This window comes from Flavonifractor sp. An82 (assembly GCF_002159265.1).
Taxonomy (GTDB): Bacteria; Bacillota; Clostridia; order Oscillospirales; family Oscillospiraceae; genus Flavonifractor.
In genome coordinates, this window is record NZ_NFHG01000008.1 from 1 (window position 1) to 57,671 (window position 57,671).

A 57,671-nucleotide genomic window follows, 5' to 3' on the forward strand; every position below is an offset into this window, starting at 1 on the left:
CACCGTGATGCTGGCCTTTCCACCCACGGGGTCGGCAGGCTCCTCCCCCGTCAGAGAGGAGAACAGGAACCAGCCCGAAACACCGATGGCTGCAATACAGAGCGCCAGGACGATGTAGAATCCCTTTCCTTCGATAAAGTCACTGAAGCGGTGGTAGAATGATTTTTTCATGGTATTCAGCACCTCCGAGCCTTATTTTGGACAGGCTGGATGGGCCTTATACACGGATCAGGAACTTTTTGCTGTCCCAGGCAAAAAACAGCCCCGGCGGGCATCTTTGCCCGCCGGGGCTGTTTGGGTACAAAGGCCTTACCGGGCCACGATGACCCGGATGCGCCCGCCGGCGCTCTCGCTCTTGTCGTACCAGCCGGTGAGGGAGTAGTTCCCCTCAGCGATCTTGCTCAGGCTGGACAGGAGGTACTCCCCGTCCTGGTAGACGTACACGGTCACCTGGTCGGCCAGAGCATACTCCCGACGATTGTTGCCCACGGCCACGTTATCGGAGATGCTGATGCTCTCCAGCCGCTGCTCGGTCAGGTTGTACAGTCGCTCCACACTGGAATCCGACTCTCTGCGCACCTGACAGCCGCCCACGTGGAGGTTGTAGATCGTGCTGTCCGAGCTGAACACCTGGGGCTGCCCCCCGATGTCATAGGTATAGGTGGAGGAAACCATCAGGCCCACGTTGATCTCCACCACGTCGGTGATGACGCCGTATTCATGGATATCTCCGGTAGCGTCATCCAGGATGAGATGGGTGATCTCGCCGTCGGAGTTGAGCACATAGTAGCGCACCATGTCCTCGGTGATCTCCATTCCGGCCAGCCGGTCAGGATAGATCCGGATGGGGGTGCATTCCTTGTAGGTGTCGATGATCTGGATATCGCCGGCCAGGGTATAGTCTCCCAGCTTGGTGGCAGCTCCATTCACCTTGCCGCTGAGGTGGGCCTCGGTGAGCCGCTTGACCTCCAGCTTATCCTCCCCGGCCACCACCCGGACCAGGTCGCCCTCCTCCAGGCTCTTGATATCACACTGATACTGGTAGGCGTTGCCGTCGGTGGCCACCACTGTGATGGTGCGGGCCGCATAGCTTCCATCGTCCCCGTCGTCATAGGTCAGGTTCTCCACCTTGGTGATGACGCCGTAGATCAGGTTGCTGTCGGTCTGAGCCTGGCCCAGGGCGGCTACGCCGCCATTGCGGCCCAGCAGCAGGGTCACCCGGTCGCCCACAGAGTAGCTGCCCAGATCGGACAGCTCATAGGCGGCGGAGGTGGTTTCGATCTCATAGGTCTTGCCGGCCACCTTCACCGAGGTGGGGGCGGACGCCGAGGGGCTGACCGCCTCCAGCGTACCGGTCACCTTGTCAGAGTAAGCCCAGATGGTACGCATGGACTCCGACCAATAGACCACATCCTGGTCCTGAATGCTGCCCAGGGTGGAGGAACTGCCGTTGCGGTAGACCTGGGCGGAGGCGGCGGAGAAGGGCAGCTGGCTCTGCCAGTTGCGGGAGGCCACCACAGGGCCCTCCATGGCGGAGTTGATGAGGGCCACCCGGTCCAGCTGACCGGAGGCATTCACCAGGTTCAGGGTGGGCTCCAGAGTATTCAGATAGTAGGAGCCGTTTTTATCTTTAGTGATCATCAGATTGTAGAACAGGTACAGGGCGTCCCGCCGGGTCATAAAGTCATTCTGGCCGCAGCTGACCCCCTCATCCAGGTCCAGGGCCCGGTACTGGGCCATCTGGCCGGCGGGCCACATGCCGGTGAAGTCGCTGTCGGTATAGCCCAGCAGCCGCAGCAGGATGGTCACACCCTCCGCCAGAGTGATCTTCTGGTCGGGATTGAAGTTGCCGTACAGGTCCCCCTGGACCAGATTCAGGTCCACGGCAGCTTTGATGTAGGGGGCGGCCCAGTGGTTCTGAGGCACGTCGGGGTAGGGCTTTACAGCCACCGCGTCCCCCACCGTGTCCCGGCTGGTGGAGGCGGCCACCGTCATCTTGGTGAATTCCGCCCGGGTAATGGTGCGCTCCAGGGCCAGGTCCCCGTTCTCGTCGCCCACCATAATATCCAGGGCGGCCAAGACCTGGGCGGCCTCAGCCTCCGCCGGAGGGGCGGCCAGGGCCCCGGGGGCCAACCCCAGCACCAGTACCACGGCCAGCAGTCCGGATAACAGTCGATGTTTCATCTTTTTTCTCCTTCCCGCGGAAATTGACACTTCTTATGGTTTAGTATATACCCCCCGAAAGCGCGAGGCAAGAGGGAGGTCTTCTTCCCATCAATCGTAGCGCAGGGCGTCGATGGGGTTGAGCTTGGCCGCCTTGTTGGCGGGCAGGTAGCCGAAGAGGATACCGATGCCCACCGACACGCCGAAGGACACCAGAATGCCCCCCGGAGTGGGGATGGCCGCAAAGCCCTCCGCCTCGCTCATAACCACGCCCACCACCGCCGTGAAGACGTTGGCCAGCAGGATACCCAACAAAATGCCGATGACTCCGCCGATGGCGGAGGTGGTGCCCGCCTCGATGATGAACTGGCTGCGGATATCCCGGCCCTTGGCCCCCAGGGACTTGCGGATGCCGATCTCCCGGGTGCGCTCGGTCACCGATACCAGCATGATGTTCATGATGCCGATGCCACCCACCACCAGGGAGATGGCGGCAATGACCACCAGGATGGTCATGAGCACGTTGAGCATGGAGTCCATCATCTCCATCATCTCGGCGGAGGTCATGACCATGTAGGCGCTGCTGTCCTCATAGATGCGAAACAGCATACTTTCAATGACCCCCTTGGCGGCGGAGGAGGTGTCCTTGCTGGTGCTGCCCACCAGGTAGGAATTGCTGCTCATCCCCATCATGCTGCTGGAGGCATTGATCTGCTCCACCAGGCCGTAGGGCATGTAGATCAGGTCGTCCCCGCTGCCCTCGGTGGAGTCCGCCTTTTCCGCCAGCACCCCGATGACGGTATAGGGCACGCCGCCCACCGTCAGGGTGCTGCCCAATCCCTGACCGCCGAACATGGCCTCGTCCAGATAGCTGCCAATGACGCACACCCTCTGGTTGCGCTCCACATCCACATAGCTGAGAAAGCGCCCCTCCATCAGCTTCTCGCCGGTGACGGTCTGCCCCTTCTCACGGTTATAGATGGTCTCGCTGACGCCGTACACCTTGGTGTGCTCATACTCGTCGGCGCCCTGGCGCACGGTGGCGGCGGCGCTGAGATAGGGGCTTACCGAGTCGATGTACTGGGGGTATTTTTCCGCCAGCTCATAGAAGTCCTCCGGGGTGACCTCCCGGTTGCCGCCGTAGGAGTAGATGCCCACCTGGATCATATTGACGCCGATCTGCTCGAACTGGCCGTTCATGTACTGCTGCATACCGCTGCCCAGGGAGACGATGACGATGACCGCCGCCACACCGATGATGATGCCCAGCATAGTAAGCAGGGCCCGGGCCTTGCTGGTCATCAAACTTTTGATGGCCATGCGGAAGGACTGACCCATCTTCATACGTTGAGCACCTCCCTGGTCCCCTCGTCCTGGTCCAGCTCGGGCTGGACCACCGCCCTGGGATCACGGGCGTCGCCGTCATAGATGATCTTCCCGTCCTGGAGACGGATGATGCGTTTGGCTTTGATGGCGATGGAGTTATCGTGGGTGATGAGCACCACCGTGTCTCCCTCGGCGTTGAGCTTCTGGAGAAAGGCAAGCACATCCCGGCCTGTGCGAGAGTCCAGGGCACCGGTTGGCTCGTCGGCCAGGATCACCGACGGCTTGCCCGCCAGGGCCCGGGCGATGGACACCCGCTGCTGCTGGCCGCCGGAGAGCTGGCTGGGCAGGTTTCTGCACTTGTCCGCCAGTCCCACCCGCTCCAGCGCCTGGAGGGCCCGCTCCCGCCGCTCGCCGCCGGACACGCCGGCATAGAGCAGGGGCAGCTCCACGTTTTCCAGTACGTTGAGCTTGGGGATAAGGTTATACTGCTGGAAGATAAAGCCCAGCATCTTGTTGCGGATCTCGGCCTGCTGGTCGTCGTCCATAGTGGACACATCCACCCCGCCCAGATGGTAGGTGCCGGAGGTGGGCACATCCAGGCAGCCGATGATGTTCATGGCGGTGGACTTGCCGGAGCCCGACTGGCCCACAATGGCCACGAACTCCCCCCGATCCACCGTCATGGAGATGCCGTCCAGGGCGTGGACAGTCTCCTCCCCCATCTGGTAGATCTTATAGATATCCTTGAGTTCAATGAGATGTCCCATGGCTTAGCCCATCCCCGCCGCAAAGGCTTCCATCATACTGGAGCCCTGGGGGCTGGGGGCGAGCACCACGTCCCCCTCCTCCAGGCCGTCCACGATCTCAATGTAGTTGTCGTCGTTGCGGCCCAGGGTGACCTCCCGCTTCTCGGCGGCAGTGATGTCCACCACATTGCCCTTCTCATCCAGGCAGTCCTCGGTGGCCACCAGCACGGTGTTCCCCCGCTCCACGGCCTCCACCGGCAGAGTAAGTACGCTGCCCGCCTCCTCTATGATGATTTTGGCGGATACGTTCATGCCGGGGTAGAGCTCCTCCGGGGAGCCGTCCACCAGGACGGTCACCGGGTAGCTGGTGTGGCCGTTGGCGGTGGTGCCGTTGATGTTGATCTTATCCACCACGCCGGTGAAGCTCTGGCCGTCCAGGGCGTCAGCGGTGATCTCCACCTTCTGTCCCACCTGGATCTGGCTGATGTCCTGCTCGTCGATGTCCATCTCAAAGGTGAGCTGGGAGCGGTCATAGATCACCGCGGGGTAGGTGACGGTGGCGCCCGAGCTGGACATGCCGTTGATGTTGTCTCCCACGTCCAGATTCTTCTCAATGACCTCGCCGTCGATGGTAGAGGTAATGGTATAGTCCTCCAGCTTCTCCTGGGCGCTCTTCAGGGAGAGCTGGGCATTTTCCAGGGAGATGCGGGCGTTCTCGATCTGAGTCTCCAGATCCTGCTCGGAAATCATGCCGATGACCTGGCCCTTGCTCACCCGATCCCCCTCCTTCACAGAGAGGGTGTCTATATCGCCGGAGGCCTTGGCGGTGATCTGAGAGGAGGTGGCATATGTAAAGGCCACTCCGGAGGCGCAGGCCGCGCCGCCGATGGAGGCGGTGCCCTGGCTGCTGTCGGTGAGGACGCCGGGGTTGTTCACCAGGATGGTCACCTGCCGCACCAGAGTGCCGCCGGGCCCCACCTCATCAGTGGCGGCGATCTCGCTCACCGTTCCGTTGAGGGTGGAGGTGGTACCGCTCACCGCCACAGTGGCCGTCTGGCCCACATAAAATCCCGCCGCGTCGGAGGCGTGGAAGGGGACCTTCAGCTTCATGTGGTCCCGGTCCAGCACATCGGCAATGACGGTGCCCACGGTCACGCTGTCCCCCTGCTCCACATGGAGTTCGGTGATCACACCGGCATCCTTGGCCGTGATGGACCGGTCCTTCTGGTTGTCGCTCTGGTTCTTAAGCAGATCGTCCAGAGCCAGCTGGGCCGACTGGACGTTGAGCTCCAGCTGGGCAATGTTGTTTTCCACATCCCGGGCGTCAATGCGGAAGAGCACGTCGCCCTTATGGACGGTCTGGCCCTCCTCGAAGGGGGCCTCCAGGATCTCTCCGCTGACCAGGGTGGTCACCTTATAGGACTGAATGGGCTCGATGGTACCGGTGCCCGACACCGACACCGTCATATCCCGCATAGAGGCGGTATAGGGCAGGTAGGCGCTGCTCAGCAGCTGCTGGCCCGCTCCCATGCAGCGGCTCAGCAGAACGGCCAGGAAGGCCACCACCACTGCCAGGATGATCACCCGCTTAATCCATTTGCGTTTCTTTTTGGGGGCCTTGAAGGCGGGCGCCCCCTTCTCCTGCTCCTCCGCTGGAGCCGTTGTGGTTTCCGGTTTGAGCTCAGTTGCTTCCATGGTGGTTTCTCCTTTTCTTTGCTATCCCTGACAAACTGCATGGTCTTTGGCCGCCGCCCCCCGCTGGAGCAGCTCCAGCATGCGCACCAGCCGGGCCCTGGCCTGCTCCGGGCCGCCCTCTTTTCCCACGGCCACGATACTGCCTGCTGCGGCGGCTATCATCAGGTGGAAAAGATCAGGCAGATCGCTCTCCGTCCGCAGATCCAGCCGGGATTGGTCGATCCTGTCCCGCAGCTGGTCCAGCATGGCGCAGGGTCCCTGCCGGTTAAGCACCAGTCCGGGCTGAAGCTGCCGGTTGCGGCGGAGGATGGCCGCCATCTCCCGGAACTCCCCCTGACGCCAGTTGGCCTGCATATGGTCAAACAGGTCCAGGGCGGCGGCAAACAGATCGCCGTCATTCCAGTCAAGCCGCTCCCCCATCCGCTGGATAAGCAATTCTCCGTAGGACTCCATCAGATAGCGGAACAGATCCTCCTTGTCGGTAAAGTACATGTAAAAGCTGCCTCTGGGGATGCCTGCCTCCCGGATGATCCGGTTGATGGAGGCGTCCTCATAGGGGACCCGGACAAATTCCGCCCGGGCCGCCTCCATCAGCCGCTCCCGCTTCTCCTCTGGCAGGTGAAAAAAGGTAGTGCTGGGCATACGCTCTCCCTCCTGACCTGACAAGCTGTCACAATCTTAATCCGACAGCCTGTCAGGTGTCAATGGCAGGGAGACACAATTCACAATTTGTTCCCAAGTTGCCTGGATAACAGCATAGCAGAACCTCACTGAATTTTCCATAAAAAAGGGACGCTGCAATGCAGCGTCCCTTTTTTATGGCGTTATTTTGCTTACTTGCCCACGATCTCGGCGGTATCCATGGCGATCATGAGCTCCTCGTCGGTGGGGATGAGCAGCACCTTCACCTTGGAGTCAGCGGCAGAGATGACGGTCTCCTTGCCGCGGACGTTGTTGGCCTCGGCGTCCATCTTCACGCCCATGAACTCCAGACCGGAAGCGGCGGCCATACGGGTGGCAGCGTCGTTCTCGCCCACGCCGGCGGTGAACACGATGGCGTCCACACCGCCCATAGCGGCGGCGTAAGCGCCGATGAGCTTCTTCACGCTGTACTGGAAGGCCTCCAGAGCCAGAGCAGCCTGCTGGTTGCCCTCCTTGGCGGCGTTCTCAATGTCGCGGAAGTCGGAGGACACGCCGGAGATACCCAGCACGCCGGACTTCTTGTTGAGGATGGTCATCATTTCCTTCATGTCGTAGCCGTGCTTGTTCATCAGGTACTCCAGGATGCCGGCGTCCAGATCGCCGGAACGGGTGCCCATGGGCACGCCGGCCAGGGGGGTGAAGCCCATGGAGGTGTCCACGCTCTTGCCGCCGTCCACAGCGGCCACGGAGGAACCGTTGCCCAGGTGGCAGGTGATGATCTTCAGCTCCTCAATGGGCTTGCCCAGCATAGCGGCGGCGCGCTGGGACACATAGCGGTGAGAGGTGCCGTGGAAGCCGTAGCGGCGGACCTTGTCCTGCTCATAGTACTCGTAGGGCAGAGCATAGATGTAGCTCTTGGCGGGCATGGTCTGATGGAAGGCGGTGTCGAACACGCCCACCATGGGCACGCCGGGCATGACCTTCTGGCAGGCCTGGATGCCGGTGATGTTGGCGGGGTTGTGGAGAGGGGCCAGGGGGATGCACTCCTCCAGAGCGGCCATGACCTCGTCGGTGATGAGCACGGAGCCGGCAAACTTCTCGCCGCCGTGCACCACGCGGTGACCCACAGCGTCGATCTCAGCGGCGCTCTTGATCACGCCGTGCTCGCTGGAGAGCAGGGCGTCCAGCACAGCCTGGATGGCCTCGGCATGGGTGGGCATGGGGATCTCGAACTCATACTTGGCGTCCTTGGAAGGCACCTTGTGGGTCAGGCGGCCGTCGATGCCGATGCGCTCACACAGGCCCTTGGCCAGCACCTCGCGGGTGGCAGGGTCCATGAGCTGATACTTGAGGGAAGAGCTGCCAGCGTTGATGACCAGAACTTTCATCGTTCTATCTCTCCTTACTTTTCCTGATAAACTGTGGCTTGAGAGCCAGGCGTTCCCGTAGTACAATATTGTCTCAGGGGCATATATCGCCTTTATTTTATCCCTTTTTTTCTCAAAGAACAACCCACATTTTAGCCGAAAGGGAGAAAAATTTTACTCTGCTTCTGGAGGAAAATCCATGAATGCCGTTGGGATCGTTGCGGAATACAACCCATTTCATCTGGGACACGCCTGGCACATGGCCCAGACCCGCTCTCTGCTGGGAGATCACCGGCCGGTGGTGTGCGTCATGAGCGGTCACTGGGTCCAGGGGGCCGACTGCGCCATTGCCGACAAGTGGACCCGGGCAGGGCTGGCTCTGGAGGGCGGCGCCGACCTGGTGCTGGAGCTGCCCACCCCCTGGGCCATGTCCTCGGCGGAGTCCTTCGCCCGGGGTGCGGTATCCATTCTGGCTGCCACAGGAGTGGTGGACACCCTCTCCTTCGGCAGCGAGCGGGGCAGCACTGAGGCGCTGATGGAGGCCGCCAGGGCCCTGGACGCCCCCGAATACCCCGCCAGGCTGCGGGCGGCGCTGGACAGAGGGCTCTCCTTCCCCGCCGCCCGGCAGGAGGCGGCGGGCCACCCCTGTCTGTCCACCCCCAACAACAACCTGGGTGTGGAGTACCTCCGGGCCCTGAGCCACCTGCATGCCTCTATGGATGTGATAACGGTGCCTCGCCGGGGGGCGGAGCACAACAGTACCCAGGCGGTAGAAGGCTTTGCCTCCGCCACCCAGGTACGGCGGCTGCTGCGCTCCGGTCACCGTGAGAAGGCCGCCATGCTGGTACGGCCCGGCGCGCTGGACAAAATAGAAGAGGTGTCCTCCCTGGCCTATGTGGAGCGGGCCATCCTGGCCCGGCTGCGCACCATGGATGCCTCAGCCTGGGCCGCCCTGCCCGACAGCGGCGCGGCAGAGGGCCTGCCGGAACGGCTGGTCCGCGCCGCCCGACAGGCCCTCTCCCTGGATGAATTCTATACCCTTGCCAAAACCAAGCGGTACACCCACGCCCGGCTGCGGCGGCTGGCCCTCTCCGCCTTCCTGGGGATGGAGGCGGACCGCCCCGCCCTGCCCCCCTATGTGCGGGTGTTGGGGCTCAACCGCCGAGGCCAGGCATTGTTGAAACGGATGAAGGATACCTGCACCCTCCCCATCCTCACCAAGCCCGCCCAGGCCAGAACCCTTACCGGTCTCGCCCGGCAGGTCTTTGAGGGGGAGGCCCGGTGCACCGACCTGTACGGCCTGTGCTTCCCCACCCCAAGGCCCTGCGGTCTGGAGTGGACCTCCAGCCCAGTGGTGGATCTCACGCCACAGGAATGACCCAGTTCAGGTCCTGATAGGTGACCGGCGCTTCCTCCCGCTGCACTCCGTTGTCCAGATACACCCTGTCCAGGCGCAGGGAGCCGATCTCCACCGCCGTGATAGTCTCCTCTTCCGGAGCGTTGCATGCCCAGGCTCCCGTACCGTCAGACAGCATCTGTGCCGGGTAGCGCTCTCCCGATGCTCCTATGAATACCACATCGGTGGCATAGACAAAGGCCAGGGCACTGTCATCCTCCACCGCTCTGTCCGGGTACAGGTCCAGCAGCCGCCCGTCCCGGCTGGACAGAGCTATGACCGTCCCTTCCGCAAAGGTCCTGCTGGTCTCGGTCATATCCAGCGCCTGGACGGTGGCCAGCCTGACCGGCTTCTCCCACAGCAGTGTGCTGCCGTCGTAGGTGTAGATGCGCAGGGTATAGCCCCCCTCCGGCTGCTCCACCGCCCGGAAGCTGGTACCGACGATCCCCCGGGTCAAAAATCCCCGCTCCAGTTCATCACCGGTCAGATAGCTGGTGTAGCATCCTCTTGTGCTCAGACCGTCAACCGTCTCCCAGCCCTCCAGAACAGAGTCCAGGCCGGCCTCCAGCTCCTGCTCCCCGGCAAAGAGCTTCATCTGATAGCCGTAGTCGGTCTCCTCATCGTCCCGTCCCGGCAGTGCTTCGGCGGAATACTGCTCCAGGTGGACCCGGATCACATCCCCCTGCCGTTCTGCCTCCAGGCGGTAGGTCCACTCATCCTGGGTCCACTCCACAGGCTTCTCCAGGAGCCACACCGCCGTCCCGCTCTTCACAGCGCCCACGCCGGGGAACCAGCGGGCGGTCAGCTCCACCGCCGCCGCCGTGAGACAGAGCCCCGCCGCCAGGCAGGCCGCCAGCCACAATGCCCGGCGCAGGGGCCTTTTTTGTTGCCTTGTCTGGACCGGCAGCCGGTCCAGTTCCTTCTGAATCCGGGTCTCAAAACCCTGGGGCAGCGGGCAGTCCTCCCGCCTGGCCCGTAGCTTCAGTTGTTCATCCCATCCGTTCATGGATCTTCCTCCTCCCGCAGCATCTGTTTTAAACGGGCTCTGGCCCGGCCCAGCCGGGATTTCACCGTGCCCTGGGCCACGCCCAGGATACGGGCGATCTCCTTCACCGGCAGGTCCTCGTAGTAGTAGAGGGTCACCACTGCCCGCTGGTCGCCGGGCAGACGGAGCACCGCCTCCCACAAATGGGACACCGGCCGGTCCTCCGCATCCCCGGCTATCCCCTCCACCTGATCGGTATAGAGGAGCCGGGCAGCCCTGCGCCGCTGCTCATAGGCGCAGTTCACTGTGATCTTCAGCAGCCAGGCCCGGCCCGCCGCCGGGTCCCGCAGCTGCTCCCGCTTCCGCCAGGCCCGGAGGATGGCCTCGCCCACCGCGTCCTCGGCATCGGCGTCGCAGTCCAGCAGGGCACGGGCCGCACGGAACATACTCCGGCTGTGTTCGGTCACCAGGGCCCCGAACTCCTCCCGGAGACTGTCCCCGCCTGCCAGTTCCATGGATGCCATATCCTCACCTCGCTTTTCCTTGTCCGGACGCCCTATAGATGCACCGGAAGGTCCATTGGTTCCCTGAACAGTAAAAAAGATGCCCGGCACATGCCGGGCATCTTTTTGCTTTAATTTTCGGTAAGCACACCGGACAGGTCCACGGGGGTGGCGTCGCTCCAGAGGCGCTCCAGATCGTAGAACTCTCTGGCCTCCTCGTTGAAGATGTGGACCACCACAGAGGAGAAGTCCAGCAGGATCCAGATGCCGCCCCGGTGGCCCTCCACATGGTGGGGGGGCTCGCCGGCATCCTTCAGTTCCTTCTCACAGACGTCGGCCAGGGCCTTGATCTGGGTGGTGGAGGTGGCGGAGCACAGCACGAAATAGTCGGCCAGAGTGGTCAGATGGCCGGTCTCCAGCACCTTGATATCCAGGCCCTTCTTGCTGTCCAGGGACTTGGCGGCCAGCAGGGCGATCTCTTTGGGTGTCAACATACAATCTCTCCTTTACTCCACAGGCTCCATCCCGGGGCCCACCTCGGGCACAGTGGGATCAGTCTGGGGCGTAGATACCGGCGTAGGCGCCGGGGTGGGGGTAGCCTCCGGAGTTGGCGTGGCTTCCGGAGTGGGGGTAGCGGCCGGGGTGGCAGAGGGCACAGGCGTGGCCGAGGGAGTGGCACTGGCTACCGGCGTACTGCTGGGCTTGGGGGTGGAGGTGCTGGTGGTACCCGAGCCGCCGGAACTGCTGGAAGAGCCGCTGCCGGAAGAAGAACTGCTGGAGCCGCCCTGAGGCTTGGCGGCGTAGGTGTCCTCCACATGGCCGCTGGTAGAGGACAGGGAACCGTCCTCATTGACCATCATGATATCCAGCTCATTGAGCTTGATATCCTCCAGATAGGGATTGAAGTAGGTATTCACCATCTCCAGCGTCTGGTCGGGAATGGGAGTCACATAGGACTGCTTATTGCCCACGGTGCGGCTGTACACCCACGCACCCTCACAGGGCAGGGTCATAAAGTTCACGTTGTCCATGCTCAGCCCGCCCAGAATAGCCTCCTGGGCAAACCAGGCGATGTTGTTCACCGTCAGAGTATCCCGGGTGTCCACATTGTTGAAGAAAACCTGAGCCAGAGCGGGGATTTTGTCCACAGTCAGGTTGTTCAGGCAGGTCTCGATGACTGCCTTCAGGAAGTCCTGCTGGGTCTGGATGCGGCCCAGATCACCGCTGGGATAGCCGCCGTAGACGATGAGCTTACCGTTTTCGATCTTATTGTTCTTGCGCCAGCGCAGCAGCTGCATGGCCTCGTCGCCGTCGATCTCCTGGTAGCCGGCCTCCAGATGGATGTAGAGGTCCTGGGTGCCGTCGTCGTAGTTCATGTCGTAGGGCACGTCAAACCACACCGGCCCGATGGCATCCACCAGCTCACCTACGGCCTCCCACTCCACCACCACGGTGAAGTCGGGCTGGAAACCGATCAGATAGGAGATCTCCTCCTTCAGATAGTCAATACCATCCCGATCGTACCGGGAGGCCCAGTTGTAGATGGAATTGACCTTCTTCACATCCCAGGGCACGTTGACCATAGTATCCCGGGGGATATTCAGCACGTTGAGCTTCTGATTGGGAATGTCGTAGGACATGACCATGATGGTGTCGGTATTGCCGCCGCCGCCGGTGTCCCGGCCCACCACCAGGAAGGTGTAAAACTCCTCCTTGCGGTCGCCGGACAGCTTGGGTCCTGTCATCTCCATGCCGGGGGAGGCCTCGGTATCCGGAGGCGTCACGTTGGGGATCTCCGGCTTGACCACCAGCAGCTTATAAGCTACAAACAAAATCACAATGAGGGCAGCGATCACCGTCAGCACGATGAACGCAATCCGCAGCGCCTTCTCCTTGGGCGTGCGGTTGGGCTTGGGCTTCTTCTGCTTGGGCGGCTTTTGCTGTTTTACCAGTCGGGCGCCGCCCTGGCTGTTCTTTTTCTCTTCCGGGTTCATCTTATGATTCCTTTCTGCTGGATTTGCTCCTCAGCCAATCCCTGGCCTGCAGCGTGTTGCTGTGGACCGGCAGGCCCCGGTCCGCCATCTCCTGGATACTCATTTCGCACCCCGCCAGCACCGCCTGGTCCAGATCCTCGTAGGCCAGTTTCCGCAGCCTTTCCACCCCGGGAAAATCCCGGTTGGGCTCCATGTAGTCGGCGATATAGAGGATCTTTTCCAGCAGGGTCATGTCCGCCTTGCCGGTGGTGTGCCAGAAAATGGCGCTATAGATATCATCGCTCACTCCATACACATCCCGGGCCACACACGCCCCGGTCTTGGAATGGAGCAGTTTGACTGCACGCTGTTCCAAATCATCCAGTACGATACCATATTTGCGGCATAATTGCAACTGCTCGTCCATCTCCAGGTACTTGGTGATGTCGTGAAGGATGCCTGCCCGGCGGGCCTTCTCCTCGTCGGCCCCCCAGCGGCGGGCCAGGCGCACCGCCTCCTCCTCGGTACCCCGAATGTGGGCGATCCGTTTGGCCCGGATCATGGAGCAGGCGCAGGCACGCAGCTCCCGGTCGGGCAGCTGCTTGAGATCATAGCGGACGCCGTACAGGCCGTGGCGGATGATGTAACCGTACACAGCCGGCGGCAGGTACTCCTGCCCCTCTCCCCGCGCCAGCAGCTCCCGCAGCTGGGTGGAGGACACGTCCACGATCTCGGGCAGCCGGAGCACACGGGTCCTGGCCCCAAAGGTCTCCCGCAGGTATTCCGCCTGACGGTCCAGGGCCTCCAGGCTGTCGCTCTGGGTGCGGGCAAAGGTGCACACCCCTGCCAGCCGGGTGATCCGCTCCGGGTCCCACCAGTTGTGCAGGGTGAGGAACATATCCGTGCCCATCATCAGCCACAGCTCCGCCTCGGGATATTTTTCGTGGATCTGCTCCAGGGTGTCGGCAGTATAGCTCTTGCCCGGCCGGGACAATTCCAGATCGTTGACCCCGATCCGGTCCGGCAGCAGCAGGCTGTCGGCGGCCAGTTCCACCATTTCCAGCCGTTCCTCCGGGCCGGGACTGCCGGCAGGCAGGGTTTTATGGGGCGGCAGCGCCGCCGGGACAAACTGCAAGTGGTCCAGTTCCAGAACGTCCATCGCCGCCCTGGCCGAGGTCAGGTGCCCCAGATGGGGCGGATTGAAGGTCCCGCCATAGATGCCCAGCTTCATGACCATGCCCCCTCTTTTTTGTTACAGTTTGCGCTTCTTGTCCGCCACCAGAACGATCTTGTCCTTCTTATCCTTCTTGTGGGTTGGACGATACAGGACGAATTTTGTTCCGATCACCTGCACCACGTCGCTGCGGGTCTTCTGGGCCAGCTCCTCCGCCGCCTCCCGGCTGGTGAGCATGCAGTTCTCCAGAACCTTGCCCTTGATAAGCTCCCGGGCCTCCAGGGCATCGTCGGCCTGCTTCACCAAGTTGTCGCCGATGCCGTCCTTGCCCACGTGGAGGATGGTGTCGATGCTGTTGGCCAGGCCCCGCAGCTGGGCCCGCTGTTTACTGGTCAGTTCCATTCAGATAGTTCTCCAATTCTGTTTTAAATTTGTTCAGCGCATTTCCCCGGTGGGAAATGGCATTCTTCTCTTCCGCGGTAAGCTCCGCAAAGGTCTTTTTCAGCCCGGGGATAAAGAACACCGGGTCATAGCCAAAGCCGCCCTCTCCCTTGGGGGCGTAAGCGATGGTGCCGGGGCACTCCCCCCGGGCCTCCACCTTGTCCCCGTTGGGGAAGCAGCAGCAGATGCAGGAAACAAACTTGCCCCGCCGGTCCAGCTGGCCCCGCAGGTTCTCCAGCAGCAGCCTGTACCGGCCCACGTCGTCCAGCTCAGGGCCGCCGTAGCGGGCGGAGTACACCCCGGGGGCGCCGTTGAGGGCGTCCACGCACAGGCCGGAGTCGTCGGCAATGGCGGGCAGGCCGGAGGCCTCACACACCGCGTGAGCTTTCAGATAGGCGTTCTCCTCAAAGGTTGTGCCCGTCTCCTCCACGTCCACATCCACGCCCACCTCGGACTCCAGCACCACATCCACACCCAGCTGGGAGAGAATGTCCTTCATCTCCACCAGCTTGTGGGCATTCTTGCTGGCCAATACCATTTTCATAGCTTTAACCTCCCAGAACGGCCTTCTGGATGGCCTGCACTTCCCGGATGCCCTTGGCGCACAGCTCCACCAGGGCCTGCTGCTCGGCGATGGTGAAGGTCCGGCCCTCGCCGGTGCCCTGGATCTCCACCAGTTCCCCCTCCCCGGTCATGACGCAGTTCAGGTCCACCTGGGCGGAGGAGTCCTCCTCATAGCACAGGTCCAGCAAAAGCTGGTCGTCCACAATACCGGCGGAAATGGCGGCCACACAGGTCTTGAGGGGCATGCTCTCCAGCACGCCCTCCTCCACCAGCTTGTGGAGGGCCAGGCTCAGGGCCACAAAGCCGCCGGTGACACTGGCGGTACGGGTGCCGCCGTCCCCCTGGAGCACGTCGCAGTCCACGGTGATGGTGCGCTCACCCAACTTTTTCATGTCCACACAGGCCCGGAGGGACCGGCCCACCAGCCGCTGGATCTCCGCGGAGCGGGGAGACAGCTTCAGCTTGGCGATATCCCGCTTGGACCGCTCCCGGTTGGCCCGGGGCAGCATGGAGTACTCGGCGGTGACCCAGCCCTCTCCCTCGGGGACGTGGGGCGGGGTGCGGTCCTCCACACTGGCGCAGCACAGCACCTGGGTGTTGCCGCAGCGGATCAGGCAGGAGCCCTCGGCAAATTTGTTAAAGTTGGGAATGATCTCGATGGGCCGAAGCTGGTCGTTGGCCCGTCCGTCGATTCTGGCCATTGTCATAACCTCCAAACGCGGGCCGATGTGGGCATCGGCCCCTACAAAATCAAATCAGCGCTTCCACAAAGGCTTCCGCCTCAAAGGGCATCAGATCGTCGATGCCCTCGCCCACGCCGATATACTTCACCGGCACCTGGAGCTCCTGGGCAATGGCAATAACGATGCCGCCCTTGGCGGAGCCATCCAGCTTGGTGAGGACGATACCGGTGATGCCGGCGGCCTCCTTGAACTGCTTGGCCTGGATCAGGCCGTTCTGGCCGGTGGTGGCGTCCAGCACCAGCAGGGTCTCCCGGTCACAACCGGGCAGCTCCCGGTCCACCACGCGGGAGATCTTGTTCAGCTCGTTCATCAGGTTCTGCTTGTTGTGCAGCCGCCCGGCGGTGTCGATGAGGATCACGTCGGTGCCTCTGGCCTTGGCGGCAGTAAGGGCGTCAAACACCACGGCTGCGGGGTCGGCCCCCTCGTGCTGGCGGACGATCTCCACCCCGGAGCGCTGGCTCCAGATCTCCAGCTGGTCGGCGGCGGCGGCACGGAAGGTGTCGGCGGCAGCCATGAGCACCTTGCTGCCCTCCCCCTTCATCTTGGCAGCCAGCTTGCCGATGGTGGTGGTCTTGCCCACGCCGTTCACGCCGATAAACAGGGCCACCGAAGGCGTGGTGGTAAGATGAAGCCCCGGCTCGCCCACCTGGAGCATCTCGGTGAGCACCTGCCGCAGGCAGGCGCGAGCAGAATCCATGTCCTTGATCTTCTCTTCCTTTACCCGGCGGCGCAGCTCCTCCACCGCCTTCAGGGTGGTGTCCACCCCCATGTCGCCCAGGATGAGGGTCTCCTCCAGCTCGTCGTAGAAGTCGTCGTTGAGCTCACCGGCAAACAACTGGTCGATGGAGTGGCCGATGTTCTCCTTGGTGCGGGTCAGACCCGCCTTGATCTTCGCAAAAAAGCCCATGTTGATTTTGGTTCCTTTCGGTGATTGTTAAAACTGCTCTCTCACTTGATGTGCAGCTCTTTTTCCACATCATTCAGGTTGATGGTGAGCATCCGGCTGATGCCCTGCTCCTGCATGGTGACGCCGTACAGCACGTCAGCTTCCTCCATGGTGCCGCGGCGGTGGGTAATTACAATGAACTGGGTCTTATCCGCCATCTGGCGCATATAGTGGGCAAAGCGTACCACATTGGCGTCGTCCAAGGCGGCCTCGATCTCGTCCATGACTACGAAGGGGGTGGGCCGCACCTTCAGGATGGCAAAGTAGAGGGCGATGGCCACAAAGGCCTTCTCACCGCCGGACAGCAGGGAGAGCACCTTCAGCGCCTTGCCCGGGGGCTGTACCTTGATCTCAATGCCGCAGTTGAGGATATCCTCCGGGTCCTCCAGCTCCAGTGTGGCCTTGCCTCCCCGGAAGAGCTCCACAAAGGTCTGCTGAAAAGCCTCGTTGAGCACGGCAAACTGCTTGGCAAAGATGGAGCGCATCTCCTCGGTGATGTCGGCGATGATGCCCTCCAGTTCCTTTTTGGACTTGAGCACGTCGTCCCGCTGGTCGGTGAGGTAGGTATAGCGCTCGTTGATGCGCTGGAACTCGTCGATGGCGTCCAGGTTGATATTGCCCAGAGCGGAGATGGACTTTTTCAGCTCTCCCACCCGGCGCTGGGCCTTGGGGACGCTCTCCAGCTCCACCCGCTGAGCCATGGCCGCCTGGTGGGACAGCTCGTAGGTCTCCCACAGCTTGTCCAGCAGGTTCTTCTCCTCCATGGCGGCGGCGGCCTTCTTCTGCTCCAGCACGGACACCTCCCGCTCCAGATTGAGCAGGGTGCTGTTCTTATCCCGGGCGTCCTTGTCCGCCTGGTTGCGCTGGGCTTCCAGGGCCAATTTTTCCTCGTTGATGCGGCTGATGGAGGCCTGCCGCTCCTCATTCTCCCGGCGGATGGTCTGGAGCTGCCGCTCCTTCTCCGCGATCTCCCGCTCCAGATCGGCGTTCTTCTCCTGGAACTGGGAGAGCATCTTCTCCCGCTCGGCCCTGTCGCCGGTCAGATCCCGGCGCAGCTCCTCCAGCTCGGTCATGGACTTGCGGGCGGCCTGGGCCTCCGCCTCCAGGGCGGCCAGGCGCATATTCAGCTCGGCAATGGCCTCTCCCAGGGCGGCGGCCCGCTCCTGGGCATCGCTCTGGCCCTTGGCCTTGCCCTCAGCCTCGGCACGCAGGGCGGCGGCAGCACCCTCCAGAGATTCTACCCGGGCCCGGGCGGCCCGGGTGTCCGCCTCGATCTGGGCGGAACGGGCCTGGAGCTGTTCCAGCTCCTCCTTCTGGTCGGCCCGCTGCTTGTTCAAATCGGCCAGCTGGGTATCCAGATGGCCCAGGCGCTCCTCCAGCTTGAGGATATCGTCCTCGTGGCGGCGCTGCTGGGCCTGGGCGGTCTCCATCTCGTAGGAGGCGGCGGTGGCCTCCCGGCGGGCCTCCTCCATGGCGTGGGCGGCGTCAGCCAGCTGCCGGGCCACACCGGAGCGTTGCTGCTCCAGCCGTTCCAGCTCGTTGGCCCGGCTCAGAATACCCGCGCTGCGGGAGGCCGAGCCGCCGGTCATGGAGCCGCCGGGGTTGAGGAGCTGACCGTCCAGGGTAACAATCTTGAAGCGATAGCTGTATTTCCGGGCCATGGCAATGGCCTTGTCCATATCCTCGGCCACCACAGTGCGGCCCAGCAGGCTGGAGAAGATCTTCTCATACCGGGGATCGAACTGGATGAGCTCGTTGCCCAGGCCCACAAAGCCGGGCTCCTTGCGCACGCCCTGATCCCGGAAGTCGGAGGGTCGGATGGAGCTCAAAGGCAGGAAGGTGCTCCGGCCGCCGTCCCGGCGCTTCAGGTACTGGATGGCAGCCTTGCCGTCCTCCTCCCGCTCCACCACGATATGCTGCATGGCGCCCCCCAGGGCGATCTCGATGGCCACGGTGCAGGCGTCGGGCACGTGGATCAGTCCGGCCACCGGGCCGTGGACTCCCCGGAGCTGGCCCTTCTTGGCCTCCCCCATCACCAGCTTCACCGCTCTGGAGTAGCCCTCATACATCTTTTCCATCTCGGAGAGCATATGGATGCGGGAATTGAGGGCATTGTCCTCCATCTGGAGCTTGACGTGGCGCTCCTCGGCCTCCTTGGCCTTCCGCTGCCGGGTCTCCAGCCGCAGGGCGTAGCCGCTGATAATGTTCTGTAAGCTGTCCCTATCCTCCTTGGCCTGCTCCAGCTCCTGGGCGGCCTGGCGGCGGGTCTCCTCCGCCTCATGGAGCCGCTCCTCGCCTGCGGCCAGCTCCTGACGCATGGCCTCGTCCCGGTCCAGCACCTCCTGGGCGGCGGCGGCCAGGGCGGAGATAAGGGCCTTGGCATCGGCGGCGGAGGCGTTCTCCACCGCCTCCTTCCGGCGCAGGTCCTCCAGCTCCTGGGCGATGACGCCTGCAGAGCGGCTGGCCGAGGCGGCCTCCGTCTGGCGGTCCGCCAGCTGCTGGCGCAGGTGGGCGGCCTGGCCCTCCAGCTCCTCCAGACGGGTCTTGCGTTCCCCGATCTGGGCGGCGATGGAGTCGGCCCGGCCCTCCTGCTGCTCCAGCTCCCGCTGGATGCGGTCCCGGTTCTCCAGGTTGTTCTGAATGTTGGTTTTGAGAACGGCGATGGCGTTGTCCAGGCCGTTGGCGTCGGCCTCCCGCTGCATCATCTGGAAGCGGACACCCTCGGTCTCCACATCCTTGTCCCGCATCTGGGCGGAAAAGGACTCAGCGGCGGCATACAGGTCCTCCACCTGCTGCTGGACCTCGCCCTTCTCCCGGACGGCATTTTCATAGTCGGACAGGGTCTTGAGGGACCCGGCCCGGATCTTCTCCAGCTGGTCCAGCCACAGGGAAATCTCCAGCCCACGCAGCTCGTCCCGCAGGATAAGGAATTTTTTCGCCTTTTCGCTCTGCTGGCGCAGAGGCTCCACCTGGAGCTCCAGCTCGTCGATCTTGTCAGTAATGCGCACCAGGTTCTCCTGGGTACGCTCCAGCTTGCGCTCGGCCTCCTCCTTCCGGTGGCGGAAGCGGGAGATGCCTGCGGCCTCCTCAAAGATCTCCCGGCGGTCGCCGCTCTTGACCGACAGGATCTCGTCGATCCGGCCCTGGCCGATGATGGAGTAGCCCTCCCGGCCCAGACCGGTGTCCATGAACAGCTCGTTCACGTCCTTGAGACGGACGGAGCGGCGGTTGATGTAGTACTCACTCTCGCCGGACCGGTAGTACCGGCGGGTGACCATGACCTCGCTCTCCTCCAGTGGGAAGATGTGGTCGGTATTGTCCAGCACCAGGGACACCTCGGCAAAGCCCTGCTGCTTGCGCAGGGCGGTACCGCCGAAGATCACATCCTCCATCTTACCGCCCCGGAGGGCCTTGGTGGACTGCTCCCCCATGACCCAGCGGATGGCGTCGGAGATATTCGATTTTCCGCTGCCGTTGGGCCCAACGATGGCGGTGATGTCCTCCCCGAAGGAGAGGACCGTTTTATCCGGGAATGATTTGAATCCCTGGATCTCCAGCGCTTTTAAATACAAGGCGGCACCTCGCAACACACGTACTCTTGAATTAAAATATTATATCAAGAATGCATCTGCATTGTAAACCCTTTTACGCCGCTTTTGAGGCCGCCGGACAGAGAAAGCCCTCCGTCCGGCTTCCCGTCTCTTGTGCGGAAAGTCCAACGGAGGGCTGCTGTTTGGAAAGCGCCGGGTTCTCACTGGGGGTTGTATCCCAGCTCCCGGGAGATGGCTTCCGCCATCTGGATGGTCAGTTTTTTGGCCCGTTCAAAGTGCTCTGAACCGATGCGGTGGAACATGCTTACCACCGCCACAGAATAACATACCGTTCCGGAGGCATTACGAATCGGGGCCGCTACTGAGCACAGCCCCGTATGGAATTCGCTGTTTTCCACCGCGAAACCCTGCTTCCGGATGGCGTCCAGCTCAGGGGCCAGCTTCTCATAGGTATCAATGGTATTGGGGGTATACACCTTCATCCCCCGCTCCCGCAGGATCCGCCGTACTTCCGCCCCCGAAAGATGGGCCAGCATCACCTTGCCCTGAACGGTGCAGTGTACCGGCAGAGAGGCCCCTGCGCGGGTAACCACATGGAAGGCGCTGGCAGACTCCAGGAATTCCAAAATCAGCGCCTCCCCCTGGTTGAGGAGGGCCAGGCAAACCGACTCTCCCGTCTCCGACCCCAGTTTCTGCAGATAGGGTCTGGCCAGATCGGTCACGCCCAGGCCTTGCCTGACGCTGCATCCCAGTTCGAACAGGTGCAGTCCCAACCAGTAGGTCCCGTCCATGGGCTGCTGCTCCACCAGGTTTTCAGCTCGCAGGGTGGCCAGTATGCGGTGAGTGGTGCTCTTGGGCAGGCCCACCTCGCTGGCGGTCTCCCGCAGAGTGACTGCCCCTCCCCGCTCTGCCATATACTCCAAAATCTGGATTGCCCTGTGGAGGGATTGTATCTCGTTGTCAGACATGCTCTTCCTTTTTCTCCTTCAGAAGTACATTCAGCAACAGATTCAGTACGATACCGCAGACCACCGCGATAAACACGTTGGAGGTGACCAGCAGGTTGAGGAACTTGGGCAGGGAGGCCGCCCACTCCGCGCCGGTGGTGCTGCAGAACAGGGGCAGCATCACCGACATGCCGATGGTGGTGCCCGCAACCAGTGTGTTGCGCTGGTTATGTTCAGAGGACTGGATCACTTCGATGCCCGAAAACATGATCATGGCCGCAGAGACTAGGAACACGCCGCCTACGATGGGCCGCGGGATGGCCGCCAGCAGTGCGGCCAGTTTGGGGCTGAGGCCATACAGGAGAAACAGAACCGCCGCCACCTGGGTCACCCGACGGGAGGCCACGCCGGTGGCCGCCACAATGCCGATGTTCTGGGTATAGCTGGTGGTAGGCAGGGAGCCGAAAAGGGCGCAGATGGCGCAGCCAAACCCTTCGGCCATGATTCCCTTATCAATATGCTTTACCCGATAGGTTTCCCCGCAGGTGGCACACAGGGCGGCATAGTCGCCCACTGACTCAAACATAGAGCCGATGTAGCCGGTAAAGCCGCCCAGGACCGCTGCGCCCACCACCGCCACCGCGGTGCCGTTACCCACGCCCACCAGCAGGACCGTGATGAGGATAAAGCCCTGGCTGAGCAGGCCCTTTCCCTTGAATTTGAAAATCAGGCATAGCACAAAGGAGCCCAGGGCCATACCCAGCAGCAGCGGATCACTGCTGGAGAAGGCCCAGCTCACCGCCAGTTTAGCGGCCACAAAGCCGATGGCTGCCACCACGGAGCCCACTACCACCGGCGGAATGAGTTTACGGATCTTGCTCATCAGGCGGGCGGCGCCCACCACGCCTTCGATGAGGCCGCCTATGATCACCGCCCCCCACATGGCGGGCATGCCGTAGGCGGCAGTGACGCTGCCCATGGAGGACACCAGGGCGGACGAAGGTCCCTGGACCAGAGGCAGGCGGTTGCCGATGGTAGTTTGCAGCAGGGTACAGATACCCATACAGAAGAAGCAGGAGGCGATCATAACCGGCAGTACCGCCTCCGGCAGGCCGGCCAGCGCCACGAAAGAGCCGGCCCAGATAAAAGGCCACCAGAGTAATCTGGAATGCAAAATACAGTGTCTGTGCCCAATTCTTTGGGACCTCTTCCACGCCGATGGAAACAGTTACGGTGCTCTCAGGCTGGGTATCAAAAATGGGTTGTTCCGGTTGATACATCGAGGCACTCCTTTCTCACACCGCGGGAGGAAAGGTCTGACCCGGAGAAGCCGCGGGCCCTCTCCGGGTCCGGCTCGTTGGGTTGCTTCGTTGTCTCAGCTGTCTCAGAGAATCTCGCCGCCCCGCATAAAGCGGGCGATCACGGTTCCATGGCGAATTACGTACGGACGGGAAGCCCGGGTACGCAGGGCCTCCTGCACATTGTCTGCGTCAATCAGATTCAGGTCCGCATCATTGCCCACGGCAATGCCGTAGCTTCCTTCCGGATCAAAGATGCGGTAGCTGTTGGTGGTCAGCATGTCAAACATGAGCCGGGCGGTGGCCGGCGTGTTGTACTGGGCCGTGTAGGCACCCACCAGGCCGTAGTCCAGCGGGTCACCTGTACCGTAGAGGTGGAATCCGTCGCAGATGGTGTCCTGGGCAGTCGCCACGTTGATCCCCATGTCCACCATCTCCCGGATCCGGGTCACGCCCCGGGTACGGGGTTCGGCGTCGATCCCCATGATGGCCAGCACCTGGGTGTTGGTACACACGTTGACGCCCGCCTGGGCCAGCAGCTTCATCACCTTGATGGCGTGGGACTGGTTTTGGTAGGCGATGGAGGTACAATGGCCGCCGGTCACCCGGCCAGCCCACCCCTTCTGCAATGTCTTCCACGCAGTATATTCCAGCGTGCGGTCAAACATGTCCTTGGACTGGTCAATGTGCATGTCGATCATGCAGCCGTACTTCTCTGCGATTTCAAAGACCAGGTCCACATGGCGGTCCTTCAGCTCATCCAGCCACTCGGCGGCAGGCATTCCGCCCGCTACATCGGCCCCCATTTCCATGGCCTGCCACATCAGCTTCTCTGTGCCCTCGTTGCAATAGATTCCCTCCTGGGGAAAGGCCACGATCTGGAGATCGCAGATGTCCTTGGTCTCTTCCCGGGCCGCCAGGACCCCTTCCAGGCCTATCAGACCGCACATATTGTCGATATCCACGTTGGTCCGCAGCTTGGTGGTGCCGTACATGACACACTCCCGGATGGCCCGCACCGCCCGAGCCTTGACATCCTCCACCGTGTAGTGGCGCTTGATGTCGTGCATAATGTGGATGGAGTCCTCCAGGGTCTCCACACTGCTCTCCCGCCCCTGCAAAGCGGTGTAGGCCTTGTCAAAGTGCATGTGAGTATTGACAAAGGTCGGGCAGGCCAGCATACCGGCCGCGTCGATGATTTCCACCCCGTCCGCGCCGGCCACATCAATTCCCGGCGCAATCTCAAGATACTTTCCTTCACGGCTGATCAGAATGTCGGTCAGCTCAGCCTGATCCAAAAGTTTGGCGTTCCTGATGAGCAGCATGGTCTCCCTTCCTTTCTTCATGTATGAAATGGTGATTGGTCTCTGCGCAGGGAATTCCCCACAGTTCTAATATTATACCTCGTTCCATTTTTTCACATGAGTCCTCATTCCTTGTGACGGGAGTTTTGTTCCGCAATGCGGAATTTAAAAAGCCGAAGCCTCCTGCGGAGGCTTCGGCTTTTTAAATTCTGCGGCAATTACTCAGCCTTTCAGCTTCTCAATAGCGGCCTTGGCGGCGTTCTGCTCCGCTCCCCAAACCGCGCGGCGGTTTGGGAACCCATTCCTTTCATCTGCTCGGGCGAAGTCAATTCGCCCGACATCAAGGTTTTGCCTCCGGCAAAACGCTTGGCGCCGCAGCGCGGCGGCTCGCTTGCACTCACAAAAGAGGCGGAGCACCTGGCAATGTTTCAGCCTTTCAGCTTCTCAATGGCGGCCTTGGCGGCGTTCTGCTCCGCCTCTTTTTTGCTGCGGCCCTTACCCTGGCCGATGGGGGTGCCGTTCAGGTCCACCTCTACCGAGAAGATCTTGGCGTGATCGGGGCCCTCGGCACCGATGAGCTGATAGCCCAGCACCTGGCCGCTCTCCCGCTGGACCAGCTCCTGCAGGGCGGTCTTGTAATCCCGGCTGGCGCTCTTCTCCTCTTCCCGGTCCAGAATGAATTTCTGGATGATCTTGCGGGCGGAGCCGATGCCCCCGTCCAGGTAGACGGCGGCGATCACCGCCTCCACCGCGTCGGCCACAATGGAGGGGCGCTCCCGGCCGCCGCCGGCGTCCTCACCCTTGCCCAGCTTCAGGTAGGCGCCTAGATCCAGCTGCTGAGCCACCTCCACCAGGCTGCCCTCGCACACCAGGGCCGCCCGGGTACGGGTCAGATCCCCCTCGGGCAGGTCGGGGTGGGTACGGAACAGATAGTCGGCAGTCACCATGCCCAGCACGGAGTCTCCCAGAAACTCCAGCCGCTCATTGCTCTGGCAGCCTCTGGCCTTGTTCTCGTTGGCATAGGAGCTGTGGGTCAGTGCATTTTCCAACAGGGCCCGCTGGTTGAAGCGGTAGCCCAGCTTTTCTTCCAAGGCTTCCATGGCCGTCTCTTCCTTTCATGACAGGAGCCCCGCCGTCGGCGGGGCTCCCAGTCGGATTCGGTGTCAGTCTTCCAGCTTGGACTTCAGATAGCGGACCAGGTCGGCCACAGTGGCAACCCCGGACAGGTCGTCCTCGTCCATATTCTCCAGGCCGAATTCCTCTTCCACCGCCATGGTCAGTTCCACGATGTCCAGCGAGTCGGCACCCAGGTCCTCGAAGGAGGTGTCCATGGTGATGCTGTCAGCTTCCACACCAAACTGCTCGGACAGCAGACCGGCGATCTTCTCAAAAATCATGTTCATCTACTCCTGTCGCATCCGTCGTCCGACGGCTTCATTGCTCTTGCACTATGATAATAGGCAAGTTTCCATCGCCTGTCAATAGGAAACTCAAATTTTTTCCTCTCCGCCGGTGGGCAGACGCATATACTCGATGTTCTCCACCAGGTCGTCGATCATGCCGGAGGAGGCAAAATCCCGGGCCTGCCGGATGGCGTTTTTGATGGCGTAGTCGTTGGACGAGCCGTGGGCCTTGATGACCGGCTTGGAGATGCCGATGAGGGCGGTGCCGCCCACCTCGCTGGAATCCATCTTCTTTTTGAACTGCTTCAGGCCGCCGGATACCAGCACCGCTGCCAGCTTGGTCAGGAAGCTTTTCTTGAACATGGCCTTCAGCTCCTTGGCCATATACCCGGCGGTGCCCTCCATGGTCTTGAGGAAGATGTTGCCCGAGTAGCCGTCGGACACGATGACGTCTACCTGGCCGAACACCGCCTCACGGGCCTCCACGTTGCCCACGAAGCGGATGCGGCCCGCCTTGTCGGCAGCGGTAAGCAGGGCATGGGCCTCCCGCTGCAGGTCGGTACCCTTGGAGGGCTCGGCGCCGATATTCAGCAGGCCCACCTTGGGCTCAGGGCGCTTGAGCACCCGCTCGGCGTAGTAGGAGCCCATGAAGGCGAACTGGAGCAGGTACTCCGGGGTGCCCTCGGCGGTGGCGCCGCAGTCGATGAGCACCGCCCCGCCGGCGCCGGTAGGCACCACGGGGGCCAGGGCGGCCCGGCGGATGCCCCGCACCCGCTTGATCATCAGGGTGGCGGCGGAGAGCAGGGCGCCGGTGCTGCCGGCAGACACAAAGGCGTCTCCCGCGCCGCTCTTGAGCAGGTTCAGGCCCACGGTGAGGGAGGAGTCCTTCTTCTCCCGGAAGGCGGTGGCGGGATTGTCGCACATCTCCACCACCTGGCTGGCGTGGGCGATCTCCAGGCCGGGAGGCAGCTCGTCGATGCCGTCATCCTTCAGGACCTTGAGGATATCCTCCCCCCGGCCCACCAGAATGACCTCCACTCCCAGCTCACGGACCGCGGCCAGTGCGCCCCGTACGTTGGAAACCGGGGCGTTGTCGCCCCCCATGGCGTCTACGATGATCTTCATATGGTTCTCCTCTTCTTTCTCTGTTCATTCCTGGTCAGTGGCGGCAGCGGGCAGATGACCCTATTCCACATTCAGCCCCGCCAAAATGTCCAAGGCCCGTTTACTCAGCTCGGCATTCTTGTTCCGCTTACCCTTCACCTTGTAGCCCAGTGGCGGAATGATACCGAAATTCACGTTCATAGGCTGGAAGTCGGTGACGCTCTCGTTGCTCACATAGAGGGCCAGAGCACCGGTGGCAGTCTCCTGAGGGAAATCCACCGGCGGCTTGCCGGTGAGCCGCCGGGCCAGCTCCACCGCCGCCAGGAAGCCGGAGGCGGTGGACTCCACATAGCCCTCCACCCCGGTGATCTGCCCGGCAAAGCACACCCGGGGGTCCTTCTTCACCCGGTAGTACCGGTCCAGCAGCCGGGGGGAATCCAGGTAGGTGTTGCGGTGCATGACGCCGTAGCGGACAAACTCCGCGTTTTTCAGGGCGGGGATCATGGAGAATACCCGCTTCTGCTCCGGCCATTTCAGATGGGTCTGGAAGCCCACCAGATTGTAGATGGTGCCGTCGGCATTGTCCCGCCGCAGCTGCACCACCGCAAAGGGCTCCTTGCCGGTCTTGGGGTCCCGCAGGCCACGGGGCTTCAGGGGCCCGTAGCACAGGGTCTGCTTGCCCCGGCGGGCCATGACCTCCACCGGCATGCAGCCCTCAAATACGTTCTTGTCCTCAAAACCGTGGACCTCCGCCTCCTGGGCGGCACACAGCTCGGTCCAGAAAGCGTCGTACTCCTCCTCGGTCATGGGGCAGTTGATGTAGTCCGGGGTGCCCTTGTCGTAGCGGGAGGCAAAGAAGGCGCTGTCCATGTCCACGCTCTCAAAGGTGACCAGAGGGGCAGCAGCGTCAAAGAAGTTGAGGTAATGGCTCTCCGGGAAGAACTCTTTTATGGCGTCCGCCAGCACGTCGGAGGTCAGGGGCCCGGAGGCCACGATCACGCTGCCTTCTTCGGGAATCTTGGTGACCTCCTCCTCCACCACGGTGATGAGGGGGTGATTGCGGATCTTCTCGGTAATGGCCTGGGCAAAGCCGTGGCGGTCCACCGCCAGGGCGCCGCCGGCCTCCACCCGGTGCTCGTCGGCGCAGGACAGGATGAGGGAGCCCATCCGCCGCAGTTCCTCCTTCAGCAGGCCCACCGCGTTCTCCAGCTGGTCAGAGCGCAGGGAGTTGGAGCACACCAGCTCGCCGAACCACTGGGTGTGGTGGGCGGGGGTCATTTTGTGGGGCTTCATTTCCTTCAGGATCACGGGGATGCCCCGCCGGGCCAGCTGCCAGGCAGCCTCACACCCGGCCAGACCCGCGCCGATCACGATGACTGGTTCCATGGGTTCCTCCTTATATGGGGCTCAGCGGATAAAATGGGTGCGCTGGGGCACCTCCCGCTCCGGCAGGCCGTACTGGGCCTTGCCCAGGGCGATGCTCTTGACCAGGAAGGCCATGTTCCGGGCCAGGGTGCGCATGGTTTGCAGACCCTCGGCGTCCTGGGCGGCCTCGCCGGGGGTCCTGCCGTGGATGCTGTTCCAGTACTGGCTGGAGGCCACCGGCATGCCGCTGATGGTAAAGAATTTGTTCAGCTCGTCAAAGGTGGACGACAGCCCGCCCCGGCGGGCAGCCACCACGCTGGCCCCCACCTTCATGGTCTTGTCAAAGGGGGTGGAGTAGAACAGCCGGGTCAGGAAGGCCACCAGGGTGGCGTTGGCCGAGGCGTAGTACACCGGGCTGCCCACCACCAGGCCGTCGCAGGCCTCAAACTTGGGGGCGATCTCGTTCACCAGGTCGTCAAACACGCACCGGCCCAGCTCGCCGCACCGACCGCAGGCCACGCAGCCCCGGATATCCCGGTTGCCGATGTGGATCAGCTCGGTCTCAATACCCTGCTGTGCAAACACAGTTTCCATCTCCCCCAAGGCCAGGGCGGTGTTTCCGTTGGCCTTGGGACTTCCGTTCAGCATCAGGATCTTCATGGCCTCTCCTTCCCGTCTGCCCCTCAGGCCTCCTCCGTGCTCTCGGCGGCGGCTTTTTTCGCGGCAGTCTTTTTGGTGGCAGTCTTCTTGGCGGCGGTGGTTTTCTTGGTAGTGGCCGCCTTCTTGGTGGTGGTCTTTTTGGCCGCCGTCTTCTTGGCGGGCTTCTTCTCCTCCTCGGGAGGAGCGCCCTCCGCCGGAGTTTCCGTGGCGGCGGTGGTCTTTTTCTTATAGCCCCGCTGGTCCTCGGGCAGGAAGTTGGGGCACTCGGGGTTGATGCAGAAGGGCTTCTTGAAGCCGCGGCCCGACTTCTTAAACAGAGTGTGGCCGCACTGGGGGCAGTTGTCCTTCACCGGCACGTCCCAGGTCATGAAGTCGCAGCGGCGGGCCTCGTCCTTGTTGGAGTTGTTCTCACAGCCGTAGTAGGCGTACCCCCGCTTGGAGGTCTTTTTCAGGATCTTGCCGCCGCACTTGGGGCACTTGCCCGGCATCTCGATGACGATGGGCTGGGTGTGGTCGCACTCCGGCCAGCCGGGGCAGGCCAGGAACCGGCCGAAGCGGCCGGACTTATACACCAGGTTGCGGCCGCACTTGGGACAGATCACGTCGGATACCTCGTCAGGCACCTTGATGCGCTCCCCGTCCAGGTCGGTCTCGGCCTGCTGGAGCTCCTTTTCAAAGCCGCCGTAGAACTGGCTCAGCAGGCTCTTCCAGTCCACCTTGCCGGTCTCCACCTCGTCCAGCTGCTCCTCCATGTTGGCGGTAAAGGCGGTGTCCACGATGTCGGTGAATTTGTCCTTCATCAGACCGGTGACCACCTCGCCCAGGGGGGTGGGCCGCAGGTTCTTGCCCTCCTTCACCACATACTCCCGGTCCAGAATGGTGGAGATGGTGGGGGCGTAGGTGGAGGGGCGGCCGATGCCCTTCTCCTCCAGAGCCTTGATGAGGGTGGCCTCGGTGTAGCGGCTGGGGGGCTGGGTAAAGTGCTGGTCGGGGGTCAGTCCCTTCAGCTCCAGGGGCTCCCCCTCCTTCAGATCGGGCAGGGGGGACTGGAAGGTCTCGTCGTCCTCGTCCTTGCCCTCCACATACACGGCGGTGTAGCCGGAGAACTTCAGGGAGGAGTGGGTGGCCCGGAAGGTGTATCCGGCAGACTCCACCTCGATGGACACGCTGTCGTAGACGGCGGAGGCCATCTGGCAGGCCAAAAAGCGGCTCCAGATCAGCTTGTAAAGCTTATACTGCTCGGCGGTGAGGGACTTCTTGATGTCCTCAGGAGTCAGATTCACATTGGAGGGCCGGATGGCCTCGTGGGCGTCCTGGGCCCCCGACTTGGTCTTGTACACCCGGGGCTTGCCGGGGTAGTACTGCTCGCCGTAGCGGGAGAGAATAAAGTCCCGGGCGGCGGCGGTGGCCTCGTCGGACAGTCGGAGGGAGTCGGTACGCATATAGGTGATGAGGCCCACGGTGCCCTCGCCCTCAATGTCCACGCCCTCATAGAGCTGCTGGGCGATGGACATGGTGCGCCGGGGGGTCATATTCAGCTTGCGGCTGGCCTCCTGCTGGAGGGTGGAGGTGATGAAGGGGGGCGCCGGGTTGCGCTGCTTGTCCTGGCGCTTGACGCTCTTCACAGCGAAGGGCTCTGCCTGGACAGCCTGAGCCACCGCCTGGACCTCCTCCTCGCTGTTGAGGTCCATCTTCTTCTCCTTGCCGTAGAAGCTGGCCTTGAACTGTCCCAGATTGGGGGCGATGCGGGCCAGATCGGCCTCCAGAGACCAGTACTCCTGGGGCACGAAGGCTTTGATGTCGGCCTCCCGCTCGCACACCAGCCGGGTAGCCACCGACTGCACCCGTCCGGCGGACAGGCCCCGGCGGATCTTCTTCCACAGCAGGGGGGAGATCTGATAGCCCACAATACGGTCCAGTACCCGGCGGGCCTGCTGGGCGTTGACCAGGTCCATGTCAATGGCCCGGGGGTGGGCAATGGAGTCGTTGACCACCTTCTTGGTGATCTCGTTGAAGGTCACCCGGTAGGTCTTATCGTCAGGAATACCCAGCATCTCCTTCAGATGCCAGGAGATGGCCTCGCCTTCCCGGTCAGGGTCGGTGGCCAGAAATACTTTATCGCTCTTCTTGGCGGCTTTTTTCAGGTCGTCGATAACCTCTTCCTTGCCCTTGATGGTCTGATAATCCACCGTGAAGTCGTTGTCCACGTCCACGCCCAGCTTGCTCTTGGGCAGGTCCCGGACATGGCCCATGGAGGCCTTTACCTGATAGCCGGGCCCCAGATACTTGCCGATGGTCTTGGCCTTCGCCGGGGACTCGACGATCACCAGATTCGATTTCGCCACTGTACGATACTCCTTTATCCTTGTTCCTCAAAACGGACGGCGGCGGCAAACCGCCGGCCCGGTAATTCCTTCAGATAGCCCCCGGCCTGCAATAAGGTCAGGGCGGTATTCACCCGCCGGGCGGGTATTTCGGTCCGACCCACGATATCGTCGGCGGACAGAGGCTTTTCACTGAGCAGGAAGAAGATCTCCCGCTGCTCCTCCCCCATCTGCTCCAGTCCACTGCGAGGCACAAGGGGCAGGGCCTCCTCCTCGGCGGGTTTTTCCGGCTTGGGTTCCGGCTCCGGCGGCGGGGTGGGCACCACCTCCAGCCGCCCGTCCGCCTCCTCTGCGCTCATGGCACCGGGCCGGCACAGCTTATGGGCATATCGCCCCTCATATTCCCACAGGATGTCCCCGGCGGTACGCACCAGCTTGGCTTCTCCCTGAGAGATCAGCCCGTTGGTACCGGCACTCATGGGGCCGTCCGCCGGTCCGGGGACAGCAAACACATCACGGCCCTGGTCCAGCGCATCATGGGCGGTGATCAGGGCGCCGCTGCGCTCCCCCGCTTCCACCACCACAGTGCCCAGAGACAGGCCGCTGAGGATGCGGTTGCGCTGGGGGAAACGCCAGCCGTCCGGCCGGGTGCCCGGTGGATTTTCCGACAGGATGGCGCCCCGGGCGGCCACATCCTCGTAGAGCCAGCTGTTGCAGGCGGGGTAGACCACGTCCACACCGCCGGCCAGCACCGACACCACCGGACCGCCGCCCTGCAAAGCCCCCTTCAGGGAGGCTGCGTCGATGCCCTGGGCCAGGCCGGAGATCACCAGAGCCCCGGCACGGGCCAGGCCCATGCCGATGCGCCCTGCCATCCGTACGCCGTAGGGGGAGCACTCCCGGGAGCCCACCATGGCGATGGCAACCTCCTCGTCAAAACGAAAGAGCCTGCCCTTGCCGTAGAGCACCAGGGGATAGTCGCTGAGCTGGAGCAGCCGCTCCGGGTAGGCCCCGTCCTGACAGCTGAGCAGAAACAGGCCCAGCCGGTCGCAGTTTTCCAGGATGCGCTGGGGCCGGTCCATGGATTTGTCACACAGGGACCCCTTGCTCTCCTCTGTCAGGCCCAGAGGCTCATATTCCTCCCGGCCAGCCAGATAGGCCCGCTCGGCGCCGCCGAAGTAGTCCAGCAGCTCCACCTGATGCCGGTGGGACAGCCCACGGCGGGTGGACAGCCAGAGCAGATATTGAATACCCGCCACGGCGGCGCCTCCTCTCTTCTTGTTCAGCGGTCCCGCCAGCCCTCCCACAGCACCACGGACGCGGCCACGGCGGCGTTGAGGGACTCACAGCGGTCCCGCATGGGGATCTTCAGGGTGAGGGCACAGGCGTCCAGCACAGGCTGGGACACTCCTCTTCCCTCGCTTCCAATGACCACAGCGGCCCGGCTCAGATTTGCCGAGCGCAGATCTGCGGTATCCTCCCGCAGGGCGGTGGCATACAGGGGCAGACCCGCCTCGCCCAGAAGGACGGTGAGCTCCTCCAGAGCCGTCTCCCACACCGGCAGGCGGAAACAGGCCCCCATGGTGGCCCGCACCGTCTTGGGGGAGAAGGGCTCGGCACAGCCGGGCAGCAGGATGAGCCCGTCCGCCCCAAAGGCGTCGGCGGTCCGCCACACGGTACCTACGTTACCTGGGTCCTGCACCCCATCCAGCACAAGATAGCGGCCGGGAGTCAGCTGCTCCGGCGGGGTCAGCTGGGGGGTGCTGCACACCGCCAGCATCCCCTGGGGGGTGTCCACCGTAGACATGGATTTGAGCACGTCGGCGGGCACCTCCACCAGGCGGACCGTTTCCGGCAGCCCCCCGGGGGGCTCCACGCCCTCGGCCACCACCAGGGTCTCCACCCCGGCGTTCCAGCGGATGGCCTCCTCCACCAGCTTATGCCCCTCGCAGAGGAAGGCCCCCTCCTGCCGGCGGGCTTTTTTATCATTTCCCAGCTTCCGCAGCCGGGCCACCAGTGGGTTCTGGCGGCTGGTGATTCGTTCCATCCTCATATCACAGATCCTGCAGACGGTTGACGTCCTCGGTGCGGCCCAGGGCCACCACCGTATCCCCCGTCTCCATGATGGTGCTGGGGCCGGGGGTCACGTTGAAGGCCTCCTCCCCCTTTTTGCGCACGGCGATGATGTTGACCTTGTACCGGGCACGGACATTCAGTTCCATCAGGTTCTTGCCCAGCCATTCCCGGGGCACAGCGGTCTCCACGATGCCGAAATCGTCGCTGAGCTCAATGAAGTTGAGCACGTTGGAGCTGGACAGGCCCTGGGCCAGTTTGACGCCCATCTCGTGCTCAGGGAATACCACTCGGTCGGCGCCGATCTTCTCCAGCACCTTCCGGTGGACATGGCTCTGGGCCTTGCAGATCACCTTGCGCACACCCAACTCCTTCAGGTTCAGGGTGATGAGGGCGGAGGTGCCCACATCCACGCCCACAGCCACTACAGCGCAGTCGTAGTTACGCACGCCCAGGGCACGGAGCACCGCCGGGTCCCGGGCGTCGCCGGTGACGGCATGGGTGACCTTGTCAGCTACCTTCTGTACATTCTCCTCTGAATCGTCCAGAGCCAGCACCTCATGCCCCAGAGAGCTGAGCTCGGTGGCCACAGCGCTGCCAAACCGGCCCAGGCCGATCACAACAAAGGTTTTCATTTCAGATACACGTCCTTCCAGAGCGGATATTTATCCGATCATCACATTCATCTCGGGATATTTGATCTTGGCCGGCCGCCGGCCGCGGGTGATAAAGGCGATGGAGACCGAGAGCACACCCACCCGACCCATATACATCAGCAGAATAAGAAGGCTCTGGGAAAAACCGGACAGCGTGGGCGTAATGCCGGTGGTCAGACCTACGGTGCCCATGGCAGAGGCCACCTCAAAGGCGCAGTCCAGATAGGGCAGATCCTCCGCCGTGGAGATAACCATGGAGCCCAACAGGAACAGAAAGAGCATCACCAGGGCCAGGGTCATGGCGTTGAGCACCCGGCCATAGGGGATGGCCCGTCCCCGGAAGGTGACCTGCTCCCGGCCGGTGAGGCCGGAGCGCAGGGCCAGCAGCAGCACCGCCACGGTGGCAGTCTTCAAACCGCCGGCGGTGGAGCCGGAGGAGCCGCCGATCAGCATGAGAATACAGGAGAAGGCCTTGCTGGTGTCGCTGATCCCACCCTGTCCGATGGCGTCAAAACCGGCGGTGCGCAGGGTGATGGACTGGAACACGGAGTTCATGATCTTCTGCCACAGGGGCATGTCCCCCAGGGTGGCCGGGTTGGAGAACTCCTCCAGCAGGAAAAAGAGGGCGCCGCCCACAATGAGGGTGCCTGTGATGATAAGCACCATCTTGCTGTAGACCGCCAGTTTCTTCCAACTCCGCTTGTCCAGGATATCCTCCCATACAAAGAAGCCCAGGCCGCCCACCACAATGAGGGCCCCGATGGTACCCAGCACCAGCGGGTTGTCCTGAAGTCCGGCCAGGCTGCTGAAGGCGCCGAACTTTCCGCCCAGCAAATCAAAACCGGCATTACAGAAGGCGGAGACGGCGTGGAAAATGCCCCGCCAGACGCCGCCCAGCAGGCCAAAGTGAGGGATCATGGCGATGCTCAGCAGTACCGCCCCCGCTCCCTCTATCAGGAAGGTTCCCATCAGGGCGTGACGCACCATACGCACCACGCCGTCCAGGTCGTTGAGGTTGAGGGTGGATACCATGATGAGCCGCTCAGACAGACCGATACGGCGGCGCAGGGCGAAGGATACCAGGGTGATCACCGTCATAAAGCCCAGGCCGCCCAGTTGGATCATCAGCAGAATCACCAGCTGTCCGAAAAAGGACCACTGGATCCAGGTATCCACCAGAATCAGGCCGGTGACACAGGTGGAGGAGGTGGCGGTAAAGAGGGCGGTGAAAAAACCGGCACTCTGCCCGTCCCGGGACGCGATGGGCAGGGTGAGCAGCAGAGCGCCCACCAAAATGATGACGGCAAAGGATACCGCCACAATGCGGGTGGCATTGAGGCTCCGGTTCCGGATAAAAATATCCCGGATCCAAAGGGCAAATCTTCTAATCACAGCGGCCCCTCCCAAATACTGCATATTCCCCGGGGACACACTGTTTTACGCAGAAAAGCATACCGAAGGAAGAAATTTCCTCCGGTATACCCGTCTCATTTCCCTGTGGAATCAGGCTCCATAAGCCATTCTCATACGCGGCTGCGTCCGGCTCCAGACCGCCCTGCGCCGCGGTAAAACACACCTTATTCAACACATGAGGGTACATACCAGTTCCTCTTCTTTCGGTGTTCTCAAAGGGGTGCACTATCCCCGTAGAATCGTACAAAGGTAACTATAGCATACCCTCCAAAGATATTCAAGTCAACGATTTTTATACGTCCCACCCCAATTTCCTACCTTATATATAAAAAGCAAATGAGACCTCCCCAGCTCTCTCCTGCAACTTTAACAGATTTCGCCAGTTGTTCCCAACATACGTTTTCTCTTGACAAAAGAGGTTTATTGCGATAAACTCCAATTAGGTTTATTGCGATAAATCTTTCATTGGAAAGGAGGTTCCCATGGAAAAGCTATTCGACAGCGAATACCGGCTCATGCAGGTACTGTGGGACAGCGGTCCCGTCAATTCCACCCATCTTGTGGCCCTGTGCCAGCAGCAGCTGGGCTGGAACAAGTCCACCACCTACACGGTGCTGCGCAAGCTGAAGAGCAAGGGGGCGGTACTCCACCAAAACGCTGTGGTCACCCCCGTCCTGACTCGGGCCCAGGCGGTACGGATGGAAGGAGAGGAACTGGAAAAACTGGCCGGCGGCCTCTCCCCCTTTCTCACCGCCTTCCTCAGCGGCCGCAGGCTGACCCTGGAGGAGGCAGAGTCCCTCAAGGCCCTCATCGACCGCAACATGGAGGAGGGATGATCCATGGAACTGCTGATTCCCACGGTCCTCTGGAGCACCAATCTGGGACTCATGCTGGGCTTTACCTTCGGCGTGCTGATCCTGCTGCGGCCAATCACCCGGCGGCTGCTGCGGCCCAAGCACCAGGTGATATTGTGGTTTGCCGGGTGGATCATGGGATTTACCATGTCTCTGTACACCACCTGCGGCTGGCTCCCTCTGCCCCTTACCTTCCGTGGCCTGCTGATGCCCAAGGGGGCCATACCGGGACAGCCCGCCTTCCTGGCCCTGGCCTCCGATCCGGGGCAGGCGGAGGTTCTCTCCCGGGGCAGCCTGCTCCCCCTGCCCCTCAGCGACAGAGCCGCCCAAATCCTGACCATCATTTGGCTGGTCTTTTTGTGGCGCTGGTGGCGGCGTGGCTGTTTCAGGACTTCCGGCTGCGGCAGATCATGCAGCGGGGAACCGTCCTGCCCCAGGAAAGCTTGTCCGCCTACGACCTGGTGCCCGATACAGCAGTCTATCTCTGCCCCGGTCTGCCCACCAGCTTTGCACGGTATGGCGCTGCCTTCTCCATCGCAGACGAGCGGCACCTCATCTGTCTCCAGAAGGAGCTGCCGCCGGAACAGATGCGCCTGGTGCTCCTCCACGAGTGCGCCCACCTGCGGCTCCATCACGCCTGGTTCAAAGCCATCATGATGATGGTGGTGACCCTGAACTTCGCCTGGAATCCCCTGATCTGGGCGGCCTACCGGCTGACCTGCCGGGATATGGAGCTGGCCTGCGATGAGGCCGTCATGGAGCAACTCTCTCCCACCGACCGCCGGAACTATGCCCGGGCCCTGGTGGAGCTGGGCTCCGGCCGCTGTCTGTGGGGCGGCACGGCCTCCTTCAGCGAGTGCGACACGGTGCTGCGGGTCAAGCGGCTGGTAAACTGGCAGCCCTGGACCCCCGGCAGCAATGCCCGCTCCCTGGTACTGACCGTCCTGCTCATCCTGTTTTTCTTCTGCGGGGGCTCGCCGCTGTGAGCCTCAAGCCTGTCCGCCTTGTCTTTCCCCATGGATCATGGTATCATGATGCAAAGCCCATTTGATCCAGTACAGGGAGGGTTGGCCATGTCCGATACCGTGCCCAAGCGGGAAAAGAAGCCCTACAGCAACTCCTATCACAGTCTGGAGGCCATCTGGTCCGTCCTGCGGCGGTACGCCAGCCGGGAGCACCCGCTTACCGTCAAGGAGATCCACAACTATCTGCGGCAGATGGGAGAGGACGCCCCTTCCCAGGCCACTCTGGCCCGGCTGCTGCCCCAGGGCAAGGGGGTCATGGACGCCCTCTACCCCGGCCAGCTGGCGGAGGCCGACCGCCCAGGCGGGCTGGACGCCTACCAGGAGGGGGATACCCTCCACATCGTGGTGGAGATCCCCCAGGGGCAGGTGCTGGCCAAGGACAATCTGGCGGTGGAGGCCGCCCCTGTCCCCTTCCGGGTCCCCTCCTACTCCACCATCGAAAAGCAGCTGAAGGAGGGAATCCCCTTCGATCTGCACACCTTTCCCTTCCGGCTGCGCTGCGTGGCCCAGGTCCCCGGCGGCAAGCCGGGCAAGGTGCGTCTCATCCCCTATGACAAATATGAGGACACCATGCTGGACCCGGATCGCCGGAACAACACCCCCCGGCGGTACTATCTGTCCAATGTTCTCACCGAGGGGGAGTGGCGGATCTTCTCCGACCTGATCCAGGTCTATCCCTTTGTCACCGAGACCCAGGCCAGGAAGTTTCTCACGGTACTCAACCGGCTGCGCCCTCGCCCCACCCAGCCGCCCCCCAGCCGCTATGCCTACCGGCGAGGCAACGGGGCCCTCTTCCAGAGCATTGGCATTCTGGACGAGGCCATCCGGGCCGGGCGCAAGGTAGCCCTGACCTACGGGGAATACCGGCTCAGGCAGGTGAAGGGCCGCTGGACCCCGGTGCTCGTCCCCAGAGCCGCCAACAGCCGGCTGGAGGTGGAACCCTATGCCCTTATGTGGTCCAACGGCAACTATTATCTGGTGGCCAGGCACCGGGGCATGATGAACCTGCGGGTGGACCGCATTCTGGAGGCCGTCCCCCTGAATGAGTCCTTCTCTCCGCCCGCCGACTTTGACCCGGTGGCCTACCGGGACAGCTCCCCCGTCATGTACCCCGGGGAGCGCACCTTTGTGCGGATGAAGTGCAGCACCAGTCTGATCAACACCCTGGTAGACTTCTTCGGCTCCCTGCCCCAGTACGCCACCCCCGGCCAGGACGGCTGGGTGGAAGTGACCATGTCCATCGCCCCCAGCGGGCTGAAGCTCTTTGCCCTCCAGTACGCCGATCGGGTGGAGGTGCTGGAGCCCCAGTCCCTCCGCCGGGAGATCCTGGCCACCCTGGAGCAGGCCGCCCGGGTCTATCGCTCCTAAAATTTGAAACGGCGCCCATGGTACCATGACCTCACAGAGAAAAAGGAGGTCTTGCCATGGGCGCTTCATTTGAGTTTACCCCCTATCGTTTTGTATTGCCCCAGCTGAAAAAGCAGTATCTGGGCACACAGGGCCAGCTGGCCCAATACATCCCCTACCGACTGGAAAATGACCTGACCCCGGAGGCCATCCGGGCCGAACTGACCCGCATCCCCCACATGGCCCGGCTAGCGGAGCAGCTGGACCTGTCCCGGCGGCTCTATCTGCTGCAAAGCACCGATCCGGAGGCGCTCCTGCTGGCTGCAGAGTACATCGGCACCTTCTTTCGGCTGTCCGATCCCGACTCCTGCGCCTATCGGCAGGATTTTATGGAAGATGAGGCGGAAGAAGCAGAGGAATGGCGGGACGGTGACCCCAACTTCATGACCTTCGACTTTAACACCAATCTGCCCTATGTGGACGCCTGCGAGGTAAGTGCAATTTACGGCGAGAACACCCCGGATTTCGGCTTTGCAGGCCAGTTTTATCGCCCGGAGGCCTCCCCCCGCCGGGCTCCCTGGTGGACCATGTCGAAGGACGCCCCCCTGTGCGTGGCGGCCAACGACATCCTGACCAAGCTGGCCGGTCCCATCTCCGCCATGGCAGAGCGCTCCCCTGTGATCATCCTCTGTCACATCCAGTCCCACCACGATATGGAGGAAGTCCAACTGGATTTCGATTACATTGCAGACCAGCGCAAATTGCTGGCAGAGCTGGCCTTCGATCTGGAGACTGAGCTGATCCAGCTGGACGCCTCCGCCGCCGACTCCCCTTACCGCCGGGAGATCCTGCTCCAGCTGGCCGCCCAGGCCGGTGCCCCCCTGGACAAGCCGGAGGACGGGGGGACCATCCTCAATCTCATTGCCAACTACTGCGGCGACGCCAGCAACGCCACCCTCTCCAAGGCCGTCCAGAACGCCCTGCTCCGCCGGAAGGAGTCCGGCCCCCTGACCGTCCAGGATTTCCAATATCTGGCGGTGCTGTTTGAGAGCAGGGAAAATCGTCGGTCCAAACAGAAGTTTCAGAAGCTGGTGGGGCAAAAAGAGGTGCGGCGGCAGTTGACGGAGTTGGTGGCCTGCATGGACTTTCAAAAAAAGCGGAGTACCATGGGCCTGCCCGCCGACCCCCTCCACTACACCTTTGCCTTCCTGGGGGCGCCGGGCACAGGCAAGACCACCTGGGCCCGCTGGCTGGCCAGGGAGATGGAACAGCGCCGGCTGCTGGAAAACACCGAGATGATCTGCCTCAACGCCGCTGAGCTGAAGGCCAAGTATGTGGGCCACACCACCAGCAAGGTAAAGGCGCTCTTTGACCAGTACGGCGTCATCATCCTGGACGAGGCCTACAGCCTCACCGACGGCGACAACGGGGACAGCTTCGGCTCCGAGGCCCTGGCCCAGCTGTGTGTGGAGCTGGAAAACCACGGCACCGACCGCCTGGTGATCTTCGCCGGATACGGCGGGGCCAGCGACCCCAGCGACAACCGAATGCTCCGCTTCCTCCAGTCCAACCCCGGCATCAACAGCCGCATCTCCTTTAAAATCCACTTTCAGAACTACCAGGCGGAGGAGCTGGCGGAGGTCTTCCGCACCATGCTGACCGCTGGGGGCTACACCCTCCCCCGGGGCTATGTCCGGCCGGTGGTGCAGTTCTTCCGGCAGAGGATGGACGCCAAGGCCTTCGGCAACTGCCGGGAGGCCCGCAATCTGGCCGACCGGGTCAAGCTCCGGACCGCCGCCCGGCTGGCCGGGCACGCCTCCCTTACCAAGGCGGAGGCCTGCCGTATCTCGCTGGCCGACATCCGGCAGGCGGCGGCGGAAATTCTGGCGGAATACCAGGGGCTGGCCCGGGAGGCTGGCCGCTCCATCGGGTTTGAGCCCTGAACCAAGGGCCCGGAACGGCACCCGCCGTCCCGGGCCCTTGTTCTTTCGGTATGCGAATGTTATACTGAGAACACTACCATCATCTGGAGGTGTGTCCATGGAAGCCACCCTTTCTGCCCTGCGCCAGTTCCTGTGTGACGGCGGGTTTGAGTATCTGCTGGTGGTCCCCGGCCAGTCCATGGGAAAACAGCTGCTGGACCTCTACGCCGCCCGGTTCGGGGGCGTCATGGGTCTGCGAGTGGAGACCCCCGCCACCCTGGCCCAGGAACTGTGCGCCCGCCGGGGGATTTCCCGCCCTCTGCTGGGTGACGGTCCCGCCGCCCTGCTGGTCCTCCGCCTGCTGCAAGAGGGCTGCGCCCAGCCCCAACAGCCGCTGGCCTACTTCTCCGCCCTGGGAGAGAGCTGCCTCACCCTGTCCACCGCCCGGGAGCTGCTGCGGGTCTTTCATCTGCTGGAAGAGGAGGGGCTGGACGGGCTGCCCGCCCCTCTGCTGACAGAGCCCCGTCTGGCCGATCTGGATCACCTGTACCGCCGGTTCCAGGCAGAAAAGCAGGCCCAGGGCCTGTGGGACCGGTTTGACCTGTTCCGGGCCGCCGAAGTCTCAGCGGCGGAGGAACCTCTGTCCATCCCCACCGCCCTCTGCGGCAGCCTCACCGCCCGGGGAGTGGCGCGCCGCTTTCTGGAGACTGTTTGCCCGGAACCTGCCGTGCTGCCCATCCCCATATGGGACGCCGTGACCCCCACCCCCTCCTTTTGGCTGCCCCAGACCCCCGCACCCATTGCCGCAACACTCCGCTTTGCCCGGGGCTACGGCCAGGAAAACGAAGCTCTCTTCCCCCTCTACGACCTGTTGGAGCAGGGATATCCCCTGGGACAGGTGTCCATCGTGTGCACCAGTTCCTCCTATCTGCCTCTGCTGGCCGACCATGCCGCCCGGCTGGGGATCCCTCTGACCCTGGGGGACGGTCTGCCCCTGGACACCGCCCCCCTGTGTCAGCTGGTGGGGCAGCTGGCCGCCTGGTATCAGGAGGACTGTCCGGTGGAGGGGCTGGCCGACCTCATGGCCGGCGGGCTGGTCTTTCCCCACGGTGCCGCCCTTCTCCGGTTCCTGCGGAAGTGGAACGCGGGCTTCCGGCTGGAGCGGTATGAATCCTGCTTCCGCCGGGCCCTGGAGCAGCTGCCCCCCGAGGACGAGAGCGGGCTGCGCACCAATCTGGAGGACTGGCTGGCCCTCACCGACCAGCTCCAAACTCTCTTCCATCCCGATACCGCCCCGGCGGAGGGGCTCACCCTGCTGGGCAAGCTGCTCACCCGGTGCTATGTCCGCTTCCATCCCCAGCAGGGGGCGGGGGCCTACGCCGCTTTGATGGAGCTGGCCGACCAGCTTCTGGCCCAGCAGCGCTGTGCCGCCTTTGCCGATTTTCTGCCCCTGCTGCTGGAGCTGACCTCCACTCGGGTGTGGCAGTCCGCCTCCCCCAGGGACGGCGCGGTCCATGTCTCCCTGCTGGCCAGGGACGCCCTGCCGGACCGCCCCCACACCTATGTGCTGGGCCTGGGCCGGGACAATCTCACCGCGCCGGTCTGGGAGTCCCCGCTGCTCCGGGCGGAGGAGCAGGAAGCGATCGGGCTGCCCGCCGCCGACCGGGAGGCGGAGCTTCCCCTCTGCCGTCTGGCACAACTACTTGCCCTGGCTCAGGGCCAGGTGGTACTCAGCTACCCCTGCTATGACACCGCCCGGATGCTCTCTCTGCCCCCTGCCGCCGCCTACGAGCAGCTGCGGGGCAACCAGGACGCTCCCCTCTTCGACTACCGGCGGGCTGTGGGCTTCGCCCCCGCCGAGGGCTGGCTGGCCGGAGACGCTCCCGCCCCCCTGCCCACATATCCGGATACTCCCCTGTCTCTGCCTCAGTTTCTTCAGGAGCACCGCTTCTCCGCCAGCGCCCTGGAGATCGCCCTGGAATGTCCCCGGCGGTTCTACTTCCAGTATGTGCTGGGCATTCCCCAGCCCGACCGCCCCCTGCTGTCCCACGAGCACTGGCTTGCTCCCAACCAGCTGGGCTCCCTGGTCCACCTGGCCCTGGAGCGATACTTCAGCGCCGTCATCGGCGGAACGGCCAGTCCCGACTTTGACGCCCTCTGGCGGGACTGTCTGGCGGAAGCCCAGGAGCAATATCCCTGCCTGTCTCCCCAGCTGATGGAGCGGGATGGGCTGCGGGCCCAGGCCATGGCCAGGCAGGCAGTCCGGTATTATACTCAGCAGCAGAACGGCTCCGTCCCCCTGGCCACCGAGCTGCCCTTTGGAGGAGCGCCGGTACACCGGACAGTGGACGGCACACCCTTCACGCCGCCGGAGGACTTCCGGCTGACGCTGCAAGACTGCTCCATGCGCTTTGCGGGCACGGTGGACCGGCTGGACAAGCTGCCCACCGGCGGGCTGGCTATTCTGGACTACAAGACCGGCTCCGCCAGCCGCTTTATCCAGGGCCTGGACCACAAGATCCAGTACTACCTCTATGCCCTGGCAATGGAGCAGCTGCTGGGACAACCGGTGGAGCGGGCCGACTACCTGCTCCTCTCCCCCGACGGGGTACGGACGGTGACGGTGGACCACCCCGCCCATCAGCCCGACTGCGCCGCCCGGCTGGACGCCCTTTTGAAGGTGCTGGGCGACCCGGAATCCATCCGCATGAAGCAGCCGGTGTGGGAAAACGGCGCCTTCACCTGCCCGGAGGAGGGTGAAGGGCGGCAGAAGAAGCTGTCCGCCTGCGCCGATTACTGTCCCTATGCCGGGATCTGTCAGGAGGTGGACCGATGAATCCTCAGGAACAAGTGCTGCGCCAGACCCTTGAAACCGGCGCCTTTACCACCAATTTTCTGGTAGAGGCGGGGGCGGGCGCGGGAAAATCCCATACCATCTGCCAGCGCATCCTCCATCAGCTGGCTGGCGGCCATGTGCCCCCGGAGTCGGTGGTGGCCATCACCTTCACGGAGAAGGCCACCCTGGAGCTGAAGGAGAAGCTGGACGGGCAGGCCCTGGCCTATGACCGGGCCAACGGCACCCAGCTGGCCCAAAAGGTCCAGCAGGTCCACATCTCCACCATCCACAGCTTCTGCCAAAAGCTGCTCTCCCTCTTCCCTCTGGAGTCCGGCTGCCCCCTTTCCATGCAGGTGGCGGACGCCTCCCTCCAGCTGAGCCGGCAGCGGGCCTTCTTCCGCCGCCAGACCCTCCAGGACCCGGCGGGACGCTTTGCCGCCTTTGAGGCCTTCGGCACCAGCCGCCGGACCCTGGAAGACCTCTTTCTGGACGTGGTCAACGACCGGGAGAGCCAGCCGGTCTACGCCGACCCGGCAGACCCCGCCTCCGGCTTTGCCGCCCGGATGAAGGAGCTGGACGATCTTCTGGACGACGCCCATCAGACTCTTCACAGCAAGCTGGCCACCATGCCCGACGGGCCGGATCTGATGCCCACTGCCCTCTGGGATGCGGTGTCGGCCGCCGCCCCCACGGCCGAGCAGAAGCTCACCCTCAAGCTGGCCCTGCTCCAGGCGGAAAAGGGGGATTCCTTCCGCATGAATCCCCTCTTCTTCACCGCCCAGCCTGCCGTGGCCCACGATCTGGCCCTGTTCCAGGCCTGTCTGACCTTCCAGGGCTATGAGGCCGCCGGAGACGGCGACGGGCAGGCGGAGTGGGCCCGGGAGATTCTCTCCCTGGTCCCCCAGCCGCCCCTGAGGGCGGACGGCCTGCCCGACGCCGCGGCTCTGCTCAGCCGCCTGTCCTCCCTTTACATGGCCGCAGCCCAGTGTCTGTCTGCGCTGACCGTCTCCCATGCCCTGCCGGCCATCGCAGAGCTCAACCGCACGCTGGGCTATGATCTGGCCCTGGCCGCGGTGGTCCCCGCCGCCCGGGACTTCCACGCCCGGCACGGGGAGGATGATGCCTGCTTCTTTGACGATCTGCTGATACGGGCCCGGGACCTGGTGCGGGATGTGCCAGCCGCCCGGGCGGTGCTCCGCCGCCGGTATCAGGTGTTCTATGTGGATGAGTTCCAGGACACTGACCCGGTGCAGGCACAGCTGTTTTTCCTGCTGACCCACGGCGCCGACGACGGCGAGAGGGACTGGACCCGCTGCCGCCCTGCCCCGGGCAGTCTGTTCCTGGTGGGCGACCCCAAGCAGGCCATCTACCGTTTCCGGGGGGCCGACCTGGACATCTACAAGCAGGTCAAGGGCCTGTTTCTCCAGTCCCCCAATCCCATCGGCCGGGTGGTGGAACTCAAGACCAACTTCCGCAGCAACGCCCAGATCTGTTCCTTTGTGGATCAGGTCTTCGGGCCCCGCAAGCGGAAGGGCCAGCCCATCCTCACACCGTCGGAACAGGAAAACAATCGCACCAATCCCAAGGTAGGCAAGACCCTGGACAACGGTCTCTATCAGGCGGGCTACACCGCCATGGAGGCGGAACAGGGGGACGCCGGGCGGCCCATGGTCTTCCGCTACCCCAACTTTGGCGACAAGAACGACCGGCTGGCGGAAGACAGCCTCAAGCTGGCCCGGTTCATCCGCCATGCCGTATCCGGTAACCATACCCTGCGGGACCGCAAGGGCAATCCGGTCCCCATCCGGTTTGGAGATTTTCTCATCCTCACCCGCACCAAGAGGGCCTGCCAACGCTATCTGGACGCTCTGTCCGCCCTGGGCATCCCGGTCTCCTTCGCGGGAGAGCGGCAGCTGTCCCAGGTGCCCCCGGTGGCCCGGCTGGCCGCCCACCTGCGCTACCTGCTGGACCCGGACAACGAGGTGCTCCTCACCCGGCTGCTGATGGAGTGCTATGGCTTTGACAAGCTGGACCAGCTGCCCGCCCTGCGGAAGGAGGCTCAGTGCCCCCTCACCCGGCTGGTCTCATGGCCGGAGAAGCGGCAGGCCCTGACCGGCGGCAGCTTTGATCCGCTGCTGGGAGTGCTGGACCATCTGGCCCGGCTACTGTCTCTCCGCCATACCCTGCCTCCCGCCGCCTTCCTGGAGCATCTGGCAGCGGAGGGGGAAGGTCTGCTCCTGCCCGGCGATCCCACCGATCCCCTGGTGCGGCAGAGCTGGTACGTCTGCCTGGAGCAGTTTTTACAGCTGGCCCGCCAGTGCCCCTGGACCGACTTTGCCCGGGCGGCCCGATACGCCCTGGAGATCAGCCAGACGGCGGTGGAGCGGGAGCTGTCCCTGACGCCGGGAGAGGACCGGGTACGGGTGATGAACCTCCACAAAGCCAAGGGTCTGGAGGGCAAGATCGTCATTCTGGCTCTGGACGGCCCAGGCCGGATCTCCATTTCCCGCACCAGTCAGGTGGACGGCAGCGGCGTCCGGAAGGGCTACTATACCGTCCGGCGGCGGACCGCCGATGGATACACCCTGTCCCTGTACGCTCCGCAGGACTGGGGCCAGCTCTCCCAGCCGGAGAGCTGCCACAACAAGGCCGAGCAGGTCCGCCTGCGCTATGTGGCCGCCACCCGGGCCAAGCAGCTGCTGCTCATTGCCAGCGGAGACCCCACCGGCGCCAAGCCGGACGGCAAGATCAATGCCTGGGCCGAGCTGGCCAAGGAGGCCTCCAACCTGCCCCCGGCCGGCGATTCCTTCTGGGGGGATCTGTTCCAGCCTCTGGCCCAGGACGCTCTGTCCGCCCCTCCGCCCCCGCCTATACTTCAGGCCCAGCCTGCTTTCCAGGACCGGTCCGGCCAGCTGTCCGCCCTCATCACGGAGGCCAGCCGGACCACCCTGGCCCACATCAGCCCCAGCGCCCTGGACAAGAGCCACCCGGTCCACCTCTCCCCCGATCCGGAGGAGGTCACTCCGCCCCCTCCGGCGTCCGACGACAGCCCGGCGGAGCCCGCCGCCGCCGGCCCCATGGGGGCCGACTGGGGCACCATGGTCCACCGGGCCATGGAGTTTTACGTCAATGCCCGGCCCGCCGGGCCCACCGAGGCCCTGCCCCTCATCCGCCGGGCGGTAACAGAGGTGCTGCCCTCCCCCCGGTTCACCGGGCAGCAGATCGCCCTGTTCTTCGGCGGTCACCCCCCCGCAGACTACGATACCGGGGTGGAGCAGCTGGCAGGGGCTATCGTCAAGGCCACCGCCTTCTGGTTTGACCCCGCCTCCCCCCTGCGCAAGCTGGCAGAGGGTCAGTGCTTTGCGGAGTATCCCTTCCATCTCCGGCTCACTGACCCCAGTGAGCCCCTGTACCACTACATCCGCAGCCGTCTGAAGGATGTGACCGACGACCCTGACGTGCTGTCGGTATCCGGTATTCTGGATCTGGCGGTACTGGCGGAGGGACAGTGGCATATTGTGGACTACAAGACCGACCACATCCGCACCGGAGAAAGCCCGGAAGAGTACCGAGCCCGGCTGGCAGGAGAATATGCCGCTCAGCTCCAGGCCTACATCCAGATCCTGGCCCGGCTCACCGGCCTGCCGGTGGCCGACGCCCAGCTGTGCGCCATCCCCCTGGGAGGCGACTTCATCCCCATTCCATTGGAATAAACCACAACAAAAATGCCTGTCCCATTGGGGGACAGGCATTTTTGTCGTTCTGTTACAGCACTTGATCGGCCAGGCCGTAGACCACCGCCTCACCGGCCTCAAAGAAGTGGTCCCGGTCCATATCCTCCGCCACCGTCTCCGCCGGCTTTCCGGTATAACCCGCCAGCAGTCCCGCCAGACGGGCCCGGGTACGCTCCAGATGCCGGGCGTGGATGAGCACGTCAGAGGCCTGACCGCCGGTGCCCCCCAGTGGCTGGTGGATCATCACCTCGGCGTTGGGGAGTACCCGGCGCTTGCCCCGGGTCCCCGCCGCCAGCAGCACCGCACCCATAGAGGCGGCCAGACCCACCCCGATGGTGGCCACATCACAGCGGATGTGCTCCATGGTGTCCAGAATGGCCAGGCCGGCAGTCACCGAACCGCCGGGGCTGTTGATATAGAGGGAGATGTCTCGGCCGGGGTCCTGGGCCTCCAGATAGAGCAGCTGGGCCACCACAGCGGCGGCGGTCTCGTCGGTGATCTCCCCGGTGAGGAGCACCACCCGGTCCTTCAGCAGGCGGGAAAAGATATCGTATCCTCGCCCCTCCTTTTCCTCAATCACATAGGGCATGGTCAGCATGGTATCAGCCTCCTTTGAATTGTCAGCCCCAGTATACCGCCCGGCCCGCTGCAAATTTTATGAGCTCATCGCCGAAATGCTCGTAAAATTTGTATCCAGCGGCCTGCTAAGATAGGGGCACACAGGAGGTGAACGCCATGGGGTCCTTTGACTCTATCCTTGATTCTTTTCCCTTGTGGCACGGCTGCGACTCCCCGCTGGTAAAAGCCCTGCAGCAGAAAAACTACCCTGCCATCTACGCCGCCCTACGCAGGCTGGATGGTCCGTTGAAAGACGATGCCTTCCCCGCCTTCTTCTGCGCGCTCTTCTGCAGCGTCCGGGCCTTTCAGGCCGTGATGGAGCACTGCTCCCCCAAGGAGCTCTCCGCCAGCCTGTGCAGCACATCGCTTCTGAACGGCCTCTCCCCACCTGGACACAGCATGCCTGACAACACCTGGTGGAGCGCCGTGAATCTGGCCGCCTATCTGGACAAGCCGGAGGCGCTGGACCTGCTGCTGAAGGCGGGCTGTTCCCCCAACCGGGCGTCCGGATGCACCTATTCCCCCCTGGAGGCCGCCGTGCTGGGCCGCTCTTTGAAATGTACCCAGCGTCTGCTGGAGGAGCCGGGGCTGAATACCACCGTTACCAAAACTCTGCTGACGCTGTGGGCACAGACCGAGCAGGCGGACCCTCTGCTGGACTGGTGCTGTCAGCTGCTGTGCGGTCCCCTGCTGGGGCAGGAGTACTCTCCCTTTGGCCCCCCGCCGCTGCCCCCCGGCCTCACGGTGGCCCACACCGCCCAGATGGGAAACCTGCCCCTTACCCTCCGTCTGTGCAGGGAGAGACCGGTGGAGCTCCGCCATGGAAGCGACGCCATGGCCCACATCTTCTCCATCTGTATCTGCCGTCTGAAAGCACGCTCCGATACCGATACTCTCACGGATGATGCTTCATCTTCTCTGTGGGAGGTGACCGACGCCCTGCTGCAGGCCTGCCCCACGCTGCTGCGGCGTGAGATTCCCCGGCGCCTGCTGGTACACCTGGCCCTGGCTCACCCGGAAGGGATCCCACCCATACTGGCCCCCTGGCTGGACCGGATGCCGGGCCGTCTGGTGGTCATGGACCCCCGGGAGGATCAGGCTTTTCTCACCGCCTGCATGGATGGACGCTGGGCGGAACGGTTTGGCTCGGAGCTCACCCCCGCCCTCAAGCGCAGCTGCAGCTTCCCGAATCCGGAGTGGTTTGAATGCGGAACCCTGTCCCAGCACCTGGCCTGCTGCAAAATCTGCGGCAAGCCGCCCAAGGGCGCGCTGAGCGCTCTGGCCAAATCCGCCCTCACCGATCTGTCCGCCCAGGAGCTGGCACAGCAGCTGCTGCCCGGCAGGCTGCTGGACGGTGAGGACCCGATGCTGCTGCTCCAGGCCTTGGAGGAAGACGAGGCTATCGTAGACAAGCGGGCCGCCGTGCTGGCCCTGCACACCAAAAAGGAGGAGGCGGACCCCTATGACCTCTAACTCCACCGACCAGGACGCCCTGGCCCGGAAGATCCTCTATTTCTCCCGCCGGCGGCTCTCCCACCTGGTCCCCGCCCTGCTGCCCGCCCTCTACGCCCTGAAAGACAGGTTCCGAGACACCCCCGGTCCCCTGTCCACCGACGGACGGTTTCTGGACTACCATCCCGAGCAGGTCATCCGGGATTTTCGGGCCCGGCGGGATAGCCCGGCCCTTCAGCTGCTCCATGTGACCCTCCACTGTCTGCTGGGCCACCTGCCCGCACGAAGGGAGCAGGCCGACCCCATCCTGCTGGACGTGGCGGCCGACATCCGGGTAAACGCACTGGCCCAAGCCCTGGTCGGTTCTTCCTTTTCAGTGGATGCGCGCCGGGACAGCTTTGATGATCTGTTGTTCTGGTTCCAGATCGGACAGGCGGCGGACCGATGCAATCAACCGGGCACCCTTACTGCCCTGTGTACCGCTCTTCAAGGCGATGAGCAGACCAGGAGTGTACTGCTCAGTTGCGCCTCTCTCTATGCTGTGGACGACCACACCCTCTGGCATCCGTCCGCACCGGTCCTCCCAGGCAGCGGCGGTAAGGATATCACGGACCAGGACGCCCCTGACTGGGACAGCCTGCTGTGTCAGTTTGGGAAATCGCTGCCCAGCCAGCACTGGGGCATCCTCCCCGATTTTCTCACGAAGGCCATACGACCCGCCCCCAAAAATCAGATCTCCTACCGTTACTTTCTGCGGCGGTTTGCCGCTCCCCGGGAAAATCTGCATACCGATCCGGACTCCATTGACGCCAAATGGTACCATCTTGGACTGTCCCTGTACGGGGACCTGCCCATTCTGGAGCCCTGCGAGGTGTGCGACCGGCCCACCCCTGACCAGCTGGTCATTGCGCTGGACACCTCCGGCTCCTGCGGGGGAGAAATCTGTGCCCGCTTTCTGCGGGAGACCCTCAACCTGCTGCGGGACGTCACCGGCGGCTGCCCCTCCTTCCGCATCCTGCTGCTCCAGTGTGACTGCCAGATCCAGAAGGAGCTGCTGCTGGAGCATGCCGACCAGCTGGACTCCTTTTTGTCCGACTTTACCCCTCAGGGCTTTGGAGGCACCGATTTCTGCCCGGTGTTTCAGCGGGTAGAGGAATTGCGCCAGAGCGGGCGTTTTCACAAGGTAAGGGGGCTGCTCTACCTCTCCGACGGCTTCGGAACCTTCCCCCAAGCGCAGCCAGATTACCCTGTGACCTTCCTCATCCCCCGGGAGCAGGATCAGCCCATCACCCTGGAGCCCAGCCTTCCCGACTGGGTCACCCCTCTGTGGCTGGATATGAAACAAAATATTGTTCAGGAGGCACGAGCATGAAAAGTCAGGTCATTCAGCCTGTAACCATCGACCAGGCCAAGCATACCATTGCCCAGGCTGCCCGCATCTATTTCCGCCGGGACAGCCAGGGCCGCTATCTCATCAACCGGCGGCGGGCCCGCCCCATCTGCCTCATGGGCCCCGCCGGCGTGGGCAAGACTGAGATCGTCCGCCAGGTGGCCCAGGAGCAAGGCCTGGCCTTTCTCTCCTACTCGGTCACCCATCACACCCGCCAGTCCATCATCGGCCTGCCCCGGCTGGTGGACGGAACGGTGGACGGTCGGTCCGTCTCCATGACCGAGTGCACCATGAGCGAGATCATTGCCCAGGTCCACCGCACCATGGAGGAAACTGGAACACCGGAGGGCATCCTCTTTCTGGACGAATTCAACTGCGCCTCCGAGTCCCTGCGGCCCATCCTGCTCCAGCTTCTTCAGGACAAGTCCTTCGGTCCCCACCCCATCCCTGATGGCTGGATGCTGGTGCTGGCGGGCAACCCGCCGGAATATAACCTGGGAGCGGGGGACCTGGACCCGGTGACCGCCGACCGGCTGCGGCTGCTTCACATCCAGCCCGACTACCAGGCCTGGCGGGCCTACATGAAGACCCGGGAGGTCCATCCCATGGTGCTCTCCTACCTGGACACCCACCGGGACCACTTCTATCTCTGCAAGCATGAGGAGGAGGGCACCGCCCTGGTCACCGCCCGGGCCTGGGAGGATCTGTCCCTGATGCTCCGCTGTCTGGAGGAGGAGGGCCAGGGGCCCGACCTGGCGCTGACCGCCCAGTACCTCCAGTCCGGCGAGGTGGCCCGCTCCTTCTTCCGGTATTGGAGCCAGTATGCCGCCCTCAGCGCCTCCCATCTGCTGGAGGATATCCTGTCCGGCTCGCCCCAGGCCCTGCAAAAGCTCCGGGATCTGACCCCCGACCAATGCTGGAGCACGGTATCCGCCCTGCTGAACCGGCTGGATGGCATGGCCCGACAGGCAGCTGAGCTGGACACCTTCACCGCCGCCGTCCATCAGGTCCTGTTTCCCCTGCGGCAGCTGCCGGAGGAGGAGCGTCCCCTCCAGCTGGCCCAGCAGGCTCCCGCCGTCACCCACCTGGCCGCCCGTCAGTTCCTGCTGGACGGCGTCCGCACCCTGAACGATCAGGGCTGGGAGGTGCTGACGGAGCAATTCCGCACCCAGCTGCGCCAGCCCAGAGAGGAAGCCTTTCAAAAGACGGCTTCCGCTGTGGAGCAGGCCATTGCGGTCTGCCGCAGGGCTCTGGAGGGCACGCCCCACCTGGAATTTCTCCTGCAGGGGCTGTGCAATTCCGCCCCCTTGAGCCAAATCCTGCTGACCGGCGACCATCCCCAGTTCCGGCAGCTCTACCAGGACACCTGCTTTGACGAGGAGGCGGCGGCTCAGGCCCTGACCCGGCAAACCCGCCGACTTGCCCGCCAAAAGAAGAAGGAGGAGATCGCATGAAGCCCCAGACCCTGACGCCCCCTGCCTGTCCGCCGGAGTTCCCGGAGGTTGCCGCCGTCTGTATGCCGGTCCATCTCCGGCCCCTGCCCGGCGGACCGGGCGACCAGCTTTCCTATGCCCCCCTTCCCCTGCACAGGGAGTTCTCCCAGCTGGAGCAGGACCTTGCCGCCGCCCCCCAGTTCCGAAAGATTCCCCTCCGGACCCTGCTGAAGGAGCGCCGGGGAAGCCTCCGGGTAATTCTGCTGGGCGACAGCCATTATTACGCCTGCCAGGCCGCCTTCTATCTCTCCGCCCTGGCCCGGCTGTGGGACGCCCGCCAGGCCCGCAGCAAAGAGGGAGATGACTTCTGGGATATGGCGGAGTTGGACGCCTATTTCCCTGCCGATGAGAAACAGGGTCCCAACCTGAAGGACGCCCTGCTGGTCATCGCCCCCCAGCTGCTGGACCCGGAGCTTTCCGAGGGGACGGCCTCCGGCGCCGCCCAGCCCCACCTGCCCAAGCAGGGCGCTCTGGACGCGGACGAGCTGAGCGTCTCCGCCGTACTGGTCTCCTGCATTGATAGCCCGCCCCCCACCAGGCAGGTAGTCCAGGGCATGAACGCCGTGGGAAAGGAAAGCGACGGCAGGCAGACGGACCGCTTCCTGGCTCTGCGGCCGGAGCAGGTGGACCTGGAGCTGCTGGAGGAGCTGCGCTTCCACCAGGGCTTTCATGTGGTGCGGCTGGGCCGGCCCGACCAGGCCTACCTCCGCCGGTTTTTACAGGTGATGGCCCAGGAGCTGATGATGCCCATATCCTCCTCCGTGGATCTGGACCAGGTCATTGCCAGAGTACGCCGCTACCGGGGGAGCGCTTTCAGTGAGCAGGACCTGGAGGCTCTGCTCATGTGGGCGGTCCAGCGGCAGGCCGCCCCGCCCCTTCAGCTCAAGGACCTTCAGTTCCACCCCTACCGGCTGGAGGCCCGGGGCTGGGACACCCTGGAGCGGATGGTGGGCCTGGGGCCGGTGAAAGCTGCTCTGCGCCGGATGCTGGCCGCCTCCGCCCTGGACGCCCGCCGCCGGCAGGCGGGCAGTCCCGCCGCTCCCGCCTGCCGGAATCTGGCCTTCTCCGGCCCGCCGGGCACCGGCAAAAGCGTCACCGCCCGGCTGGTGGCCCACATCCTGCGGGAAGAGGGCTGCGGTACCGGCCGCTTTGTGGAGGCGGGCCGGGAACAGCTCATTGGTCCCTACCTGGGTCAGACCTCCCATATGGTGGCCAAGCTGTTCCGGCAGGCCAAAGGCGGCGTGCTCTTTATCGACGAGGCGGGCGCCCTGCTGGACCGTACAGGCCAGGACAGCTATGCCGCCGAGGCCGTCAACGCCCTGGTGCGGCACATGGAGCTGGAGCCAGAGACCATGGTCATCTTCGCCACCTACCCGGAGGAGATGAAGGAGCTTCTCTCCGCCAATCCCGGTTTGTCCAGCCGGGTGGCCCAGGTGCTGGACTTCGAGAGCTACGACGACGGCCAGCTGTGGGACATTCTGCAAGTTCTGGCAGGCCAAAATGGCTACACTCTGCCCGCTCAGGCCAGAGAGATTTGTCTGGACTTCTTTGCTACGCTCCACCGGCAGAAAGGGGAGCAATTCGGCAACGGCCGGGAAGCCCGCCGCCTGTTCCAGGCCGCCGTGGAGGAGCTGGCTCTGCGCACCCTGCACAGCACCACGGCGGGGGAATCCCTTACGGCGGAGGATCTGGAAACTGCCGCCCGGCGGCTGCTGGAGCAGGAGATCATCACACCCCCATCCCCCATCGGATTCTGATGCTCCGTTCTCAAACAAAAAAGAGGCGCTGCAAGTGCAGCGCCTCTTTTTGTGTCAGAAACTCATCCCTCGGCCAGGCCCACGGCGGTCATCATGACCGCCATCTCCTGGCGGGTGACTACGGCCTGGGGATTCAGGGTATCCCCGGTGAACAGGCCGGCGGCCACCGCCCACTGGACGGACTCCTTGGCCCAGGGGCTGACCTGGTCCTTGTCGGCAAAGCCGCCCAGGCTCTCCTTGCCGGAGGCATTCTCCAGCTCAAAGACAGTAGCATAGCGGGCCAGGATGCAGGCGGCCTGCTCCCGGTTCAGCTGATCCTGGGGGCCCACCAGACCGGCACCATAGCCGTTGATCAGTCCCTTGCCGGCGGCCCACTCCACATAGGGCATGGCAGGATCATCGTCGGTCAAATCGGCAAAGGAGGAGGCGGTGTATTTGCCGGCGTTGATGTCCCGGCAGCGGCCCATGAGAGTCACCAGCTCCCCACGGGTCACCGGCTTGTCGGCCCCCAGCAGGGTGTCGGAGTCGGGGGTGAGATAGCCCTTCTCCACCAGCTCCATCACCGCGGGAGCGGCCTCAGGAGAGACGTCGGTGTAGGGGCACTCCACGGTCACAGGGGTCTCCTCCGGCTGCTCCGGCTCCTCCGTGGTCTCGGGGGGCGTCACTTGGCTGTCGGCGGACACGGTGAACTGGAACACGATGTCCTGGCCCAGGGTCTTGTCCGGATTGTTGGCCTGGATGCCGGCGCCGAAGACCAGCACATAGCTGCCCTCCTCCAGGGCGGGCACGGCGATGGTGATGCCGGCCTCCTTGCTGCCGCTGACATAGGTGGGACTGTGGAGGTTCTCGCCCTCATAGCTTTCCTTCACGGCGATGAGGGGCAGGCTCTTCTCCTGGAAGAGGGCCGCGTCATAGTTGTTCATGCCGGCGGACAGCTGGAAGGTGAAGGTCAGCTCCTGTCCGGCGGGCAGGGGATCAGTGATGGTGTTGCGGTAGACGCCCTCAGTGCTCTCCACCGTCACGGCGGCAGGTGCGGTCAGCTTCAGCGTCTGGCCGCCGGTGCCCTGGAAATCATAGTCGGCAGCGGAGGCCGCCACGGTGAGGGACAGCAGCAGGCCTACTGCGCACAGCAGGCTGAGCAGGGTTTTACGGGTTCTTTTCATAACTTGTTCTCCTTTCTTTCCCGGGCTGACGCCCGCAGATCACATTTATTTGCGGCCTCCCCGGCTGCGCAGTACCAGCAGGACAGCTGCTGCCGCCGCCGCGATCAGTACCACTGCCAGGATGACCGCCGCCGGGATACCGCTGTCGGCATCAGGTTGGACAGGGGGCTCCGACGGGACCGGCGTAGGGGATGGCACCGGCGTCTCCGTCTCAACCACAGCCGGGGTGGACTGGATGGCCGGGGTCTCCGAGGGCAGAGGCTCACTTTCCGCCGGTACAGGGGTAGGCACAGAGGTCGGCGCAGGGGTGGGCTCGGGCTTGGCCGTCGGCTTGGGGGTGGCTGCCGGCTTGGGGGTGGCGGTGACCGTGGCCGAGGGGGCCGGGGTGGCAACCGCCCCGGCGACAGTAAAGCGCAGGGTATGGGCCGTGCCCATGGTGCTTCCGTTCTTGGCCGTCAGATTTCCCGAGATGGTGAGGGTCAGGGTCTCCCCCGCCGGCCAGGCGGTGACCGGGGAGACATAGATGGTGTTGCGCACCTCCCGGTCCACCTGGTCGTCCCCCATGCTTACCACGATGGGCACCTGATTTCCCCCGCTGTCAGTCACCGAGAAGCAGGTCATATTGTTGTCCTTCACCTGCAGATTGACCACATTTTTGGTGAAATCCAGCCTGATGGAGGTATCCGCCGCCACATTGGCGGCGCCGTCGGCCACACTGCTGGCACTGAGGGCCAGAGGCTCGGCCTTCCCCGCTCCGTCCACCGCTCCGGCGGTGGTGCACAGCAGGAGCAGGGCAGCCAGCAGGCCGGTCAGATAACGTCTCATGTCTCATTCCTCCCCGGCCGCATACAGGTGAAGGACCGGGCCGTCCAGCGCCGGTAGCGGCAGTTGTAGCAGGAGACGGTATCATCCACCGTCTCGTCCTCGTCGTCTCTCCCATAGCCATCACAGACCGCGGCCCGGGCGGCCTCTTTTGCCTGACGGCCAAAGCGGAACAGCTTCCCCTCCGCCGTCTGTTCAAACCACTTACTCATACCAGCAGCTCCTCCGGCAGCTCCTGCTTGGACAGCAGATCCCAGCAGCCGTCCGCCCGTGGCTTGGCCACGGCCACCCGCAGGTTTTTGCGGAAGATAGGCTTGCAGGGCCGCAGAAATACCAGTTGGGCCTGGTCTGGCAGCGGCTTGCCCGCCGTGTCCCACACCGCGTCCACCCCGCCCCGGGCGCAGAGCTGGGCGGGCGTCAGAACCTCGCCGGGGGTCAACGGCTGGAGCTTGCCCCGGCAGCGGCCGTCCATACCGCTCAGCCGCAGGCCGCATCCCGCCAAAGCCCCGATGATCCCCTGGCCGGTACCTCCGTGCTCAGACAGGGCGACGGCCTCTTCCTCACTCCGGGTCAGGGCCCAGGCGTCCTCCTTGGTGAGCACCCGCTCCTTGGCAGCCCGTCCGAAGGCCAGCAGTCTCTCCCGGTCTCTCAGGGCGGCGGGCTCCACCACGCACAGGCCGGGGTCGGAGCCGGGGGCGCAGGCCCCGTCCAGCCACTTCCGGCAGAAGGCCGTCACTGACGCCGGGTCTTCCGTGGTGACCCGGCTGCACATGGAGCTGTTGTGGGAGGTATAGGGAATGTCGGGGTGGATGAGCAGCTGATGCCGGGTAATGAAGGAGCCCAGACCCAGCCCCTCCTCCGCCAGACAGGCCAGCAGTTCCTCCAGCACCTGGCCGGTGCCGGGGGAGTCCAGGCTGTCGGTATCGTCGATGCAGATCAGCAGGGTATGTTCCATGGCTTTATTCCACCTTTCCTCCGGTCTTGGGGGTGCGCATCCCGTCGCCTGACAGGATGGAGGCCAGCTCGTCGTCACTGACGGTGTAGTCAAAATAGGTCTGATAGAAGGCCCGGGTCTCCTCCTCCAGGTCGATCTCCGCCAGCTCGGGGTAGAGCAGCTGGGTGAGCCACAGTACCGCCAGGGGAGTTTCGATGCTGTTGGGGTGGCCCCACCTGCTGAGGCCGATGGGCATCTGGTACACGTCCCCACGCTCCACCGCCCCCAGGCCCTTCCACTTCTCGTCGGTCAGGATATAATTGGCCACTCCCACCTCATTGCAGATGATGAGATCCGGGTCCCACACGAAGATCTGCTCCAGGGTGGTGTAGGCGCTGCCCCCCTCCATGGTGAGGCCTTCCCCCTCCAGGGACACATTGACCGCTCCCGTGGCGGCGATCCACTGGGCGGGCAGGCTGCCGGCATAGTCGGTGCGCACCGCCTCGTTCACCGAGTGGTAGAGCCGGGGCCGCTCCTCCTGGGGCACCTGGGCGCTCACTTCCTCCGCCCGGGCCAGACACTCCCGGTACCAGGCGATGTACCGGGCCGCCTCATCCTCGGCATGGAGCACCTGTCCCACCAGCTCCACGGCGGCCAGGGCCTCGTCGATCGTGGTGTTGGACACCACCAGATAGGGGATGCCGGTGGCGTCGATCTTGGCCCGGCTGTCCTGGTCCTCATAGCTCTCCCGGTCCAGCAGGATCAGGTCCACCCCGATGCTCAGCAGGGCCTCGGCATTGACCACCCCGCCGCTTTTCACCACCTGGGCCTCCTTCAGGGAGGGGCAGATGGACTGGATGAGCACATCCCGCTGGATGGAGGGGATGGTGGCCTTCACCTGCTCCCCGTAGCCGAAGGCCACCACAAAGGGGGCGCAGAAGGGGTCCAGGGCGCAGATACATGTGGGTTCCTCCGGAATCTCCACCGTCCGCCCCGCCTGGTCTGTTACCGTACGCAGCTCCGCCGTCCCGCCCTCAGGCTGTCCACCGGGGGCACAGCCGCACAGCAGGATCAGGCAGAGCAGCACACTGAGGGCGGCACCCGATATTCGCTTCATGGCTTCCACCTCCTATAGGATGCGGCGGGGTGCCACCCGCCGCAGGGTGGGTCCGCCCTCCAGAATGGCGGCCTCCACCCCATATACCCAGGCCAGGTTCTCCGGGGTCAGGGTCTCCCCCGGCGGCCCCCACCGGTACAGCCCGCCTGACCCCATCAGGGCGGCGGTCACCGGCAGGCCCATCTCCTCCAGATAAAAGGCGTGGTTGGGATCATGGGTGGCCATCAGCACGCCCACCCCCTGACCGGCGGTCAGCCGGACCATCTGCTCCAGAAAGAGCAGCTCGTTGCGCAGGTCCAGGTGGGCTGTGGGCTCGTCCAGCAGCAGCAGGGGCGCCTGCTGCACCATAGCCCGGGCCAGCAGCACCAGCTGCAGCTCCCCGCCGGACAGCTGCTGATAGGGAGCGTCCGCCTTGTCCGTCAGACCCATGGCATGTAAAACGTCC

At 63.6% G+C, this 57,671-nt stretch carries 47 protein-coding genes (1 of these 47 running past the window's edge); 11 read left to right on the forward strand and 36 right to left on the reverse strand.

Features of this window, described 5'->3' with window-relative positions:
- Positions 1-309 precede the first annotated feature (309 nt).
- The 6 genes from B5G34_RS09625 to B5G34_RS09650 all read right to left on the reverse strand — a co-directional run bounded on the left by B5G34_RS09625 (position 310) and on the right by B5G34_RS09650 (position 7,960).
- Positions 310-2,184 carry an S-layer homology domain-containing protein gene (locus B5G34_RS09625; RefSeq protein ID WP_087336506.1) on the reverse strand — a complete coding sequence of 625 codons (1,875 nt, stop codon included), beginning with the start codon at positions 2,182-2,184 and terminating at the stop codon, positions 310-312.
- A gap of 90 nt (positions 2,185-2,274) precedes the next feature.
- The gene (locus tag B5G34_RS09630) at positions 2,275-3,507 is read right to left on the reverse strand and encodes an ABC transporter permease (protein WP_087336508.1); all 1,233 of its coding nucleotides are present in this window, start codon (positions 3,505-3,507) and stop codon (positions 2,275-2,277) included.
- Positions 3,504-4,256, reverse strand: a complete 753-nt coding sequence (locus tag B5G34_RS09635; RefSeq protein WP_087336510.1) for an ABC transporter ATP-binding protein — start codon at positions 4,254-4,256, stop codon at positions 3,504-3,506. Before B5G34_RS09635 ends, B5G34_RS09630 begins: the two co-directional genes overlap by 4 nt.
- Positions 4,257-4,259: 3 nt before the next feature.
- Positions 4,260-5,930: an HlyD family efflux transporter periplasmic adaptor subunit gene (locus B5G34_RS09640; protein WP_087336512.1), complete on the reverse strand. Its 1,671-nt coding sequence runs from the start codon at positions 5,928-5,930 to the stop codon at positions 4,260-4,262.
- A 21-nt stretch (positions 5,931-5,951) separates the two neighbouring features.
- Complete coding sequence (locus B5G34_RS09645; RefSeq protein ID WP_087336514.1) at positions 5,952-6,572, reverse strand: TetR/AcrR family transcriptional regulator; 621 nt, start codon at positions 6,570-6,572, stop codon at positions 5,952-5,954.
- 191 nt (positions 6,573-6,763) lie between these two features.
- On the reverse strand, positions 6,764-7,960 hold the full coding sequence (locus B5G34_RS09650) for an acetate kinase (RefSeq protein ID WP_087336516.1): 1,197 nt from the start codon (positions 7,958-7,960) through the stop codon (positions 6,764-6,766).
- A gap of 178 nt (positions 7,961-8,138) precedes the next feature.
- Between B5G34_RS09650 and B5G34_RS09655 the strand changes: the two genes are divergently transcribed.
- The gene (locus B5G34_RS09655; RefSeq protein WP_087336518.1) at positions 8,139-9,317 is read left to right on the forward strand and encodes a nucleotidyltransferase family protein; all 1,179 of its coding nucleotides are present in this window, start codon (positions 8,139-8,141) and stop codon (positions 9,315-9,317) included.
- Here the strand turns inward: B5G34_RS09655 and B5G34_RS09660 are convergent.
- From B5G34_RS09660 to B5G34_RS09770, 23 genes are all read right to left on the reverse strand, one after another.
- On the reverse strand, positions 9,301-10,341 hold the full coding sequence (locus tag B5G34_RS09660; RefSeq protein WP_087336520.1) for a hypothetical protein: 1,041 nt from the start codon (positions 10,339-10,341) through the stop codon (positions 9,301-9,303). The two genes, B5G34_RS09655 and B5G34_RS09660, sit on opposite strands and share 17 nt — an antisense overlap.
- On the reverse strand, positions 10,338-10,844 hold the full coding sequence (locus tag B5G34_RS09665) for a sigma-70 family RNA polymerase sigma factor (RefSeq protein ID WP_087336522.1): 507 nt from the start codon (positions 10,842-10,844) through the stop codon (positions 10,338-10,340). Before B5G34_RS09665 ends, B5G34_RS09660 begins: the two co-directional genes overlap by 4 nt.
- A gap of 110 nt (positions 10,845-10,954) precedes the next feature.
- Positions 10,955-11,314, reverse strand: coding sequence for a ribosome silencing factor (rsfS, locus tag B5G34_RS09670; protein WP_087336818.1), 360 nt, complete (start codon positions 11,312-11,314; stop codon positions 10,955-10,957).
- A 15-nt stretch (positions 11,315-11,329) separates the two neighbouring features.
- Positions 11,330-12,817 (reverse strand): LCP family protein, encoded by a 1,488-nt coding sequence (locus B5G34_RS09675; protein ID WP_087336524.1) that lies wholly within the window; start codon positions 12,815-12,817, stop codon positions 11,330-11,332.
- A gap of 1 nt (position 12,818) precedes the next feature.
- A complete protein-coding gene (gene yqeK / locus B5G34_RS09680; RefSeq protein ID WP_087336526.1) occupies positions 12,819-14,027 on the reverse strand; it encodes a bis(5'-nucleosyl)-tetraphosphatase (symmetrical) YqeK in 1,209 nt (402 codons plus the stop codon).
- Positions 14,028-14,048: 21 nt separating this feature from the next.
- Positions 14,049-14,372, reverse strand: a complete 324-nt coding sequence (gene yhbY / locus B5G34_RS09685; protein ID WP_087336528.1) for a ribosome assembly RNA-binding protein YhbY — start codon at positions 14,370-14,372, stop codon at positions 14,049-14,051.
- Entirely contained in the window at positions 14,356-14,955 is a 600-nt protein-coding gene (locus B5G34_RS09690) for an XTP/dITP diphosphatase (protein WP_087336530.1), read from the reverse strand. Before B5G34_RS09690 ends, yhbY begins: the two co-directional genes overlap by 17 nt.
- A 4-nt stretch (positions 14,956-14,959) precedes the next feature.
- The gene (gene rph, locus B5G34_RS09695; protein WP_087336532.1) at positions 14,960-15,676 is read right to left on the reverse strand and encodes a ribonuclease PH; all 717 of its coding nucleotides are present in this window, start codon (positions 15,674-15,676) and stop codon (positions 14,960-14,962) included.
- Positions 15,677-15,725: 49 nt separating this feature from the next.
- On the reverse strand, positions 15,726-16,625 hold the full coding sequence (ftsY, locus tag B5G34_RS09700) for a signal recognition particle-docking protein FtsY (protein ID WP_087336534.1): 900 nt from the start codon (positions 16,623-16,625) through the stop codon (positions 15,726-15,728).
- A gap of 41 nt (positions 16,626-16,666) precedes the next feature.
- Positions 16,667-20,236 (reverse strand): chromosome segregation protein SMC, encoded by a 3,570-nt coding sequence (smc, locus tag B5G34_RS09705; protein WP_087336536.1) that lies wholly within the window; start codon positions 20,234-20,236, stop codon positions 16,667-16,669.
- 179 nt (positions 20,237-20,415) lie between these two features.
- Entirely contained in the window at positions 20,416-21,183 is a 768-nt protein-coding gene (locus B5G34_RS09710) for an IclR family transcriptional regulator (protein ID WP_087336538.1), read from the reverse strand.
- Positions 21,176-22,288, reverse strand: coding sequence for a solute carrier family 23 protein (locus B5G34_RS09715; RefSeq protein ID WP_204245938.1), 1,113 nt, complete (start codon positions 22,286-22,288; stop codon positions 21,176-21,178). Before B5G34_RS09715 ends, B5G34_RS09710 begins: the two co-directional genes overlap by 8 nt.
- Positions 22,289-22,546: 258 nt before the next feature.
- The gene (locus B5G34_RS09720) at positions 22,547-23,785 is read right to left on the reverse strand and encodes an amidohydrolase family protein (protein WP_162609459.1); all 1,239 of its coding nucleotides are present in this window, start codon (positions 23,783-23,785) and stop codon (positions 22,547-22,549) included.
- A 407-nt stretch (positions 23,786-24,192) separates the two neighbouring features.
- Complete coding sequence (gene rnc, locus B5G34_RS09725; RefSeq protein ID WP_087336542.1) at positions 24,193-24,864, reverse strand: ribonuclease III; 672 nt, start codon at positions 24,862-24,864, stop codon at positions 24,193-24,195.
- A gap of 63 nt (positions 24,865-24,927) precedes the next feature.
- The gene (locus B5G34_RS09730) at positions 24,928-25,161 is read right to left on the reverse strand and encodes an acyl carrier protein (protein ID WP_087189306.1); all 234 of its coding nucleotides are present in this window, start codon (positions 25,159-25,161) and stop codon (positions 24,928-24,930) included.
- Positions 25,162-25,254: 93 nt separating this feature from the next.
- Positions 25,255-26,292 (reverse strand): phosphate acyltransferase PlsX, encoded by a 1,038-nt coding sequence (plsX, locus tag B5G34_RS09735; protein WP_087336544.1) that lies wholly within the window; start codon positions 26,290-26,292, stop codon positions 25,255-25,257.
- Between the two features lie 60 nt (positions 26,293-26,352).
- Positions 26,353-27,657 carry a methylenetetrahydrofolate--tRNA-(uracil(54)-C(5))-methyltransferase (FADH(2)-oxidizing) TrmFO gene (gene trmFO / locus B5G34_RS09740; RefSeq protein WP_087336546.1) on the reverse strand — a complete coding sequence of 435 codons (1,305 nt, stop codon included), beginning with the start codon at positions 27,655-27,657 and terminating at the stop codon, positions 26,353-26,355.
- A 21-nt stretch (positions 27,658-27,678) separates the two neighbouring features.
- Complete coding sequence (locus B5G34_RS09745; protein WP_087336548.1) at positions 27,679-28,296, reverse strand: flavodoxin family protein; 618 nt, start codon at positions 28,294-28,296, stop codon at positions 27,679-27,681.
- Positions 28,297-28,319: 23 nt separating this feature from the next.
- The gene (topA, locus tag B5G34_RS09750) at positions 28,320-30,641 is read right to left on the reverse strand and encodes a type I DNA topoisomerase (RefSeq protein ID WP_087336550.1); all 2,322 of its coding nucleotides are present in this window, start codon (positions 30,639-30,641) and stop codon (positions 28,320-28,322) included.
- A gap of 14 nt (positions 30,642-30,655) precedes the next feature.
- Positions 30,656-31,879 carry a DNA-processing protein DprA gene (dprA, locus tag B5G34_RS09755; protein WP_087336552.1) on the reverse strand — a complete coding sequence of 408 codons (1,224 nt, stop codon included), beginning with the start codon at positions 31,877-31,879 and terminating at the stop codon, positions 30,656-30,658.
- 23 nt (positions 31,880-31,902) lie between these two features.
- Positions 31,903-32,673, reverse strand: a complete 771-nt coding sequence (locus B5G34_RS09760; RefSeq protein ID WP_242956962.1) for an RNA methyltransferase — start codon at positions 32,671-32,673, stop codon at positions 31,903-31,905.
- Position 32,674: 1 nt separating this feature from the next.
- Positions 32,675-33,328 (reverse strand): TrkA family potassium uptake protein, encoded by a 654-nt coding sequence (locus tag B5G34_RS09765; protein WP_087336554.1) that lies wholly within the window; start codon positions 33,326-33,328, stop codon positions 32,675-32,677.
- 30 nt (positions 33,329-33,358) lie between these two features.
- Positions 33,359-34,741, reverse strand: coding sequence for a potassium transporter TrkG (locus B5G34_RS09770; RefSeq protein ID WP_087336557.1), 1,383 nt, complete (start codon positions 34,739-34,741; stop codon positions 33,359-33,361).
- Positions 34,742-35,244: 503 nt separating this feature from the next.
- Between B5G34_RS09770 and B5G34_RS09780 the strand changes: the two genes are divergently transcribed.
- The 6 genes from B5G34_RS09780 (at position 35,245) to B5G34_RS09805 (ending at position 46,459) form a co-directional block, all read left to right on the forward strand.
- On the forward strand, positions 35,245-35,598 hold the full coding sequence (locus B5G34_RS09780) for a BlaI/MecI/CopY family transcriptional regulator (RefSeq protein WP_087336564.1): 354 nt from the start codon (positions 35,245-35,247) through the stop codon (positions 35,596-35,598).
- Between the two features lie 377 nt (positions 35,599-35,975).
- Positions 35,976-36,602, forward strand: coding sequence for a M56 family metallopeptidase (locus B5G34_RS18765; protein WP_162609460.1), 627 nt, complete (start codon positions 35,976-35,978; stop codon positions 36,600-36,602).
- Between the two features lie 87 nt (positions 36,603-36,689).
- On the forward strand, positions 36,690-38,009 hold the full coding sequence (locus B5G34_RS09790) for a WYL domain-containing protein (protein WP_087336570.1): 1,320 nt from the start codon (positions 36,690-36,692) through the stop codon (positions 38,007-38,009).
- Positions 38,010-38,065: 56 nt separating this feature from the next.
- Positions 38,066-39,931 carry an AAA family ATPase gene (locus tag B5G34_RS09795; protein WP_087336573.1) on the forward strand — a complete coding sequence of 622 codons (1,866 nt, stop codon included), beginning with the start codon at positions 38,066-38,068 and terminating at the stop codon, positions 39,929-39,931.
- A 97-nt stretch (positions 39,932-40,028) separates the two neighbouring features.
- Complete coding sequence (locus B5G34_RS09800) at positions 40,029-42,746, forward strand: PD-(D/E)XK nuclease family protein (protein WP_087336577.1); 2,718 nt, start codon at positions 40,029-40,031, stop codon at positions 42,744-42,746.
- Entirely contained in the window at positions 42,743-46,459 is a 3,717-nt protein-coding gene (locus B5G34_RS09805; protein WP_087336580.1) for a UvrD-helicase domain-containing protein, read from the forward strand. Before B5G34_RS09800 ends, B5G34_RS09805 begins: the two co-directional genes overlap by 4 nt.
- Before the next feature lie 52 nt (positions 46,460-46,511).
- Here the strand turns inward: B5G34_RS09805 and B5G34_RS09810 are convergent, their stop codons facing one another.
- Positions 46,512-47,132, reverse strand: a complete 621-nt coding sequence (locus tag B5G34_RS09810) for an ATP-dependent Clp protease proteolytic subunit (protein ID WP_275532296.1) — start codon at positions 47,130-47,132, stop codon at positions 46,512-46,514.
- 83 nt (positions 47,133-47,215) lie between these two features.
- On the opposite strand from B5G34_RS09810, the gene B5G34_RS09815 reads away from it, so the two are divergent.
- The 4 genes from B5G34_RS09815 to B5G34_RS09830 are packed head-to-tail and all read left to right on the forward strand — an operon-like array spanning position 47,216 to position 53,190.
- Positions 47,216-48,571, forward strand: coding sequence for an ankyrin repeat domain-containing protein (locus B5G34_RS09815; RefSeq protein ID WP_087336586.1), 1,356 nt, complete (start codon positions 47,216-47,218; stop codon positions 48,569-48,571).
- Positions 48,561-49,922 carry a VWA-like domain-containing protein gene (locus tag B5G34_RS09820; protein ID WP_087336590.1) on the forward strand — a complete coding sequence of 454 codons (1,362 nt, stop codon included), beginning with the start codon at positions 48,561-48,563 and terminating at the stop codon, positions 49,920-49,922. The genes B5G34_RS09815 and B5G34_RS09820 overlap by 11 nt, the downstream gene beginning before the upstream one ends.
- A complete protein-coding gene (locus tag B5G34_RS09825) occupies positions 49,919-51,394 on the forward strand; it encodes an AAA family ATPase (protein ID WP_087336593.1) in 1,476 nt (491 codons plus the stop codon). The genes B5G34_RS09820 and B5G34_RS09825 overlap by 4 nt, the downstream gene beginning before the upstream one ends.
- Positions 51,391-53,190, forward strand: coding sequence for an AAA family ATPase (locus tag B5G34_RS09830; RefSeq protein WP_087336596.1), 1,800 nt, complete (start codon positions 51,391-51,393; stop codon positions 53,188-53,190). The genes B5G34_RS09825 and B5G34_RS09830 overlap by 4 nt, the downstream gene beginning before the upstream one ends.
- 62 nt (positions 53,191-53,252) lie before the next feature.
- Here the strand turns inward: B5G34_RS09830 and B5G34_RS09835 are convergent, their stop codons facing one another.
- The 6 genes in view from B5G34_RS09835 to B5G34_RS09860 are tightly spaced (at most 45 nt apart) and all read right to left on the reverse strand, a layout consistent with a single transcriptional unit that may run on beyond the window.
- Positions 53,253-54,353, reverse strand: a complete 1,101-nt coding sequence (locus B5G34_RS09835; protein WP_087336600.1) for an S-layer homology domain-containing protein — start codon at positions 54,351-54,353, stop codon at positions 53,253-53,255.
- Positions 54,354-54,398: 45 nt separating this feature from the next.
- Positions 54,399-55,178, reverse strand: coding sequence for an Ig-like domain-containing protein (locus B5G34_RS09840; protein ID WP_087336603.1), 780 nt, complete (start codon positions 55,176-55,178; stop codon positions 54,399-54,401).
- Positions 55,175-55,387 (reverse strand): hypothetical protein, encoded by a 213-nt coding sequence (locus tag B5G34_RS09845; RefSeq protein ID WP_087336606.1) that lies wholly within the window; start codon positions 55,385-55,387, stop codon positions 55,175-55,177. Before B5G34_RS09845 ends, B5G34_RS09840 begins: the two co-directional genes overlap by 4 nt.
- On the reverse strand, positions 55,384-56,130 hold the full coding sequence (locus tag B5G34_RS09850; protein WP_087336609.1) for a hypothetical protein: 747 nt from the start codon (positions 56,128-56,130) through the stop codon (positions 55,384-55,386). The genes B5G34_RS09845 and B5G34_RS09850 overlap by 4 nt, the downstream gene beginning before the upstream one ends.
- A gap of 4 nt (positions 56,131-56,134) precedes the next feature.
- Positions 56,135-57,226: an ABC transporter substrate-binding protein gene (locus B5G34_RS09855; RefSeq protein WP_087336613.1), complete on the reverse strand. Its 1,092-nt coding sequence runs from the start codon at positions 57,224-57,226 to the stop codon at positions 56,135-56,137.
- 12 nt (positions 57,227-57,238) lie between these two features.
- On the reverse strand, positions 57,239-57,671 hold the 3' portion of the coding sequence (locus B5G34_RS09860) for an ABC transporter ATP-binding protein (protein WP_204245939.1). The gene runs 365 nt beyond the window's last position; the window shows 433 of its 798 coding nt (coding positions 366-798); its start codon lies beyond the right edge, outside the window — the gene reads right to left on this strand; it ends in the stop codon at positions 57,239-57,241.

What these genes read in the sequence shown, in the direction of transcription:
- B5G34_RS09730 (WP_087189306.1), bottom strand. Translation starts at nt 25,161, where the DNA reads ATGATTTTTGAGAAGATCGCCGGTCTGCTGTCCGAGCAGTTTGGTGTG.
- B5G34_RS09710 (WP_087336538.1), bottom strand. Translation starts at nt 21,183, where the DNA reads ATGTCTGACAACGAGATACAATCCCTCCACAGGGCAATCCAGATTTTG.
- rnc (WP_087336542.1), bottom strand. Translation starts at nt 24,864, where the DNA reads ATGGAAGCCTTGGAAGAAAAGCTGGGCTACCGCTTCAACCAGCGGGCC.
- plsX (WP_087336544.1), bottom strand. Translation starts at nt 26,292, where the DNA reads ATGAAGATCATCGTAGACGCCATGGGGGGCGACAACGCCCCGGTTTCC.
- B5G34_RS09635 (WP_087336510.1), bottom strand. Translation starts at nt 4,256, where the DNA reads ATGGGACATCTCATTGAACTCAAGGATATCTATAAGATCTACCAGATG.
- trmFO (WP_087336546.1), bottom strand. Translation starts at nt 27,657, where the DNA reads ATGGAACCAGTCATCGTGATCGGCGCGGGTCTGGCCGGGTGTGAGGCT.
- B5G34_RS09650 (WP_087336516.1), bottom strand. Translation starts at nt 7,960, where the DNA reads ATGAAAGTTCTGGTCATCAACGCTGGCAGCTCTTCCCTCAAGTATCAG.
- B5G34_RS09820 (WP_087336590.1), top strand. Translation starts at nt 48,561, where the DNA reads ATGACCTCTAACTCCACCGACCAGGACGCCCTGGCCCGGAAGATCCTC.
- B5G34_RS09675 (WP_087336524.1), bottom strand. Translation starts at nt 12,817, where the DNA reads ATGAACCCGGAAGAGAAAAAGAACAGCCAGGGCGGCGCCCGACTGGTA.
- B5G34_RS09830 (WP_087336596.1), top strand. Translation starts at nt 51,391, where the DNA reads ATGAAGCCCCAGACCCTGACGCCCCCTGCCTGTCCGCCGGAGTTCCCG.
- B5G34_RS09665 (WP_087336522.1), bottom strand. Translation starts at nt 10,844, where the DNA reads ATGGCATCCATGGAACTGGCAGGCGGGGACAGTCTCCGGGAGGAGTTC.
- B5G34_RS09805 (WP_087336580.1), top strand. Translation starts at nt 42,743, where the DNA reads ATGAATCCTCAGGAACAAGTGCTGCGCCAGACCCTTGAAACCGGCGCC.
- B5G34_RS09765 (WP_087336554.1), bottom strand. Translation starts at nt 33,328, where the DNA reads ATGAAAACCTTTGTTGTGATCGGCCTGGGCCGGTTTGGCAGCGCTGTG.
- rph (WP_087336532.1), bottom strand. Translation starts at nt 15,676, where the DNA reads ATGGCCAGAATCGACGGACGGGCCAACGACCAGCTTCGGCCCATCGAG.
- B5G34_RS09855 (WP_087336613.1), bottom strand. Translation starts at nt 57,226, where the DNA reads ATGAAGCGAATATCGGGTGCCGCCCTCAGTGTGCTGCTCTGCCTGATC.
- B5G34_RS09795 (WP_087336573.1), top strand. Translation starts at nt 38,066, where the DNA reads ATGGGCGCTTCATTTGAGTTTACCCCCTATCGTTTTGTATTGCCCCAG.
- B5G34_RS09780 (WP_087336564.1), top strand. Translation starts at nt 35,245, where the DNA reads ATGGAAAAGCTATTCGACAGCGAATACCGGCTCATGCAGGTACTGTGG.
- B5G34_RS09720 (WP_162609459.1), bottom strand. Translation starts at nt 23,785, where the DNA reads ATGCTGCTCATCAGGAACGCCAAACTTTTGGATCAGGCTGAGCTGACC.
- B5G34_RS09760 (WP_242956962.1), bottom strand. Translation starts at nt 32,673, where the DNA reads ATGAGGATGGAACGAATCACCAGCCGCCAGAACCCACTGGTGGCCCGG.
- B5G34_RS09840 (WP_087336603.1), bottom strand. Translation starts at nt 55,178, where the DNA reads ATGAGACGTTATCTGACCGGCCTGCTGGCTGCCCTGCTCCTGCTGTGC.
- B5G34_RS09630 (WP_087336508.1), bottom strand. Translation starts at nt 3,507, where the DNA reads ATGAAGATGGGTCAGTCCTTCCGCATGGCCATCAAAAGTTTGATGACC.
- ftsY (WP_087336534.1), bottom strand. Translation starts at nt 16,625, where the DNA reads ATGGGCTTTTTTGCGAAGATCAAGGCGGGTCTGACCCGCACCAAGGAG.
- B5G34_RS09800 (WP_087336577.1), top strand. Translation starts at nt 40,029, where the DNA reads ATGGAAGCCACCCTTTCTGCCCTGCGCCAGTTCCTGTGTGACGGCGGG.
- B5G34_RS09845 (WP_087336606.1), bottom strand. Translation starts at nt 55,387, where the DNA reads ATGAGTAAGTGGTTTGAACAGACGGCGGAGGGGAAGCTGTTCCGCTTT.
- B5G34_RS09825 (WP_087336593.1), top strand. Translation starts at nt 49,919, where the DNA reads ATGAAAAGTCAGGTCATTCAGCCTGTAACCATCGACCAGGCCAAGCAT.
- B5G34_RS09660 (WP_087336520.1), bottom strand. Translation starts at nt 10,341, where the DNA reads ATGAACGGATGGGATGAACAACTGAAGCTACGGGCCAGGCGGGAGGAC.
- B5G34_RS09640 (WP_087336512.1), bottom strand. Translation starts at nt 5,930, where the DNA reads ATGGAAGCAACTGAGCTCAAACCGGAAACCACAACGGCTCCAGCGGAG.
- B5G34_RS09655 (WP_087336518.1), top strand. Translation starts at nt 8,139, where the DNA reads ATGAATGCCGTTGGGATCGTTGCGGAATACAACCCATTTCATCTGGGA.
- B5G34_RS09690 (WP_087336530.1), bottom strand. Translation starts at nt 14,955, where the DNA reads ATGAAAATGGTATTGGCCAGCAAGAATGCCCACAAGCTGGTGGAGATG.
- B5G34_RS09850 (WP_087336609.1), bottom strand. Translation starts at nt 56,130, where the DNA reads ATGGAACATACCCTGCTGATCTGCATCGACGATACCGACAGCCTGGAC.
- B5G34_RS09790 (WP_087336570.1), top strand. Translation starts at nt 36,690, where the DNA reads ATGTCCGATACCGTGCCCAAGCGGGAAAAGAAGCCCTACAGCAACTCC.
- B5G34_RS09745 (WP_087336548.1), bottom strand. Translation starts at nt 28,296, where the DNA reads ATGAAGATCCTGATGCTGAACGGAAGTCCCAAGGCCAACGGAAACACC.
- yqeK (WP_087336526.1), bottom strand. Translation starts at nt 14,027, where the DNA reads ATGAAGCTGGGCATCTATGGCGGGACCTTCAATCCGCCCCATCTGGGG.
- B5G34_RS09835 (WP_087336600.1), bottom strand. Translation starts at nt 54,353, where the DNA reads ATGAAAAGAACCCGTAAAACCCTGCTCAGCCTGCTGTGCGCAGTAGGC.
- B5G34_RS09625 (WP_087336506.1), bottom strand. Translation starts at nt 2,184, where the DNA reads ATGAAACATCGACTGTTATCCGGACTGCTGGCCGTGGTACTGGTGCTG.
- B5G34_RS09815 (WP_087336586.1), top strand. Translation starts at nt 47,216, where the DNA reads ATGGGGTCCTTTGACTCTATCCTTGATTCTTTTCCCTTGTGGCACGGC.
- B5G34_RS09645 (WP_087336514.1), bottom strand. Translation starts at nt 6,572, where the DNA reads ATGCCCAGCACTACCTTTTTTCACCTGCCAGAGGAGAAGCGGGAGCGG.
- yhbY (WP_087336528.1), bottom strand. Translation starts at nt 14,372, where the DNA reads ATGGAACTGACCAGTAAACAGCGGGCCCAGCTGCGGGGCCTGGCCAAC.